Consider the following 57,671-nt stretch of genomic DNA (forward strand, 5'->3'; position numbering starts at 1 on the left):
AACAACTATTTTTCATAAATCCATAGAAAGAATGGTAAATGCCAAACCGATATATCAAAAAGACATAAAACAGATATTAAGTGTGTAACTCAAAATATTTTTTTTAAAAATACTCCTGTTTTTGTGAGCCGCGTTGCAAACGCTACGATTTGCTTTTTTAACTTTAGGTAGGTACTCGTTGCAAACGAGCACCAGATATGATGACACACGAGGACGAGTGGGGTTAATATTGATTATATCTTGTAAATGATTTTGAATTCAAAACATCAACAATTGGATTATCGGCTTTTTGAATAATTAGCTATTTTTCTTTCATCTCAACTTTTTATAAAAATAACTAATTTATTCTAACGACTATTATTTAAGAATACTTCGTAAAAAGTCAGGAGACTTTTAAGAGATTTACCATTCACAAGAGCATTAAAAATTGCGCAAAGTCAGAGACATTTGCGCAGCTTTTCATGAGGAACACTTCGGGGAACGGGAGTAAATATCTTTCGATAAACCGTTTCTACATTTTTATTTAGATACTTGACCTTCTTCGTGTTCACGAGTAAGATGCTTGCGCCAGCTGGGGGTTTCAGATTTCAGGGCAAGCCATCAAATTACATTTCACTTTCTATGAATTTTTTATAATTGATATCATCAATTTTTACTACTATCTCTTCAAATTTTTTATATTTATAAGGGTCTGGTAATGATTTATAAATATCCTCATAATAAATAATTTGTTCATCGAGCAAAATTCCATTGTCATTAACATTTTCGTCAGAGCCTTCAAATTTCAATTTTCTTCCACAGAATTTATTTAATTTTTTAATGTCTCTCAAAAAACTGTTAAATCTTGGCGTGTTTAGATAAGCTAACTCGCTATTATCTATGCCATTAGCACATGCATCTTTAAATTTTATCAAATCTTCTTGTGCATATAAATCCTCATTCTCAATAGTATTACTATTCAACAACTCAAAAAAAGCATCTGTTCTTAATGCTATATGAGTATCTGGCAAATTAGCTTTTGAACGTTGACCAGTTCCTAGTAGTTTAACAACAGGATTTCCTTCACATTCCATATTTTCGATAGCATTAATATTACCCAAACTTGTAATAGTTTTTAGTATGATACTATTATTCTCAAACACATACAAATTTGATGGAAATAAAACTAAAGTAGAGTCTATTGTATCATTATAAGAGGCAGCATATAAATAAATTAAACCAAATTGACCTTTTTGTTCTTTCTCTTTTACATATTCTTTAATACTTTGCACACTAAATTCCTTAATTTTAAAAGTTATAAATGGTATCAGGATACCATACTTTTGTGATAGTTTAATGAAACAATCTATATAGTAATCATAATAGTCGCTATAATCTATAGCTCTATCATATTCAAAATACCAATTACCGTACTCTCCATCTTCATAATAATACCAGAAATCATTTGATCTTTTAATTTTTGTACCTTTTTTCATAACTACCACATTTCTTTTGTTATTATAAATTCACCTTTACCATTTTTTACAGTTAATGTATGAATCTTTTTAATATTTTCAATTGGAATTTGACCTGGATCGTTTCCAATTTTTGGAAATGTTCCACTTGGTAATCCATCAGCATTTTTTAAAGCATTAATAAACTCATCTTTATTCATATTATAATAAGGATTAGATACATTATCTATGAATAATTGTCCTTCATGATTTTTATATAAACCTTTATTAGTGTTATTTAGTTTACTTTCCATAGTAAATTTTTTAACTATGTCATTCAATCGATCTTCAACATTTTTATAATTTTCAGTACGTACTCTTTTACACTCAATTATCTTCTTCTGAGTTATATTTAATACATCTATTTCATCTCCATTTACTATTTTAGATATTGTAACTTCAGACCCTCCTTGTGCCTCTCTCAACCCCGTTTCCAATTCATTTAATAAATCTTTTGCAGGTTCTCCTTTTGAAACAACAGTTCCATCAGATTGAATAATTCCCTTGTTGAACCAATTTATCATATCTTTTGGATTTTCGAAATTAGTTTTTTTAGCTAAATTATTTATTACATTAGTCATTTGATTGTTTCCGATAACATCATCTATTTCTTTAGCTCGCTTCATTATATTTTCAGCATCTACCGTAGATATTCCTCTAGATTTTAAATTGTTTAAAATTTCCAGAACAAGATTTTCTGTTTCAGAAACAACTACTTTCTCTTTACTCAATATTTCAATAGCTTCATCAACATTCTTTCCGCTTAGCTCTTTTGACATTCTTACGAAATCATCATAATAAGGTTCTGTTTTACTTATTTTTGAAAGAATTGATTCTGTTTTAAGAATTTTTGCTTCTCCAATTATTGGAATAACAATACTAGCTATGAAAAATGTAGCTTTACCATGTACATATGGATTTGTATAATTTGCTTTAGCCCATTTCCAAGCGGCATCAATCATTTTATTATATTTTTCAATATCTTCTGGAGCCATTGATATCGGACCAGCACATTTCAGATTATAATTTAATTGATCTTCTGTTGGGCCAATGATCATTAATGTAGATGCTCTTTTATCAATAAGACAATTAAAATTTTTAATTAAAAGATCAACTGTAACTTTACTAATAGTTTCACCCATAGCGTGAAGATCTATAGTATGGAAAAACTCATTTACAAATCCATATGAGAATTTGGTAAGATAAGTATCTGTAGAAATTAGTTTGTCCTCTTCTGTCATACATATCCCATATTCTACAGCTCCAGTATATAATCCAATAGCAATACTATTAATGTCTGTAACTGAGATAATTTTTTGTGCACGAGCAACTGATCTGGCTAAACAATTTGCAGAATTAGCGTTTAGATTTTCTTTGTAATATTTTTCAAGGCAATTTGAATTATACAATTCTTGATATTTCCAGTTTGATCCATTAATTTTTTTAGAAATTTTTTCAGAAATTTCTGAAGTGTTTGATGTAGCTGGTTTTTCCCAAGTAATTTCTTGTGATTTAAATACACAAGTATTATTGTCATCTAAAGTTTTTACTGTAGCTATACCATTGGTAGCAGTTTCAATTTCAAATGGGAAAAGTTTACCTTGTTTTGTCTTATATAAAACTTTATTTTTTTCTATTAATGCAATATAAGAAGTTGACGTATTAGATACAACTCCGTCGTTTATTTCATAAACATCATAACCAGCTCTTAGATATGGTAGATCCTTTGATAAAGTTCCTGTAATAAAGTATTTTTTCTGCTCTTCACTACTTTGCTTTAAATTAACAATTATATTACCAAGTAAATCAATACCATCACCTTTTCTATCCTCCCCATCACTATCCCCTTGAATAAAAGGATACAACTGCAATCCAGGCGCATGAAGAACCTGCCAATCATTATGACTTAAAAGAACACCAGTTCCATAATCCATTAATAGATCAGTTGTTGTAGAAGTGTTATATTCTGTAAAAGGATGCTCTATACCAAAAACACCATGTCCTAATTCATGCGCTAATGTGCGAACAATATTAATTTTATTAAAAATAAACCCATATTGACGCTTCAATGGCATAAAACCTAATATATTAGATTTACTGGATGGAGCATCAGTATAAATTATGTAGTAAGTATCTTTTTTATAATCTGAGCCTAATTTTTGCTTTAAGTTGGTAGTAATTAGTTGTTGTTCACTTGTATAAGTAGCTAGTAAACCACTTTCACTGGTTTCAATACTTTCGCCCCAAGTGTTGTCTAAAGTTACATCTACGGTACTAACATTAAATGTTACTCCAGCAGGCTCATATATAGCATTTAACTGAGATTGAGCATCGCTTGGTATTTTTGCGTTATTAACACTTACCAAGGTAACATTCACTTTTTTATTCGTCAAATGCCACAAATCAATTGTTCCCGCGATGTCATATTTACCAGTTGCTTCTTTCGGATCTTTTGGAGTTGCCGGTTTTACCGTTGCGATGATTGTTTCTTTCGCAAAGTCTAACGTCTTTTTTAGGGTTAGTGTTACAACATTATCTTTCCATGCAATTTGAGTACTGTCTATTGCTGTACCATTTTGAGTTTTAAAGATAAGATCTTTCTTCGTTTTTCCGTTTTTGAAATCAACTGTTGCCACTACAACATCAGTGTTAGGATTGTCTGATATTGCTTTATAATTTACTTTATAAGTACCACCGCCTTTTTTCGGTATTGTTTGGTAGGTTTTGGCCAAACTTCCATTTTCGGCTGTTGGAGCTGTATCAAAAGCATATTTTCCATCTCCTTTAGAAAAAATAACATTAACATCCGGTGAAGAAATCTCAGTAACATTACCACCAGATCCCATTCCGTTTGTATTTTTAGGGGTTGGGATTCCACCTGGGGCCAGTTGTCCTGTTTGTTTGATATCTCCAGAGGGAGCATTGGCAGGAACAGCAAATTGTTTACCGTCTTTATCTGTAATGACAATATCATTTACAGTTTTCTCTAATACAGAGGTTACTCCTGTAGTACTCGTCACCGTTATGCTGCCGTCAGAGTTTTTTACAACCGATTTTATAGATAAGTCATATTGATGATTGACAACATTACCCGCATCACCGAATGCATCGTTTACCACGCCATCTAAATCAGCAATGTTTTTCCAATCAGGATCATAGCTGGCAATAATCTCACCCGAAATCAATTTGAAATCAGTATTGACACCAATATTGTTGAAAGTGATTCTGATACGGGAGAATTGACCAATATTAATCTTTTCACCTCCTAAAGCATCGGCTGCATCAATCAGCTTCCTGAATTTTTCCAGGAAAGGCAGTGTTACATAACCATCTCCTGAAAATTTGCCATTGCTTCCTGTACTATGCAATACTACAATAGGAAAATCGCCCGCAGTAACCACATCGTTCGGGAAAAGTTCCGGAAGCGGAGTCTTATTTGCTAAATCCTTCGGATCCGGTTGAATTCCACAACCCGCAAAAGCAATTTCGTCCCTGGCAATTGTGTTGAATTCCTTAATTGTACTATGGATATATTTACCAACATCGCAGGAAGCACCTACTGTATATTCGTAAGTGGTATTTGGTTTTAGATTACTGAGCGTTATGTTTTCCCTTGGTGTAACGAGTTTATACCATTCTGAATTGGCGTTTTTTTCGCGGTAATTTACCTGATAATCATAATTATCGATGTTACCGCTCCAGTTTATTTTTGCCTGATTTTCACTAACGCCTGAAGTTTTTATGGCAATTGGTGCAGTACAGAAAATTTCGTAATCAAAGGAAAAAATTTCACTGTAACCGTTATTTTTAAAAACTCCTATTTCTTCGGCTCCTAAAATTGCTTTTGCCTTGATGCGCCAGACATATTTTTTACCGGGGATCAGCTGAGGTTCGCTGATGCCATATTGCAAGGTAGTTGCTCTTGTTGTCGTTGTATATAAGGGCGGAGAATAAGCAAATGCATTTTGAACAGGAGTGTATTTATCCCAGATTTCTACCAATGAAAATTCATATTCTACATTGCTGACATTAATGCTTCGTGGTGTCCAGCTAAAAATGATATTTTGAATATTCTGCTGCATGATGGATGCATTATGCAGAGGAAGATTTAAAAAGGGTGGTTCATTTTGAAAAATAATAGTAGTTGTACCTGTTTTATTAGACAGTTTTTTTCCTGTAGCAAAATCGTACACTTCTACGTAAATATTATAGATTCCTTCCGGTAAAGGCTGTGCATATTGATTTGGATTAAGACCCAACAGATTCTGATATTCAAAATAAGGAGCCAGATCAACGTTGGTTAACTGAAGCGGAAAACCTCCTTCAAGATACAACGGACGTGCACCTGCAACAAAGTCGTTTGTACTGAAAGAAATACTATTTCCCTGAAAATAAATTTTCAGTTTTACCTGTCGATTCGAGATGGTCAAATCGTTTAGTACCAATTGTATTTTTATCGGACTGTTGACAGTAGTGGCATCCGCATAATTCCTAAGGTAAATAGGCGAGGGCTGTGTGATTTGAGTCGTTATCGAAATAGGATAGGTTTGTGCATAGCCTCCAAGTCCAATCAGAGAACATAACAGCAATAGGTAAATGTGTAGTTTTTTTAGCATTTCGGGTAATTGAAATTTATCCATTATTTTGTTGGTTTAGTACCTTTCGGCCTATTTTTATTTTTGAATATGTTTTAAATCGATTTCATCATCAGCTGTGTTTTTAACAGCTAAATCATGATAAAACGGAATTATTTTTATTTCGATGGTATCCACTATTTCGGCTGCACTTTTTTTGTCTTTGATCAATTTAAAAACTTCGTCAATATTTTGTTTGCTGAATTCGGCTGCGTTTTCGTTTTGCTGAATTTCTTTTGAAGGTGTTTTAGCTACTGCAGCCATTTCACGCAGCATCCATCTGTGATTTCTTAACTGATTGCGGCTGCTGTTGCTTCTTTCAGCCAATTTCAGATACGAATTATAACTTGTCTTATTGGTAATATCTGTTTCACTTACGCCGTGTAAATTATGGTTGTTTACCCTTCCAATAGCAATTACATAGGCATTTTCCAAGCCTTCATCTTTTTGATTCATTTCTTTTTCCAGCTTTTGAGAAGCTTCGATGAAATAGCCGTTGTATTTTTCTAACGTTTTCGCCGCTGCAGAATAAGCGTCCAGATAATCCAGAGCTTTTTCTTTTAACTCTTTTTCATCCGGTGTTAATGTCGCCAATGTAAGCAGATGCTCTAAATTGGCATTTGTTTCAGCTGGTAAAGGATGTATAGAAAGTTGTAAATCTTTTAGTTGTGCTATGATTTCATCTCTTGTCCCTTCAAAAATCTTATCGTTGAAATTTATTTTTAAAATAGGATCAGAGGTTACTTTTTCTTCTTCTGTTACAGGCTCTCTTTTCGGACGCATTTTAATCTTATCAAATGAATAAGAATAGGTGAGGGTAGCGGTCAGATCATTATTTTTCCGGTCTGATGAATTGCTAAATAGCGAAATTACACCCATATTAAAATTATGCTTTTGAAGATAAATGTAGGATCCGTTAAGCCTTATATTAAAAATATCATTCTGTTTCTCGCCATCATTGTAACTCGTATTATAGCTTGTGGAGGCATTGGCGGTGAATTTTTTATCAAAAAAGAGTTTGGAAGCCCCAATTGTTGGTCCGAAGATCATATTTTTTCCGGAATCAGTTTTTCCATAGGTATTATTTAAGGAACCATTAAAACTCAAATCTTTTTCCGGATAGCCAATACTGTAGGAAACCGCAGAATTATAATAAGTAGAAGCTCCTCCAGCTATGGTTTGGCCCTGTTGTTGGTTAACGGCGTCCTGCATAGAAAAGTTGGCACTTATAGCTTTCTTTAAGCGCTTGTCATTCCTTAATAAATAATTTATGTTTAAAGCCGCATTCTGGTTTACCTGTCTGAAATTTAACGTATCCAAATAATCATAATTAGAGACCTGATTGATGTAGTCAAACTGGTTTCGGCTATTGGTGTAAGATTGAAAATTAGAATAGTTTACACTCAGGTTTAATTTATCATTAGGCCTGAAATCAGCATTTAGTGATGTTACCAGTCGTTTCATCTGGCTTTGTTTCTGTTTTTCCAGGTTATCTTTTTGGAGTCCCAGATTTAAAGCTAATGAAACTTTATCCTTTAATATATTTTGTGTTGCATTAACGGTGATATTTTCTAAATCATTATTGAAATAATAGCCTCCTAATGTCCTGTAATTAGGATCGATTCTTTCGTAACCAAGACCCAGGGTTCCTTTTCCGGCAGGGTAAGCAAGCTGGCCTTTAAAAGCATCATAACTTGTTGAGGTACTATTTTGATTCAAAAGAAATGATGCAACTCCTTTTGCCTTTCCGTTATTTGTAGTTCGGGTATCTTCTGTAATACTACTATTCGCATATTCCGTAAAAAACTGTAATTTTCCCAGCAGGGCAAAACTCGTTTCAAAACTTACAGCCACATTTTCTTTAGGCGATATACCCAACTCAAAAGGAATCGGATTTGATAATGAGCCTGCTTCGTCTTTTGCTTTGAATAATGTAACCCCTAAGTTTACTTTCTCAAAAGCGTATGATGTTTTAAAACCGTATCCATATCTTTTATAGGTAGGTACCATATCCGGGTATGCAGAATCAAATTCACTGCTTTTTAATAATCGGCCAAACATCGCACTGATTTTAAAATTTCCCTGAGGGGTCAAATCAACCCCAACCCCGGAAAATTGATGACCACTAAGAGTGTAAGGAGAAAAAGTCATGCTTACATCTCCAATATGGGCTGTAATCCATTTATAGGATGGATGTATGCTCAGACGATTCATCAATACCGGCTTGCCATATCCAAATTTTTGATTGGTGTATGAAAACGAAAAGGGCAAATTGTATAGTCCTGCTATATTGATGTTGATGTTTCCGTTTAGAAAATAACTAAACGGATCTCTTTCAGCATTGCCGGAATAGAAAATAGTATTGGCCGATGCACCACCACTGACGTTTACTAATTTGGTTTTGCCTAATTCCTGTACATTAAAGTTTTGCGAAAAACCAAAAGTACTCAATAAGAGCAGTGTTGTATTAAAAAGTATTTTTTTTAAAATCATTCTTTATATTCTATGGAAATCAGTTTTGAAGTTTAGTCCAGATTTGATTCTCATTATTAATTGAAATTTTATTAGACAGATTACCTTCTTTATTGAATGATTATTTTTCTCAATTTACTTCCCTGCTGTGATTCAAACAATACAAAATAAAGCCCTGCCGGAAGTCCGCTTAAGCTAAAGTTGAACAGATAATTATCTTTACCATCTTGTGATTTAGAATCTATAAGCAGGTTGTTGTTCAAATTGTAAACCTTAACGTGTGCAGGCATAATTTTATCAAGTGTTATGTCTACCGTAAAAATTCCCTGTGATGGATTAGGATAAATTTTCAGATCAAATTTTTTCTGAATGTTAGCTTCGTCAGGATTGTTTTCTTCAAATTCTCCTTCCGTAACTAATATTTGTTTCGTTTGAAAAGCGGTGCAATCTCCTTTTTTAGTGTTCAGGGTAATTTCATATTGCCCTATTTCACTGAAACTTATTTCAGCATAATCTTTGTTTTTGGTTATAATAGTGGCGTTAGCTGGCAAAATCCATTCGATCTCATCGGCAATTGGGTTACTGATATCTACAATTACTATTTTTTCATTTTTAAATACCTGACTGGACACAGCAAACTCAGCACTGATAGCGGTATTTTGACTTGATATCTTGATGGTGTCTGTAGCTTCACAACCTAATTTATTGGTTACCACTACTGTGTAATTTGCAGGTTCCGAAATGGTGATCATCGCTTTAGTGCTGGAGAAACCTTTGTCAGATTTCCATGAATAAGTGGCTTTGTCATCATCTATTGCTGCGTTGATAGTCAGGGTCTGATCAAAACATAAGGTAACATCTTCTCCAAGGTTGATGACATCTTTTGGAGGATTTACAATACTATAATTATGATTGATGATACAACCCTTACTATCGGTTATGGTTACGAAATAGTCTCCCGCCGCCGCATTTTTCAGAATATTTGATTTTTCTCCCGTATTCCATAGATAGGCATAAGGTGCTTTTCCTCCGAAAGAAGTAACTTCAATTGTAGCATCAGAACCGCCATAACAGGTTGGTATCGTAATGTTTTCGGCTGCAGCCAAATGAATTGGAGCTGTTATTGTAATATTTTTTGAAATGCTACAGCCATGTTTATCTGTCACTAATACCGAGTAATTTGCTGGCGGAACGTTTTGCAAGCTGGCTGTTTTGACTCCTGTATTCCATACATAACTATAAGGAGAAGTTCCTCCAGATGGCATTGCATTTATTGTCCAATCATTCCCGTCTCCACATAGCGTATAATCTGAGGATAATGTATTGGTTAGAATTGCAGGTTCGGTTACAACTAAACTTTTGCTTTTTGCCACATTGCCATTAGAATCGGTAGCTATTACATAGTAAGAACCTTTGGCAATACTATTTAAAATTAAGGTTGTTGCTAATAGGGTAGTATTACCATCTTCGTACCATTTGTAGGTATAATTATCTCCGGGTTTCAAAAATCCACCAACAGTGGTTGGTTTTAGGCTTCCGTTTTTATCCCCATTACACAAAATGACATTTTGAACTGCAATACCAGTTTCTAAAAGAGGTGGTTCTGTTATTTCCAATAAAGGAGAAGTCAGGTTACAACCTTTAGCATCTGTAATAGTTACATAGTATTTTCCGGCAGATAAATTTCCGGCAGTATTTGTATTTTGGTTAATGTTGGTATTGTCGCTTTTAAACCAATTATAAGTATAGCTGCCATTACCTCCCTGGATAGTAATGGCAACTGAACCGTTGCTTAGTCCTTTTCCGGTAGCAGGAACCGATACGGTATTACTAATAGTTAATACCGTTGGTGATGTAACTTTTATAGTGGTATCCGTACTTTGACATTGCTGTGTATCTTGTACCTGAATGGTATATTCACCTTCTGCTAAATCTGAAATAGTTGTGTTTGCTCCATTTGAGAAATTTTGCCAGTCAGCAATTAATGTGCCTTTATAAAAATAGCGATAACTGAAATTTCCGTTTCCTCCCGAGGCAGTCAAAGTAATTTGTCCATTACTGTCACCAATACATTTTACAGGTTCTTGTGTCATTGAAAATAGTACTGGCTCTGGTTGGGCAACATTAATCGTATTACTGGTAACTTCAACTTTATTAGAGTCTTTTATAACAGCGTAGTAAGTGCCCGGTTTTACATTTAAAAGATTTTCATTTTTTTCATTAGATAATAAGGTATTGTTTCGGTACCATGAAATTGTTTTACTACCAAAACCACCATTTATATTTACATTTAAAACGCCATTATTAGCATCGTAACAACTAATCTGTTGAGTTTGACTAATACTAATAGTTAACGGATTATCCCTAAAATCAAAATCAGCATACTTTATACAGCCTGTATCATCTTTAGCAGAGATATAATAATGATCTTTAATCAAACCGCTAAAGTCTGTGGTTTTCAGTGAGCTGTTTGAAATCGTATTTATAACTATTTCATTACCTGTTGCATTTTTTGTATAAAACTTATATTCGTAGTTTGATTTTCCTCCTGTAATTTCAAAATGTAAGGTTCCATCATTTCCATTTATTGCTGAAGGATTAGTGTAAGTGATTTTATCGATGTCAAAACTAAAATCTGCAGGTTGTGTAATTTCGATATTCTCTAAAACACCAATACAATAAGTAGCATTTCCAGTATTATAATTTGCGTCACGAACTTCAACAGCGTATGTGCCTGCAGGTAAGGTATTCAATGATGTTGGTGCAAAGTTTTCGTAATTATTGGTTGCAGTATTTTTTTTCTTCCATTGATAGGTATATTCAGGAATTTCATTTATAAAAAGTGGAGTTCCACCAGAAACAGCAATGGCAATCGTTCCATCCTGATCTCCAAAACATTTGACATTGGATTTAGAAGCTAAAGAAACTACAATTGGCGTAGGCTGTATAAATTGCACATCAATTGTATTAGAATCAATTCCACTCACATCAGTAGCGGTAAGGCTATAATTACCATCTGCGATATTGGTAAAGCTGGCAAGATTTCCAGTTATTGCAGTTGTGATTCCGCTTGTTTGGTTTTTTAATTTATAGGTATATATTTTATCTGATTGATTTTGGTTGAAAGCAGCACCTCCATTTGCAACAGCTTCTAGTGATCCCAGTAAACCATTACATTTTGATTGAAAAGGCGTTGCAGTTAGTGTAGGTTTAGAAGGCTCTTCAATACTGTAACTATTTAAAAAAGAACATTCTTTAACATCGGTTATTAATACAGTATAAGTACCTGCAATAACATTTGCTAAAGTTGGGCTGTCTGTACCAACAACTGAACCTGAATTATTTTTCCATTGATAATTGTATGGAGATGTTCCACCTGCAGCAGTTATAGCAATTTTACCTGTAGCTAATCCAAAACCAGTGGTTGGAGTAATAATTTCACTTTCTGCATAAACTGATTTTTCAGGCTCGCTAATTTTAATTGTTTGCTCATCAGTTTGGCATCCATTGATATCTTTTACTTTTATAATGTAAGTTCCTGCAGTCAATCCTGAAACGATACCATTTTGATTATCGATTATTCCTCCACTGCTAAAGATAGTATAAGGATTTAAAATGTCAGTATCTTTTATTCCACCGGTAATATTTAGTTTTATAGTACCATTGCTTCCTTCATGACAGGAAACATTTTCTTTTATATAAGTGAAAGCTAATTTTTCAGGTTGTGCAATAGTAAATGTGTTACTACCAAACAAAATATTATTTTTTGCATCATTTACAGAAACAACATAATCACCAGCTCCCAGATTTGAGGCTTTTGATATAGTTACATCTGGATCTGCAGAATCTATAGTTTCGATAGAACTGTATTTTACACCGGTGGTAGTGTTGAGCCATTCAAAATCATATTCTTTTACACCGCCGGTAGCAGATGCTGTAAATTCCGCATTTGATTCCCCATTACAAATAATATTGGTAAATGGTGTTTGAGCCAGATTTGTAATTTCAAGCTTATCAGGTTGAGTAATACTATAATCAACTTCAGGAAGAGCACAATTATTAGCATCCTTTACAATCAAATGATAAGTACCAATACTTAGTCCGCTAATTGAAGAAGCTGTACCAATAACAACAGGAGAAGAATCTTTACGCCATTCGTATTTATAAGCCGGTGTTCCTCCGGAAACAGTAACTGCTATACTCCCATTATTGGTTTCAAAACCTGTTAAATCATTTTTGATTACACTTGTAATTTGTAATGGTTGGCCAGGCTGGGCAATTACAACAGGATGTTCCAGTGTTGCGGTACAGTTATGACCTAATGCATCTGTAACAGTAATATTATAGGAACCTGTTTTTAGATCAGTTAAATCTTTTTGGGTAGAATAATTTGCACCGTTTTTTGTCCATTGTTGTGTGTAAGGTGCAGTTCCACCTTCAATAGTGACTTCGATGGCACCAGTTTCTGCATCGTAACATAAAACATTAGTTTGTTTTGTTAGGGATACAATTAATTTATCAGGTTGCGTTAAATTATAATTTAATTGTTCAGTTTGAGCATATGGGCCTGTTGGTTCCGGGTTTGCAGTATCTGTTATAGAAACGCTATAATTGCCAAAACCCAGGTTTGAAATTGTTTTTTGATTTTCCCCGGATAAAACCTGTCCGTTTTTTTTCCATATATACTTATATGGAGTTACGCCTCCTGTAACTTCTGCGGTTAATTCACCATTTAAATCTCCATTACATTTAATAGGGGCAGATTTATTTATATTAACTATCAATTTATGTTTTTCCTGAACAGTAAAAGTATATAATGTCGATTCGCAGGATTTGTTATCTGTAATTATTAATTGGTAAGTTCCTGCAGTTAAATTATTTAAATCTCTGGTATTTGCTGAAAAATTAGTATTTGTACCCGATGTCCATTTGTATGTATAACCGCCATTACCACCTGTAGGATTGGATGAAAAAACTACAGAACCTGTGTTTTGCCCGTTTATTGCAACATCTTTTATTGAGGGAGCCGGAATGCTTATTTTTGAAGGTTCTGAAATTGTAATATTATTTAGAGTTTTTGTACATCCATTAGCATCAGTAACGGTAACAGAATAAACTCCGGCTACTAAATTAGTTCTGTTTTTAGCTGTAGAACCATCATTCCATGAGTAGGTATACCCGGGTGTTCCTCCTGTAACAGTAATAGCTATAGCCCCGTCATTTCCTGCGTTACAAGATACATTTTGTTGCTGTATTGCACTACTTGTTATTGCCAGAATTCCGGGAGGCTCTGTAATATTATAGATAGACGAGGTAAGAGGTATGTTATTATCATCTGTTATTTGTACGGTATAATTTCCTGTACCGATTTGTTTTATTTCTGTATTCGTTTCATTAGTAATAATATTAGAATCCTTATACCATTGATATTTATAATTGGAGTTATTGGCGAGTGTACCTCCGCTTGCTTTAATAACGATACTTCCGGTTTTTTCTCCAAAACATTTTACATTTTCCTGATTAACGAGTGTTATTGCAAGCGCCTCTAATTTTATTGTTAAAGATGAAGAAGTACAATTGTTACCATCTCTTACAAAGACCTCATAAGTACCGTTTTCTAAATTGGTGATTGTACTGGTACTATAATTAGTAGTTACATTATCTTTTATAACAGAGTATGTATACGGACCTGTTCCTCCAGTGGCATTAATAACTATTTTCCCATCTTTAATTGATACTCCCGATGGTTGTGTTTGGGTTATTGAGGTAATAGTTAATTTAGCAGGTTCAGTAATTTGTATATTGCTGGCACTACTATATTGACATCCATTAGCATCAGTTATTGTATAAAAATAACTTCCTTTTGGTAATCCTGTTCTGTTAGGCTGTCCAGCAACATGGGTAGTTGTAATTGTATTGTTCCAAAGGATTGAATATCCTGATGTTCCTCCATTGATAGTAAGGGAAATAGTACCATTACTGCCACCATTACAGCTTACATTTGTTTGGGATTCTGTTACAGTTATAGGAGCTGAAGGCTCGGTTATTATAAATTCATCAGACCATGCAGCATTCACAGGAGAGGCATTGTCTGTTACTTTTACTTTGTAAGCACCTGCATACAGTCCGCCAGATACAGTTTTTCCGGTAAAATTGGTTGTAACAAAGGTATTACTACCATCTTTTTTGAACCATTCATAAGTATATCCTAGTGTTCCTCCTTGTGTTTTTACTTCTGAAAGTGTTCCGGTATTTTTGCCATAACATAAGATTGTATTACCGGTAATAAAAACTTCGAGTTTGTCTGGCTGAGTAATTGTAAAAAGATAAGGTTGACTTGAACAGCCAGTTGGTATTGAGGTATCTATTGCAGTTATTGTATAATTTCCTGCTTCCAGGGCAGTCCAGGATGTAGGGGTAAATGGTTGTAAATCTTTAATCCAGATATAAGTATAGGACCCGGTTCCACCTTTAAATATAATGTTTATACCGCCATTTGCTACACTAAATCCTGTTGCTGGTTTAATTATAGGTGTTCCATCAACCTCGATTGGGGCAGGATTAGTAAACGTAACAGTTCTGGAACCATTATCAAGAATGCCTACATTTGCTTGTTGTGAATATCCCAATATGCTTATAAAAAGAAATAGTGTAAGTAAAAGTTTTTTCATAATCTATTTTTAAGTATGATTAGTGCTCAATGCAATTATTTGCGTCTATCACTTTTATATTATTTGTTGCTTTAGGAGTTAATCCTTTTATATAGTAAAATCCATCAGTTTGATTTTTTGTTGCTGTAGTGAGTATTCCGTCTACATAAAACTTATAGTTTTCCGTTCCACCTTTTACATCAATTGCAATTTCTACAGTCTCATCAGTACATAATGGGTTAGTTGCTTTTTTTATTTCAAATTTTAAAGGGGCGGGTTCGTAATAAGTAAATTTCTTTGCGGAAACCATTACTCCTTTTGGTATTTTTTTTGAGGCATCAAGCGGGTGGTTAACTTGTGCCTGGTATATTATTTCATATTCACGACTACTTTCTAAACTTGAAAACTGTGACATGTTGGTATATGAATAAATTTTGGAATCGTTTGGATAGGTTATATCGATTACAGAAAACATTGGCAATGTTTTAATTGGGGCAGTATTGTTTGCGGTTTCCTTAACATATAATTGATATATTGATTCTCCTCTTGAAGCATCCAAAGGCCTGTCAAAAGTAACTTCTAGTTTTTGTATATCATCGCCGTTGCATTTTGAACCAACATAATCAACATTACTTACAAGTGGGGCACATGGGGAATAATTTATTTTTATAGTATTAGCAGAAAAAGGCCTTCCTGAATATCCTATTCTAAAATAAATATCCCTAAAATAATTAATATGATCGTCTCCTAAAATATCGTACATAGTAAAATTAGAGACCTTTGTGTCGTTTATAGCCACTCCGTTTACTATTTTATTTGGTACATCTATCCAGGTTATTTCATTATCTAAGGAATATTGCCAGTGGTAAGCAACATCGGGAAAGTTTTGTGTTGTGCTAGGAACTAATGCCTGCAATTCAATAGCTTCGCCCGCACAAACGGGTGTGGTTTGTATTCTGTTAACCGTAATACCTACGGGAGTAATTTTTTGAATTATTATTATTCCAAATGGATGCCCTTGATTAGGACCAAGAGCGTATCCGCCAGCGATGCCTTTATTTATACCATCATTTGTGCTCAAAAATCCATTGTAACTACTTGAATTTTCATTTATTTGTTGAATTATATTTTTTGTGCAAATACCAGATGTAGGTTGATTTTGTACACAGTCACAATTTCCTTTAGAAGTTAAAGTGTAATTTAATCTTGCAGGTATTGTAAGATTAGTAGTTTTAAAAGTTGGAAAGGTTTTTGAGAAATAAACATCACCTGAATTATAATTTTGTCCACTTAAATTCCAGACATAGGTATTTTCATCACAACCACTAACACTAGACCCACCACCATAGTTGTTTGAACCCCTGCTATAATGGAGTACTTCAATCTTATAATAGAGATCTTGTCCCAAACTTTTGGAAAAACAAAAAACAAAAAATAAGAGTATAATTTTTTTCATATAATCAAAGTTATTTTTCAATACAGCCATTTGCATCCATTACTTTAATATTGTTTATTGCCGTAGGGATTAATCCTTTTATATGATAATAGCCATCAGCTTCTTTTATAGGTTTTGGGTTTGTCTTTTCAATTCCGTCTACATAAAATCTATACTCATCATTACCGCCCGTTACCGCTATAGAAATTTCTACAGGATCATTGATACATTTGGGGTTATCTGCTTTTATAATTTTAAAAGTTAGAGGTTCAGGTTCTTCGTATCTAAAATTTTGTTGTACAGGAGAAGTAGTAATTCCTCTTGTCAAATTATTTTGAAACGCTTGATATTGTACCTGATAAGTAGCATTTGGATTTAGCCCACTAAAATTTTTGAAGGTGTAGCTGAATACGCCTGTCATTTTTTCATCAAATTTTGTGATCAAACCATTCCTAGGATCATCATTAGTAAAACTAGGAAGAGATATGCCCGGCGTCCCAACCGGAATATCTGTATTGGGGTTTACAGCTCTTAGTTGAAAATATCGTATTTCTTCTCCGTCAAGCAAGTTTCTGCTAAAAGTTACAGTAACATTATTCACATTGTCTCCAGAACAAATTGGACCTATATAATCAATCTTGTTTATTGTTGGGGCGCAAGATGAATATTTTAAAGATAGAGGAGCGGTAAAATTTCTGTTATTCTCATAACCAAGTCTGAAATAAATTTGTTTTTCATGATAGTTTTGAAAATTGACTCCCAATAATTCTTCCATATGAAAATTAGTTATTGCTATATTGTTGGTTGTCTTTTCATTAATTTTAAGAGGGACATCTATCCATGTTAGTTGGTTGTCTATAGAATATTGCCAATGATAAGCTTCATCAGGAAATCCTGCTGGAAATGCCGCCAAACTAAGTTGAGTTCCTGAACATATTTCTGTAGGTGTTTTAGTATCTAAATTTTTAATCGTAACATTAGGCTTAAATTCAGAAATTCCTACCATAAAATCGCAGCCTCCTAATTGTAAATGCGGATATTTTATTAAATCTGCTGAAGAACTTGAAACACTTGTATTTCTTATGCATTCATCTTGCGCTGATGAACAAGGTTCTACAGAAGTATTTGCATCTAAGGAAAAATTAAATGAATTGAAAGAGGTTACGTTAGGAAATGTTTTTTCCTGCGTATCGCTTGTACCACTGTTTGCACCTATTAGGTTTGCACCATTGTATAATCTCCAGTTGAAGTTATTATATTCACAGTAAAATCGACCAGAAAAACTAACTTTTATAGAATAAGTAGTTACTTGACCAATTCCATTTTGCCAAAAGCCTAACAGTAAGAATAAAAACAATTTTTTCATATTTTTTAAAAGCAATAATTAGTGTCAAGTACTTTAATGATGTTTGTTGCCGTTGGGATTAATCCAGCTATATAATAATACCCAATAATTTGATTTTTTGCGGCAATAACGGCAATACCATCTGCATAAAAATTATAACTTCCTGTATCTTCAATGACCTCTATTGCAATATTTAAATTACTACTATAAGTACCTTGCACTAAAGTTTTGGCAAAACCATTTTGATTGTAAGGAGCAACATAACTACCCATTTTCCAAAATTTATCTTTTCTTTGGCAGCCTGAGCATAAGTTGGGTGTACATCCATTTAAGTTTTGGGACTGATAACTTAATTTCATTGTGTAAGTTGGAGCCTGTCCAAACATGTAGCAGCAAACAAATCCAAAAAATAATAGTATAATTTTTTTCATATAATCAAAGTGTTTTTTCTATACAGTTATTTTTAATTGTCTGATTTATAAATCTTTTAGAGTCAGCAGGTTGGGGTAAATAAATTCCAAATAAGGTAAAATCTCCAATACATCCATAAAATGAATCAGTATCAAAAGTTTCAGGATTATATAAGGTTGTTTTATTCAAAGAACAATCTGCATCATCTCGATTACCAGCAGTACGACTTGTATATTTTATATCTGAAGGGTTATCAGTTACATAAAAAAAATTGTATTCAACTTTCTCAACATCACTTGTATTACTGGTTTTTGCAATTGTTTTAATTCCCATTTTAACACTTAAATTCCCAGAATGACTACCACCCCAACCAAGAAATGGAGATAATGATGATTTTACCAATACTCCATATTTTGTTTGTCCATGTAAAATAATACTTGTCATAAAAAACAAAAAAAAAGTGATTTTCTTTTTATAATTTTATATGTTTTATTTCTTAATGTAGCCATTTTTATTAGTTATTTTAAAATTTATAACCGGTTTGATTTGTATTAACCCATTTATTCTAAAGTGTAATGGGGCAATCTTGGTAATATCTACTGCTGTTTTTATATTGTCGATATAAAAATTAAAAGATAGGAATTACTTCATATTCTATGTTGGTTTCCAGTTTGTTGAATTATATTTAGTTGAATGACAAGTGCGATTCGTTTGAGCTTGAGGATTTAGCCATTGACAAGAAGCGTGGTTTCCAAAATTAGTATTGGCAGTGTACGTTAAATCTGCTTCACTAAAAGTACTAAACCATGAGAAAATAAAAAAGAGCAGATATTTTTTCTTCATATTCTTAAAATTTTAAAGTGAAAAAATCCATTTTAGAAGTTCTTCCATCCTTAAATAACGCCCTGATGCCATATTTGTATGTTGTATTAATTGTAATTGTAGGATCTGATAATCGTTTTGTTTTTCCTGTAAGTACCTGAATCAATTGCAAAGGATCCGTATCTGAAGCTTTGTAAATTTCAAAACTGTCTACATCAGTATTACTATACTCCCATGATAAATCTATGGTATTGGTAGTTTTATTAGCCTGTGCAAAAAATCCTTTAACAGCTGGCATTACCGAATATTTAGGGACAAACATCGCTACTTCAGGCGATGGGTTAGAAGTCAAGTTACTTTCGTCCCTGGCAAAAATGGCATATCTGTAGGTATTGCCTTCAATAACCGTTTTGTCTTGATACTTTTCCTCCTTATTCTTTGTGTCCAGTATAAGTGTCCAGTCTTTTTGATCGTTTTCCTTTCTGTATAACTGATGGTTTGCAACATCTTCATTTTGGCTGTTTACCCATTCCAGAAAAATGGAGCCCTCTTTTATTTCAAAATTTGTAAAAACAGGTGAAGTAGGAGGGATTACATCTGGTTTTTTAAGAATTAATACCTCTGAGAAGGCAGACATATTATAATGATAATCAACAGCGATAATTTTATAATAAACTTTTGGATTTAAGCTTTTAATAATTGTTTTGTCTTCATAAGTGTTTAACTCACTTGGGCTTACTGTTAATTGACTGAATTCTTCTTCGGCTGTATTTCCTTTATAAATACGATAGCCCAGTAAATCTTTTTCTTTGTTAGGATTCCAGGTTATTTTAACTATTCCCAAACTGTCAATTACACCTTTTAAACCAATAGGTTTTGCAGGTGGAATAGAATCAACTGGCTGAACGAGCATCGGGAAGGAAATCCTGTTGCTTCCTTGTTTTCCTATCGCTGTAAGTGTAAAATAATTGGTAGAAGAAAGTTTATTATAGGTTACAGAACGATTTTTTGCTGGTATATTTTTTACTACAGTTGTATACTTCTCATCATCGCTATCGGAGCGATTTAATTCAAATCCGGTAATTTCGTTATTACCTTCTTCAGGAAACTCCCATGATAATGTAACAGTAGTATCATCTTTAAATTCTTTAACAGTAAGATGAGGTACAAATTTTAATATGGAAGTTCCTTTACCGGTAACTATATCGGAGTATGGACTTAATTCCCCAAATGGAGAAATTCCTTGTATTCTATAGCTGTAAGGTTTGTTATTCGCAATAGAATCAATGTAGAAAATACGGTTATTATTTTCGTTTTCCTGATTTAAGCTGGTGTAGGGCTTATCTGTAATTCTTTCAAAAGCTTTTTTATCATTCGAACGTTCTATATAATAGCTGTCATAAACCCTTGCTAATGTTTTAAAATTCCAGCTTAGCATACTGCTATTATCTGTAAAGTGAACTGTGAAGTCCATTGGTTTTGGTAAGGCTTCATATTCTTTTAATCCCACAAAAATCCCTCCATAATCAATACTCATTTCGTTTTCGGGTACGTTTGAGATTACCCTGTAGGCATATTTTTCATTTATTTTTGCGGTTTTATCTTCAAAACCTAAACCTGCTTTTTTTGCAATTTCAAAATCCTTGTCGGCACTAAATAAAGCAAATGTAAATCGTTGCTCAGTTTCTTCAGAAAGATTTACAATATTTTGTAAGTTATCACCTCCCTCTACAGCAAAGTCTTCTCCATAAATTGCCTGAGCTATAATAGCAGCATTATCATTATTTTCAATAAAATTTTCCCATGTTTCAAGAGGTTCAGGTTTTAAAGCTTGGGTTAAAATTAATTTTTCAGGATTTGGTAAAGTTTTATCATCTCTGGTCACAGTATATCTTTCCAGCATATAGCCATACTTATTTAATTTTTTCCATGCAATTGGATTAGTCACAGCCCAACGCAACAATATTTTATCTTTTTGTACTCTTGCTATTACTTGTATTTCAGGTTTTTTTTCAACAGTAATAGTTTCTTCCGTTTTAGCTTGGGAGAAACAATTGACAGCCATTATAAAAAATAATATAATTAAAAAATTGAATTTCATGCTTAATTTGATTTGTTGAAAGTAAAAACGGAACCTGAACCTGTCTGACCGCCTGGAAGTGTATAATTCAATTTAACATTGTAAGTTCCTTTTTTGATGTAAGGAAACTCGCCATTGATGATATAATTGTATTTTGCTATCATAGTTTGATTTGATGAATTCAGATATTTGTTTACAATTTTATATCGCAAATCGATAAAATCAGTTTTAAAATGAAATGGCAAGTTGTAACGATAAGGCAGGTATTCTTTTAGCATAAAGCTAATAGGATTATTAAAGATATAATCCTGATACCATGCCATGGTTTCTACACCCCTAACTGGAGGAACACCCAATATAGTTGTATTTCTACTAAGTGTTAGATCAGCTTCTAAAGGATATCCCTGATAAATTAGGGGATAGATTTCGTTTTTATAATAGTTATCATCTAGTATTGCTTCAGTCTTAATTAATGGCAGGAATAACGTTTTAGCATTACCAATTAATTCAATTTCATCAAAAGGTTCTGTTGAATTATTTAATGATTGTAAAGCATGTACGTCCGTATAAATAATTTCTACCAATGTCTGTTTGGGTTTTTTTGCAGCCATTTTTTCCTTAAATGTATTGTATTGGCTTGTGTTAAAATTGTACTGTATCAGCTCAATTGATTCTGCTCCGGAAACCAATTCTTTAAGTTGATTGTCTTTTACATCGATATTATTGTTATCCTCTAAATTTTGCGTTTGGTAATTTTCGGTTAAATTACCATTTGCAGCATTTTGGTTTTCCAATGTCATCAATGATAAATTATAGGGCTTTGTTGTTTCTAAAACAGGTAAATCAACAATTACCTTTTTTAAGTCAACATTATATCTCATAGAACTGTTAATTGTTTTATTTCCGGTTTTATAAAGAGCTTTCTGCGATTGACCGGGCTTTAAATCAAATAAATAAGACTGTCCTTGTTTTAAGACAATATAGGCCTCTTTACTTTCGTTTTGATAAACATATTTTTGGTCAAAAACGGGATAGCAATAAGCAATATTTTGTACAGGAATATTATTTGGAGCGACTCCTGTAGTAAAATTTCTCACTTCATTTTCCATAGCAATTTGACCCTCGTCATAAATGGTCTTCCAAGTACCATTTATATTTTCCTGAAAACTTACTTTTACAGTTAATGTTAAACTCGAGTTTTGAGGTAGTACTTCAGTAGCATTAAAACTTAATAAATCTTTGGTTGTATTCCATGTTAATGTACCAATTACAGGAACACCATCTTTTTTAATAGTATATTCTTCCAGTTTGAGTCGATATGTTTTTGTTCCTTTGTCATCTTCAAGTGTAAAGTTTTTATCTACAGGCATATTAAAACCTACCTGAGGAATGGCAAAAACATCTACATCTTTCGTACCTTCGGTTGGTGTTATATCTGCAATTGATCTTAATCCAGCCAAAGGATCTGCATTTATAAATTCGCACTCTTTTCCAAACTGTAATTTAAATCGGAAACTTCCTTTTATAGCACCACCAAGTATACTAAAATTACCAGCCATATAACCACGAATCCATACAGGGTTAGGTAATTTAGCTTGTAATAAAACAGCTCCCCCTCCCTTAATAATTGATATTTTCTTTTTTATAAAGAATAATTTTATCCTAATACCTAATTCTCCCTGTAGATAAGCATAAGATTGCCCATTGGCATACCAGCCATTTAGACCAATTTGTCCAGAACCTTTACATGCTGCTTCGCCATAATCTTTTACCATAATATCAAATCCAAATCCGGCTTGAAAATTAGCATAAAACATCAGGAAACTTAAATCGCCTGTTTTTAAGCTAAAGTCAGATCCGAAAGCAAAACCTTTCCCTCCTGCAACCATGTTTTCATTACGCATATAATCCAGTTTGGCAACATCAACTCCCAAAAGTTGCGCTACAATGGAAGGCGGTGGAGGACTTGCCGGAATATCATCTCCAAGCATGAAGTAACCGCCTGCTTCTACTTCTATAGATCCTATTGCCATTTTCAATCCTAAACGGTCAGTAGGTGTTCCCATACGGATATACCATTTGTCAGGACCAAAATGTAAAACTGCCCATCCGGCTCTGTTTTCAGATGCGCGGCCTTTTATAAAACCTCCCGGAGTATCAATATATAAGTCAAAGGAGCCATGTAAAGTTTTAGCTCTAAAATCATATTCTATCGCAGCAAATGCATTGATACCCATAGAATTTTTTACATCATTAGGATACAGTTGTTCAGCAGCAGCAGATAAATTTGATGTTTTTAGTGCTTCCATTGCTACAGCGCCCATTAACGATTCATTTTCACTAACCACTTTTAAAGCCTCAGTTAATGCTTCTGCACCCGGAATTTCAAAAGGCTGCATGACATGACCTTCACCATAAATACTGATTCTGTTGATTCCGGAGTTATTGTTAAATGCAATTTCAAAACCGGCACCTCCCCAAAAAGCATCAGCAGTAGCAGTTCCGGCAAATTTTATCATTGCTTTAACCCCCAGACTTGAATCTGCATCTGGAACATAATTAGAACCTGAAGCAACAAATCTGTTACTGAAGCCATCTTTTTTCATTTTGTAATAAGCACCACCACCAAAACCTTTAAAAGTAATGGCACCAGCCGGAATATTTAGATTATCAACCATGGCATCAACATACCAATATCTAAAAGTGGTAGAACCAAAAATTGCATTTGCCTCTACAGATATTCCTCCTGTAAAATCAGCTCCCAGCATCCCTTTAAAGCCGTTACCATAAACAGGATCGTTATCCATTATAGTAATACTACCTTTAAATTTCATTCCTCCTAAATCGGCAGCAATATCTATTCGTTCAAATTTTAGATGATCAAATTTCCATTTTTGAATTCCTTCCTCTTTACCAAATTTTCCAACTATATTAAATTTAGTCCTTCCATTAAATTGATCTTTCATCAAATTAACGGCTATATCTATTTTCAAGGAAGCCGATACATCATCAGCTATGATGGCAATTTCATGAATAGTTATAGGGAAATTGGATACCTTAGAAGACTCAGGATCAGTTTCAGCATTGTTTTTATATCCAAAATAATCAGCTTTAAAATAAGGCGTTACTGTTTGTAATTGGAGATTTTGAAAAGTTATACCTTTAAAAGCGACAGCATCTTTTTTATCTGATCCTTCTTGGGTAACATTTGTTTGAGATGCGTCAGGCGTTGGTTTATTACTTCCATTTATAGCAATACTTCCATAAAGGACAGCTTTAGGAAGAAAAACACCTTCCTTTACTTTTAACTCCACATATGAGTTTTTCTCAATTTTGGCATCTGCTTTAAATACCTGAAAACAAATATCACTTTTTACCTCTGCTTTTAAAAGATATTCATTATCAATTGGGTTAATAACCGCTTTGTAACCAAGTTCGCTTCTTGTATCTGGCTTGCATTGTTTGGAAGGATCAGATAACGGTAAAACAATATCTCCATCAAATCTGGCATATGTTAATGAATTAGCCCTGAACCCCATTTCGATATGATTGACAGAAAATTGCCAGCCTGAGGCATTTCCTTTTCCTAAATCTAAAATGTTATCAGCTGAGAAATTTCCCGAAACGCCCATTCGGTCTATCAGCAAATTAGTTGCTTTAAATGTAATTCGGTTATTAGTTCCTTTTTCCTTGAATTGAGATGGTAAAACCACCTTTAAGGAGCTTACATATAAACCTCTCCATAAATTTTCATTTCCAGGAACTAAATAATCTTTTTGATAATCTTTTGGCCATACAACTTCATTGGAGTTATGAAGATCGCTAAAGTCGATAACGGCTTTATTTAATTCAAAACAGGTGCCTTTATAATTAGTTAATTGAAAAGCAGGAAGTGATATTTCTACCAGAATGTCATTCCAATTGGATATAATCGTTTTAAACTCAGCATGTACTCTTTGAGGAGATGCAATTACATTATAACTGGTATCAACGGGTTCTAATAAATTTCTTGAAAAAACGACATCGGCCTGAATACCCAGTTCTTTGAATCCGTTACAATCTATAGTGACATACGTTTTATTTTCAACTTTTCCGGTAGCCATAGTCATGCCCCCTTTTAAAACTAATAATAAATTCTCACCATTAATTTTTATTGGAACATCGCCAAGCAACACTAAATTAGTATCTCCAACTAAGCCTCCTTTGTGTGAAAGTTTTATATTGTTAGCTCCAAAAAACAACTCTTTTGGTTTGCCTTCTGAATCATGTTGTGGGATAATAATTCTTACAAAAGCTGTTAATTCTGTATATTCAGGTGTAAATTTTGCATTACTGATGCCCAACATATACTGTATGCCTCCTATTGTCTTTTTAATGCCTAAAGGCAGCATCGAAAGTTTTTTTGGCTCTAAAAAATCAGTCAGATTACTATTCTTATCGATTTCTGCACAAGTAGCCATTGCTTTGCTCAAATCATCACTTGTTTCTGTAGCAACAGGAAAATTCTTTTTGATAAAAGAACTTGTAAATTCACTTTCACTATGTGTGTATTGTGAAAAATTGGTTACCTTATCATTTTGTGGAATACCATTTATAACAGGAGGGTTTTTCTTTTGACCAACAATTGTATCATTGCCAGTATTTGCAAAATTAACATTGCTAATAAGAAATAGAAGAAAAATTAATATATAAGAAGAAAATTTTGGAGTAGTTTTTTTCAAATTTTTTGACTTGTTAAATTTATTATTTAGAGATTATATTTGAGATTAATTGAAGAGATTAAAAGCAGCCAAATATAAGATTATTTTAACAGGAATAAATAGTAAGTTTCAAATTCTAGCTAAAAAGATTTATTAAGTATTATTTGATGAAGTTATATGTGATGAAAATCAAAGTTTTGTGTGGAGAAAGCTCCCAAATAAAGTGTTATTTATTTACTAAAATTGTTTTTTATATTGAAATTTATTGATTTGGTACTGATTAAAACTAAATTTAATGAGTACACAGTATTAAACCTGATCCCTTATGTTTTTTCTATTTTAAATTCCAATCCAATATTACGAACACTTTCAATTCTGATTTTGGGATCTGAATTAAAATATTTTCTAAGCCTGCTGATAAAAACATCCATACTTCGCCCAGAGAAATAATCGTCTTTTTTCCAGACAGACATTAAAATTTGATCTCTCTTTAATAACTGGTTATGGTTGAGGTATAAATATTCAATAAGAGAAGCTTCTTTCTCTGTGAGCTGCTGAACGTGATTTTTATTATTAAGGGTTAATCTTTCATTATCAAAAATATAAGAACCAATTTCAATTATATTATTTCCGTCCAGACTTCTCTTTTGTTCGATTCTCTTTAGAATATTCTGCAACCGCAGAATCAGTTCATCGACTTCAAAAGGTTTAATGATATAGTCGTCTGCACCTAACTTTAATCCAATGATTTTGTCTTCTTTTAACTTTCTTGCCGTTAGAAAAATAAATGGAATTTCGGGATTGATTGTAATTATTTTTTCGGCCAGTGAAAATCCGTCTAATTTGGGCATCATTACATCAAAAACACAAATATCAAAATCCTGGGTTTTAAAATAGTCTAAAGCTATTTCTCCATTTTCTGCCCATATCACTTCGAATTGATGCAGTTCTAAATATTGTTTTAAAATGGCAGCAAAATCAAAATCGTCTTCAGCTAAAAGTAATTTTTTCAAAATAAGGTAATTAAACTTTTAATAAAATAGTAAACTGTGTTCCTTTTCCTAAATCACTCACAACGTTAACAGTGCCATGATGCGCTTTTATAATTTGATTTACATAATAAAGACCTAAACCTAAGCCTTTTGTGTTGTGCAGGTTTCCTTGTTGTACGCGATAAAACTTGTCAAAAAGAAGTGATTGTTTGTTCTTTTCAATTCCAATTCCGTCATCTTCAATACTAATAGAAAACTGATTTTCAATAATTCTGGTTTTTATTGTAATCGTTTTTGAGCCATATTTTACAGCATTTTCCAAAACATTTAAAAAAGCTGTTGTCAAATGAAATTTATCCAATATCAAAATTGTTTTCTGGGTTTTAAAATCGGTTTTAAGATTAATTTTCGGAAATGTAATTTTAAAATCATTTATAATAGAAAGCAGAAAATCTTCGGTTTCTATCTTTTCTTTTTGTAATTCAATTTCATTTTCTGCCAGTGAATTCGCCACAACCTGATCAATCAAATTTTGTAAACGATTGTTCTGACGCGAAATCGTATTGACAATGGCATTGAAATTATCATCGTTTTCACGGATGTTTTTCTGCTCCAAAATTTTTGTAGAAATACCCAAAGTTGCCAAAGGCGTTTTGAGTTCGTGCGTAATATTATTGATAAAATCAGTTTTGACATCGCTAACTTTCTTCTGTTTGATTAAAGCTTTTATAGCAATTACAAAAAGCGTAATCAACGTTAAAATCGAAAGAAGTGAAAGAATCAGGATAAAAGTCATTCGCCTTAAAATAATCATTTCCCAATCAATAACAGAAATGTACATCGAATCTTCTGTGAGTAATCTGTAGTCCTGATTTTCAAAGGTTCCGTTGGTTGTTCCAACATAATTCCGAACCAGAAAAGAATGATTTAAAGAAGTTAAATTGCCGTACAATTTGTTTTGTATAAAAGGCTTCTCTGAAAATATTGTATCAGCTTTCTGAGTATTTTTGTACAGAATGAACTTATTTAGTACAATCGCAAAATCGATTTTAAAATTAGGCAAATCCCTTTCGAACTTCCGTTTGATTTTTTGCGTTAAGACATCGCTGAATTCATTTTCAAGAACGCTATTTTTAATGTCAATTTTGCTCTTTTTTCCCTGAATATAATTTTCTGATAATTGTTTGTACAGCTGCTCTTTTTTGGAAACGATAACCGAATCAATGTCGCTGTAATTATTCGAAATCTGAGCGATCTCGTTTTTGATTTCGATATGAAACTGTGCCACTTTATAGTCATAAGCGGTTTTTACCAAATAGCATTGCACCGCAGACAAAACAATCAGTGCCATTATCGAAAAAGCTATTAATAAATTGATTCTTTGCTTCATACAACTCTAAATTCTTTCGCAAAAATAGCCTTTTTGTGATACATTTCGGCCTTTAACCCTGCATTAACCTCCAATTAACTTTCGCAGTACTTTTTTAGAAGCATTTTTGCACCAGATCAATCTAAAATCTTTTCAAAATGAATGTTTATCTGCCTTTAAAACTTCTTATATTTCTGCTGCTTTTTTTTCTTTCTTTAGCTGCCAAAGCACAAAATGAAACTCCAAAAGACAGTATTTCGAATAAACTTAATGAAGTTATTATTACTCAAAGCAAAAAAGCATTTTCGAATCAAAACGGAAATATAAAATTGGATGTAGCCAATTCGATATACAATTCGATTCCAAATCCTGTTGATTTGCTTTCAAAACTTCCAACAGTTCAAGTAAGTGCTGATCGCGAAACTATTTCGATTGTTGGTAAAGGAAGCCCGCTTATTTATATTGACAATCAAAGAGTAGGAATGAATGATTTGAATGCTTTGGCTGTCGACGATATCAAAACAATTGAAATTATTAAAAATCCTTCTTCGAAGTATGAAGCTGAGGGGCGCGCCGTAATTTTAATTGCTCGAAAACTAAGCAGAAAAGATGGTTTTAAAACTGATATTTCTGAAACGGCTTCTTTTAAAAAGAACTATAATAATTATTTAGGCTTTAATTCCAGTTTCAAAAAGAATAAGTTAGAATGGAAAGCTAACTTCAATTACAACCGACGAAATCCGTGGGAAAATCATAGCATTGCTTATCAAATTCCGCAGGCAGCTATTGTTTCTAATTATGATGTTACTGCAATTTCCCGTGTAAAAGAATATATTTTTGGTGCCGGTTTGTTTTATAAAATAAATGAAGAGGATTATTTTTCAATGAATATAAATGGAAAAATGAAAGCTGATGCTTTTGATATCAATACCTTTACTTTTAACAAAAATCAAAATCAGGAAAATAATGTTTTTACGCTTAGTGATAATTCCAGCGAAAAGAATTTTATTAACTCATTTATGAATTATTCAAAAAGACTTAAAGCGATTGATGCAAAATTGTTTATTGGTATTCAGGGTTCCAATTTTAATCAGCATTTATGGAGTTTAGTCGAAAATAATTTTAATGATGCGGCGTTGGGATTATCACAAAATAGGGATCAGAGATTTAATGTTGATGTTTTTTCGGGGCGTTTTAATTTAGAAAAAAAGTTTAAAAATGAAATAACTTGGGAGTACGGCGGGCTTTATTCTGCTGCAAAATCGAAATCTAATTATGATGTGTTTGATTATGATAAAAATCAACCTACAACTTTTGATTATGATTTTAAAGAAACCAATTCAGCAGCTTATTCACAGCTTTCAGGAAAAATTAAAAAAGTCGATTTTTCGATTGGATTGCGAATGGAAAACACAAATGTCAAAAGTAAATACAGCACAGACAATTCAGCGTTAATTGATAAAAACTACACAAATTTTTTCCCGAAAGCACAGTTTTCTTTTACAATAGACAGTACAAAAAGTATAAGTATTGATTACTCTAAAAGTATTTCGAGACCAAATTATTCTTCTTTGAGTATGATTGCAACCTATATTAACCCGTATTTTATTTATAGCAATAATATCAATTTAGGACCAACTTTTAGCAATGTAATTTCGACTGTTTTTCAGTATCATGATAAATCTGTAAAATTCACATTATATCAAAACAAAAATCCAATTTATGCTGATTTTATTTTTGATAATCAAAACTATGTTTTGACTTTTACTGAGAAAAATTTTCAAAAAGAATCAGGTTATAATATTGAATTTACATTACCATTTACGTATAAAATTTGGACAAATACAAATTCTTTAATTTTTGCGAGAAATAAAATAGAAGATCCTGCGGCAATATTTAATTCTTCAAAAACCTATTTGTATTATTATTCCAATAATACTTTTAAACTGCCAAAAGATTTTACATTCGTTCTGTCGTTCTGGGGCACAACAAAGCAAAAAGAAGGCGTTTTTGAACGAGGTGCAAATTTGATTTTTGATATGTCGCTCGCAAAAGCGTTTGGTAAAAACTGGAATTGTACTTTAAATTATAATGATGTTTTTAGAAATACGATTTATACAGAAAGATTTACGATTAATAATATAAGCTCGAGAGCACGTTATTTAGTTGATGCCAATGAAGTTTCGATTACACTTAAATATTCTTTTGGTAAAATAAAAGAAACAGAATTCAAAGAAAAAGTCGTTAATGAAAATTCATATAGAATTAGATAAAACAAGAAACCCCTTGAAATTTTCAAGGGGTTTTGTATATAAAGAAGAATTAATTATCCTTCGTCTTCTTCTGTAGCTTTAGTTGATAAATCATCAAGTTCTTCATCGTCGTCTGTAGAATTCAATTCGAAGAAGCTAAAAAACGAACCGCCATAATTTTTTTGGAATGAAAAATTACTCAAATGCTCCATTTTCGTGTATTTTGAATGCTCGATAACCATCATGCCTTCTTCATTTAATAACTCTTTTTCAAAAACAGTTAAAACAATTTTTTCAAAAGTAGTCTGATCTAATCCGTAGGGAGGATCGGCAAAAATGATATCATAGGAGGTTTTGCAGTTATCCAAAAATTTGAAAACATCACTTTTGGTTGCTGCAATCTCAAAATCATATTCAGATGCTATTTGCTTGATGAATTTTACACAGCCAAAATCACCGTCAACTGAAGTAATAGGAGCACTTCCCCGTGAAGCGAATTCATAGCTGATGTTTCCTGTTCCTGCAAATAAATCTAAAATTTTTAACCCTTCAAAACTAAAATGATTATTCAAAACATTAAACAATGCTTCTTTGCTCATATCAGTAGTGGGTCTCACGGGAAGGTTTTTTGGTGGAAAAATGCGCCGTCCTTTGTATTTTCCTGAAATGATTCTCATGATTGAAATAGGATATAATGTTTTTGATTCTGAGCAGTTGAAAAGCTGTTTTTTTGTTGTAAAGTGCTGACATCAAAAAAGGAAATGTTACGGATGTATTTATACGCAATGATATAAAAAGGATCATTCATTTGAATCGTACCGAGTAATTCTAATTGAAAACTTTCAGGATTTAAACTTAGTTGTTCTGCTGTAAAAAGCAAATAATAAATAAAGTCTTCGGGAGTTTGATATTCAAAAGAATTAAATAATAATAACTTCTGGTTTTGTACAACAATAATTTCAAAATGGCCATAATTAAAATTGACGATCATTTTTTTTTCGTCATTGTTTTTTGAGGCATCTAAAATTTTCTCTATCAAAATGCTATTGGCATGTTTATAATCAAACGAACCAATAGTATCAATCAAAAAATTATTGATATTCACATACGGAATATAAACAGCATTCATTTGATAGTTTGAAATCTGGTCATAAGTAAAAAAATCAGTTTCAAAAACCTTGGTATTGTACTGCAAATAGCTGCCTAAATAATTTTCATCAAAAAGTGCCGTAGGAACAAAAGTAGAGAGATTGTTGTTGTGAATGACCATGATGTCATCGTAAGAATCTTTTAGTTCAGGATGTTTTTTAAAAGTATCTGCGAACAATTCCTCAATTTTGATTGTTTTGTCAAACGTACCAAAATCAACTTCTTTTAATGAAGTTATGGTATTGTTTAAAGTGTCAAAACAACAAAAAGACAATCCGGTCAGGGATACCTGAATTGAAAGTTTTTTATATTTTTTGGCTGTGATATTCATGTTTTGTAATGACATACTTTGATTTACGATTCACTGAATGCTAACATTATTCAGGAATATCTAATTCGATTACAAACTTACAAATTTAAAAGGAACAATAATAATCAATGCTAACATTGAATATCATTTCAAAATCGAATAAATTTTATGCTGTTGATTTTTAATTGTACTGAATATTCGTGATGATTTTTCAAATTGAAATTGACATTGATTTTTGGCTATTGCCATTGAAATTGCCATTAAAAAGACCGTACTTTGTTTCTCAATTTTACTTTATGAATTCATCTTTGTTTTACAGCGTTTTACAAAAAAGATTTCCCTTTGCTCCAACTTACAAACAAGATATCTTTTTTCAAAAAATTGCTATTTTCTTAACCGATACACATAACGATACCATTTTTGTATTAAAAGGATATGCCGGAACGGGGAAAACAACCGTGATTTCGACAATCGTAAATAATCTGGGAGACATTAATAAAAAGTTTGTTTTGCTTGCGCCAACTGGCCGTGCTGCTAAAGTAATTGCCAATTACTCGAATACAGCTGCTTTCACAATTCATAAAAAAATATATTTTCCTAAAAAATCGGCTGGTGGAGGAGTGGCTTTTACCAGGCAGATTAACAAACATAAAAACACCATTTTTATAGTAGATGAGGCCTCGATGATTTCTGACAGCAATTCCGATTCGAAATTGTATGATAACGGTTCGCTTCTGGATGATTTGATTTCGTATGTGTATTCCGGAACTAATTGCAAGATGATTCTTTTGGGAGATACCGCTCAGTTACCGCCTGTAAATCTGGATATTAGCCCAGCATTAGATATTCATACTTTAGGAGTGCATTACGATAAGGAAATTGAACATATTGAATTGGACGAAGTAATGCGTCAGGAAGAAAATTCCGGGATTTTGTTCAATGCAACGGAACTACGTGAATTACTGAAAGAAAGTTTTATTACAGAGTTTAGATTCAATGTCAAAAAGTTCAGGGATATCGTTCGTTTGACAGATGGTTACGATATTCAGGATGCCATAAATACCGCTTACAGTAATTATAGTATCGAGGATACGGCTTTTATTGTCCGTTCGAATAAAAGAGCCAATCAATACAATGAACAAATCAGAACCCGGATTTTGTTTAAGGAAAGTGAGCTATCTGTTGGTGATTTCCTGATGGTGGTTAAGAATAATTATTTCTGGCTAAAAGAAACAGATGAAGCTGGTTTTATTGCTAATGGAGATATTATTGAGGTTTTGGAACTCTTTGGAATCAAAGAATTATATGGTTTTAATTTTGCCAGAGTAAAAATTAGAATGGTCGATTATCCGGATCAGAAACCTTTTGAGACGGTTTTATTATTGGATACCATTAAAAGTGAATCCCCATCATTAACGTACGAAGAATCCAACCGATTATATGAAGAAGTGATGAAAGATTATGAAGATGAATCGACAAAATATAAAAAATTTCAAAAAGTAAAAAACAACGAATATTTTAATGGCTTGCAGGTAAAATTCTCCTACGCTATTACGTGCCACAAATCGCAGGGAGGACAATGGAATACTGTTTTTATAGAACAGCCGTATTTACCGGACGGAATAAACCGCGATTACATCCGATGGCTTTATACCGCTATGACGCGTGCCAAAAATAAATTATATTTGATAGGATTTAAGGATGAGAATTTTGAAGAATAAATATCATGACAACATTAAACGACTTACATTCAATATCGTCAACCTTTTCGAATACCGATAAAATGCCGGTGCTGTTTTTAGGACATGGCAGCCCGATGAATGCTATTGAAGAGAATCAGTTTGTGGCTGGTTTTCGAAATTTGGCTAAAACTTTGCCACAGCCCAATGCGATTTTGTGTATTTCGGCACATTGGTTTACAAACGGAACAAAAGTAACGTCAATGCAAGTGCCAAGAACCATTCATGATTTTGGAGGTTTTCCGCAGGCTCTTTTTGATGTGCAATATCCTGCAGCAGGAAGTCCTGAACTGGCTTTGGAAACTCAAAAAATATTAGAACCTGTTCATGTAGATTTAGATGAACATTGGGGTTTGGATCACGGCGCCTGGAGTGTAATCAAGCATTTATATCCTGAAGCGAATGTTCCGGTAATTCAGTTGAGTATTGACTACACAAAATCAGGTCAGTCTCATTTTGAGTTGGCTCAGAAACTTCAGTCGCTTCGTCATAAAGGTGTTTTGATTATCGGAAGCGGGAATATCGTTCACAATTTACGTTTGGTTGATTTCAGAAATTTTGATAAAGATAATTACGGTTTCGATTGGGCAATTGAAGCCAGGGAAACTATTAATAATCATTTATTGGATGGAAATTTTCTGCCTTTGATTAATTTTGAAAAAATGAATAAAGCAACTCAATTGGCGATTCCAACTCCGGAACATTACTTGCCTTTGCTTTACACTTTGGGTCTAAAAGAAGAATCAGAAGAGCTGACCTTGTTTAATGATAAATTACTGGCAGGTTCATTGAGTATGACTTCGGTAAAAATTATGTAGAAATACTTTGTGAATCTCCGAGAAATCTTTGTGTCTCTCTGTGAAAAAGCGATAACACAAAGCTGCACAAAGATTTCACTAAGACTCGCAAAAGAAAAAAAATTAACTTTGAGGATGAGATTAGCTTGCGCTCAGTTCGCTGCGCTAGAGTGCTTAATTCCTCGCAATGACTATAGAATGAAAATAATAGCTGTAATTCCGGCAAGATATGCCTCAACACGGTTTCCTGCTAAACTGATGCAGGATCTGGGAGGAAAGACCGTGATTTTAAGAACCTACGAAGCTTCTGTCGCAACAAAATTATTTGACGACGTTTTTGTAGTAACCGATTCTGACTTAATTTTTAATGAAATTATTGCTCATGGCGGAAAAGCCATTATGAGTATTAAGGAACACGAATCAGGAAGCGACAGAATTGCCGAAGCTATTGCTAATTTAGATGTTGATATCGTGGTGAATGTCCAGGGTGATGAACCTTTTACAGAAGCCGGACCGTTGGAACAGGTTTTGTCAGTCTTTAAAAATGACCCGGATAAAAAAATAGATTTGGCTTCATTGATGCGTGTAATCACTGATGAAGATGAAATCAATAATCCGAATCATGTGAAAGTGGTTGTTGATCAGTCGCAGTTTGCCTTGTATTTTTCACGTTCTGTAATTCCGTATCCGAGGGACAAGGATGTTGGTGTACGTTATTTTCAGCACATCGGAATTTATGCTTTTAGAAAACAGGCTTTATTAGATTTTTACAGTCTGCCGATGAAATCTCTGGAAGCTTCCGAAAAACTGGAACAGCTGCGTTATTTGGAATTCGGAAAACGTATTAAAATGGTTGAAACGACCCATGTAGGAATTGGAATTGACACGGTTGAAGATTTGGAAAAGGCGAGGGCAATTTTGAATTCTAAATAAATGCTGAGATGAACATGAGTTTTTACGGATTCGCTAAGCGAAAACGCGGATTGATGCGGATTTCGTTTTGCGAAGAACGAAGCAATCCCATTTGCTGAATCACATGTTATGTTAGTGTGGTTGTTTCGTTCCTCAATGATTAACATATAAAAAAATCTTATATAATAGAGTATCATAGCCCTAATAGACGTGGAAATCGTGCCGGTCCCGATACTATTGGGAGCATAAAAGATTGCAACAGATAGCGGGAAATAGCTCCTGACCTTAGTCTTCCAAAACTAAAAAAGCTCCAATTCATAATTGATTGGAGCTTTTTTTATAGTAATACTGAATAAATTCTTAGTATAAAACAGGAAATTTCGAAGGATTGACTTCATGCATCATATCATAAACCTTTTCGAAAATATCTTCGACAGAAGGCTTTGAGAAATAATCCCCATCAGTTCCGTAAGCTGCTCTGTGTGCTTTTGCAGCAAGGGTTTGTGGTTTGCTGTCCAGATATTTATAAGCATCCTGCTGGTCAATAATTTGCTGCAAAATAAAGGCTGAGGCGCCACCTGGTACATCTTCATCGATTACCAGCAAACGGTTTGTCTTGGCAATACTTTTTACAATATCCTGATTGACATCAAAAGGAAGCAATGACTGAATATCGATTACTTCACAATCAATTCCTAATTCCAGTAATTCGTTTGCGGCCTGTTCAACCAATCTCAAAGTTGAGCCGTAGGAAACCAAAGTAATATCTGAACCTTCTTTTAGCGTTTCAATTACGCCGATTGGTGTTTTGAATTCACCAAAATTCAATGGTGTTTTTTCTTTTAAACGGTAACCATTCAAACATTCGATTACCAAAGCCGGTTCGTCACACTCTAAAAGGGAGTTGTAAAAACCTGCTGCCTGTGTCATGTTTCTCGGAACCAAAACGTGAATACCACGAATGGCGTTGATGATCATTCCCATTGGTGAACCAGAATGCCAGATGCCTTCTAAACGGTGGCCGCGGGTTCTGATAATTAAGGGGGCTTTTTGCTTCCCGACAGTTCTGTATTGAAGTGTAGCCAAATCATCACTCATGATTTGAATCGCGTATAATAAATAATCTAAGTACTGAATTTCAGCAATCGGCCGTAAACCTCTCAAAGCCATTCCGATTCCCTGTCCAATAATAGTGGCTTCACGAATTCCGACATCGGCAACACGAAGTTCTCCGTATTTCTCCTGCATACCTTCAAGCCCCTGATTAACATCGCCAATGTTTCCTACATCTTCACCAAAAATCAGCGTTTCCGGATATTTGGTAAACAAAGCATCGAAATTATCGCGAAGAATCATTCGGCCATCCAAATCAGGTTTTGCATTTTCTGCATATTCAGGCAGTACTTTTTTAACTGAAAAAACATTTGACTCTGATTCAGAGTATAAATTGCTGCTGAATCTTGGCTGTGTTAAGGCAATATAGTTCGTTATCCAATTTGATACTAAAACCTTGTTGTTAGGCACTTCTACAAAACGCAATATTCGTCTCGTAATCATTAGCATTTCCTTTTTCAAAGGATTTTTAATGGCACTTAATTCCGATATGTACTTTTGAATTTTATCTTTATGGTTGATACTTGCACTGGCAATTTCTTCCAATAAAGCTAAAAGATTTTTTTGATCTTCAATAATCGGATTGATGAAGGAGTTCCAGGCTTCTTTTTTAGCTTCTAAAACTTCTTTTTTAGCTTCTGCATCAATTTCTTCCAATTCTTCTGGTGATGCAATATTGATGGCAATCATCCATAATCGCATTTGTCGGATACAATCGTAATTCTTCTCCCAGGCAAGTCTTTCTCCATTTTTGTAACGCTCGTGCGAGCCTGAAGTTGAATGCCCTTGTGGTTGTGTCAGTTCGTTTACGTGAATCAAAACCGGAACATGTTGTTCACGCGCAATGGCACCAGCTTTTTCATAAGTTGAAACCAACTCTGCATAATCCCAGCCTTTTACCCTGAAAATTTCATATCCGTTAGAATCTTCGTCGCGTTGGTATCCTTTTAAGATTTCAGATATATTTTCTTTTGTAGTCTGATGTTTCGCATGGACAGAAATTCCGTATTCATCATCCCAAACGCTCATTACCATCGGAACCTGTAAAACTCCTGCAGCATTTATGGTTTCAAAAAACAACCCTTCAGAAGTACTGGCGTTTCCAATAGTTCCCCAGGCTACTTCGTTTCCGTTTACAGAAAATTTGTCTTTGATTTTGATGTCCTCAACATTTCTGTAAATTTTAGAAGCCTGCGCTAATCCCAATAGTCTTGGCATTTGCCCGGCTGTTGGTGATATATCTGCGCTTGAATTTTTTTGTTTTGTTAAATCTTTCCAGGTGCCGTCTTCGTTTAAACTGTGTGTTACAAAATGTCCGCCCATTTGTCTTCCGGCTGACATTGGTTCTGATTCTATATCAGTATGACCATATAAACCTGCAAAAAACTGTTTTGGAGTAAATTCGCCAATTGCCATCATAAAAGTCTGGTCACGGTAGTATCCGGAACGAAAATCCCCGTTTTTAAAAGCTTTTGCCATGGCAAGCTGCGGAACCTCTTTGCCATCACCAAATATTCCAAATTTGGCTTTTCCTGTCAATACTTCTTTGCGGCCTAAAAGACTGCATTCCCGACTGGTAACAGCAATTTTGTAGTCATTTAATACTTCAGTTTTGAAATCCTCGAAGGTTAATGTTGTATTGCTTTTTTCTGTAATCATAATCTGGAATGGGTCATGTTTAGATTGCAAAATTACTCAAAAACTATCAATAATCATAATTCATTAAAATAAATATAATTTAATTATTTGTATGTAAATTCTAAAAACTACGTATTTTTTTTAGATTATTTGTATCTAAAATGGATTATTAGTGATAATAGTTTATGTTTTTGTTTAAATTTTAATTAATTAAAACCATTTTCGGGTAAAAAGATTGATTAATGTTTTGGGAGATAATGTGATAACAAATCGTATTTTTTCGTTGTATTTGTTTTGAGAAACCTCCCATCCATTATTAGAATAGACTGGAAAATAGAGCTCAAAATAGTCTGGAACCAGATTTAATCGAACACCACTATCATAAACAAAGTTTTCGTTTTGATGTTTACTTTTCAGGAATCCAATGTCTCCGTAAACCTCAATCCAGTTCCAAAGCGAATAACTGGCATTCAAAGTGGTTATCCATTGGTTGGTGTATGAAGGATTTAATTTTGATTTAAATCCACCTTCAGCCATTACAAATTGTTGACTGAAAAAACCGGTACTTTCTGATCTGCCATAAAAATTATAGTCGAATAAGTAATCTGTTGGTCTGTCTAAACCGAAGCTGAAATAATCTGAATTTGTTCTATTGTATAAAAAGCTTCCCGCATATAATCTTAGATTTAGTCTGCGATTATCATCAAATAACCTTCTGTATTCAATTTCTCCGGACAGTTTTCCGAAATTACCGGAAAATTGCACATCTGTCATAAAACTAAAATGATTAATCAATTCGGTTTTTGTATTGATGTAACGGGCATTGAAAACGGAGTAATTTGGTTTTGAATTATCTGTTATAAATTCGCTTGCTTCTCGATTTACAATTACCTGGCGTAACATAATAAGCTGTTTTCTGTTGTCCCTGAAATTTTCTTCCCGAATTCGCAATTGCACCATTGGATTTAATCTGAAATAAGTGGCGTCCGGTGCGTAATGAAAATAGTTCTGACTTACAGAATATCTTACATTATATAATGTACTGTTTCGATAATTGTGGTTGTATGAAAAGGCAGAAGAACCTGATATTGTTCCTGTATTAAGAGAATACGCAGGATTGATATCAAACATAAAGGGTTTGTCTAATATCGTTTTGTTATGAAATCGTATTCCCGGTGTAAAACCGTCATATAAATTATAGGTAAGTGTAGGCATGTATAAAACCTGATTGTAATATGGGTCTTCCAGGTCTTTTAGGAAGTTAAATTTTACAGGACGATTCGTTATTTTTACACTTTTTAATGATTTCCAGTTGTTTCTTAAATTATATTCCGGAACCTCATTATTATAATTCAGGACTATTTTATCTGCATTTTGTCTTTCAAATGTATAAATCGAATCAGTATTTTTAGGCTCGATCCATTTTTTAAAAATTACTTTGTTTTTTTGGAGACCGTATATCGGAATCGGGGCAAATACATTCGTTTTGTTTTTTACAGAGAACTGTATGCTGTCTTTTGTTCTTGATACATCCGAAAATTTGTAATCGATAATGTCGCGTGATTCAATAATAGTTTTAAAAAACCAATCAATATTTTTGGGAGAATTTTTCGTTACGATTTCTTCAAAATCATATCTGTCCGCTTGTTGTGTTTTGTTCAGGCCGTAAAACTCCTGAATGCTTCGGAGTACAATATCATCATTAAGGTAATCATCTAAATAGCTCAGGCTTAAACCAGCCCGGTATTTACCGGCAATTTGTTCGTTGAATTTTATCAAAGTGTTTTTTGGATTTCCGATTGGCTGATCCAGATTTTTTCGGGCCATCAGCATATAATAATAACTGTATTGCTGATTAAAAGTCAGATGGGTAACGTTATAACTTTTCAGAATTTTCATATTCGAAAGGTTCCCCAGCATTCTTTGGTCCAAATGGTTTTCTTCCATGTATTTCATCATGGTATAAATCTGAATTCCGTCATAAATCCAGTTGTCTTTTCGCGGATCTAAACGCAGGCTGTTTTTTAAATAATTATTCAGATAGGTTTTTAAGAATGTAATTTCAAAGACAAATTCATCCGAAAACGGACTGATAAATGAAGGCAACTGATTAAGTCCGTAAAACGGATTTCTATCATAATCAGCCTGAGAAACTGTTATTTTTTGATGGGGATATTTTCCAATCATTGTACTCGCAAAAGTCACAATCCGATTAATAATAATCGCTTTTTGAATTTCATCGAGTTTTTTGTTTTTTAGATTAGTGAGGATTTCTATTGAACCGTTTTCATAGCTCTTAAAACTGTTTTGCTTCTCGATAAACAAATTAAAATCGGTTCTGTGATTTCCTGAAAATAAATAAGTAGTAAATTGAGCATTTGTTGCATCTGTAGCAACTGAATTCAAATCTGTTGTAATGGAATAATTACCTGGTATTTTTATTGAAATGGTGTAATTACAATTAGTATTTGCAATATCGTCGAGATTGAAATTATTGTACTTTATGAATTCATGATTTTCAAAACGGGCCGGACTCAGGAACCAGTTTTTCAAATTCATTCCACCATTTTGGTCGTATCCGTAACGCGTAAATTTATCACTCGGGATTTTTGAAATATAAGTAAGGTCCAGATTGATTTTTTCACCGGGATAAAGTTTTTGTTTCAGTTTTACGATAATAAAATCAGGATTTTTTTCGGTTCTTTCCCATTCAAAAGCTAAATTATCAGCATCTGTCAGATTCAGGATTGTAGTACTTCCACGCTCTTCGGCTTTAGCCAAATGAAAACCGCGATAAAATTCATCAGAAAAACGTCTGGCCAAAGGTGTGTTTTTATCAGAAAAAGCATTGTTCCAGTCATTCAGGACAATTGTCGTAAGTGTGTCTTTTGAAGTATTATGATACGCAATTTCCTGTTTTACATTCAACGTTTTAAGCTCAAGATTTACCGCCACTTCCATCTTAGACTGATGCTGGGCGTACTGTTTTATCGAGCTGAATAAAACGAAAAGGAAAAATATAATTTTATAAAATGCTTTCAATGAGGGCTTAAAATTTTAGAATATAACTTAAGTTACGGACTTATGGCTGTTTTGGTTTTAGTGTAAAAATAGTATAAAAAAAGCTGTTTAAAAAACAGCTTTCATTTTTTGTAATTTTACCATATGAGTGATATAAGAAAATATAAGTTACGCCTTTTTCAACACAAAGATTAAATGAGCTTATATGACTTATATAGTAGAAAAAAACATTAGAAATTCGGACTTAAATCGTATTTCTTATAGAATTTATCAAGAACGTCAACTACTTCATCTTCAGTGTCAACGATCTTGAATAAGTTCAAATCGTCCGGACTGACAGTTTGCATTTTCTCCACCAAAACTGTTTTTACCCATTCGATCAGTCCTGACCAAAATTCAACTCCAACCAGAATAATAGGGAATTTTCCAATTTTTTTAGTCTGAATCAAGGTTATCGCCTCAAACATTTCGTCTAAAGTTCCAAAACCACCCGGCATCACCACAAAACCTTGCGAATATTTTACGAACATTACCTTTCTTACGAAAAAGTAATCAAAATTCAGGTTTTTATCATGATCGATATAGGGGTTAAAATGCTGTTCAAAAGGCAGTTCGATATTCAGGCCAACTGAAGTTCCGCCGCCTAAGTGTGCGCCTTTATTTCCGGCTTCCATAATTCCGGGACCCCCGCCCGTTATTACGCCATAACCGGCTTTACTAATTTTATAAGCAATTTTCTCGGCCAATAAATAATATTTATCGTCCGGTTTTGTTCTCGCTGATCCAAAAATAGATACACACGGACCAATACGTCCCATGCTTTCATAGCCGTTTACAAATTCAGCCATGATTTTAAAAATTGCCCAACTGTCATTGGTTCTGATTTCATGCCACGATTTTTGTTTCAAACGGTCCTGAATTACTTTATCTTCATCATTATCAAAATCTTCTAATCTCATTTTAGGTATTTTATAATTTATATTTTTCAGGAGCTGTTCCTGCTGTCCGCTATATCCTTTGTGCTCCCGATAGCATCGGGACCGCCACAAAAGGATACTGCTCTCATCTGGCCAGGGCACCTGTTTTTAATTGAATTCGGTTTATAAAAAGAATTAATACTTTTGTTCTTCAATTGATTTGGTAATGTTGCTTATAACTTTTCCGGTATGCTCTGTAGTTTTAGATTCGATGAGCATTATTAAACATTCCTCAACCGATGAAATCCTGTGATTTATACCTTTCTTTACCACAAGCAAATCACCTTTACTCATTGTGAACGATGGTTGGTTTTCAATTTCCATTAAAAGCTCACCATCTACAATATAAAATAATTCATCTTCATTTTCGTGATTGTGCCAGGGTATTTCCTGACCTTTTATTTTAGCCACTTTAATATATTGATCATTCACTTCATCAATTATTTTAGGTGAAAAGTAATGCTCAACACTGCTGAATTTTTCTTTTAGTTTCATAGATTTTATTTAATAGATTATGTCAAAATCAAAAACTTTGACAAAAATGGCGTACTAAATTACTGCTTTTTTTGAGAATTGTTACAAAAAGTAAATTTATAATCTAAAAGTAATGGTGATATAATGGTGAAATCCAGGTTTTTATTTCATTATCAAATAATTACAATAAGTGAAATCTCTAATTATAATTTTTAATACGTATCGTTGCAATGGAACTCAACTAATTTTGCGTATAAAAAATTCCCAACGGATTTCGATTCCTCATAATTTAGACACAGACAAATAAAGGGCCATCGGTTCGATTCATATTGTAGTGACGGATTTTATTCCGTCATAAAATATTCGCACAACAAAAATGATCCATGAGGCAGATCAATATTGCAACAGCCTGTTTTTTCGATCCTTTGCAGATATAATGAAGATCCTGTTATTCCAATTCCTTTTTCAAAAATTTAGCCGTATAGCTTTTTTTATTTTTTGCTACTTCTTCAGGAGTTCCTTTCGCAATTAATTGTCCGCCGCCTTTTCCGCCTTCCGGGCCGATATCAATAATATAATCTGCAAGTTTGATAACGTCCATATTATGTTCGATTACTAAGATGGTATTTCCTTTATCAACCAGTTTATTGATCACATCCATCAAAACGCGAATATCTTCAAAATGCAATCCTGTCGTAGGTTCATCCAAAATATAAAAAGTATTTCCGGTATCTTTTTTAGACAATTCTCCGGCAAGTTTTATACGTTGTGCTTCACCACCCGAAAGCGTTGTACTTTGCTGACCAAGCGTAATATATCCTAAACCAACATCCTGAATCGTTTTTACTTTTCGGTAAATCTTCGGAATCATTTCAAAAAACGGAACTGCTTCATCAACCGTCATGTTCAGCACATCCGAAATAGACTTTCCTTTGTATCGAATTTCTAATGTTTCCCTGTTAAAACGTTTACCCTGACAGGTTTCGCATTCTACATACACATCAGGAAGAAAGTTCATTTCGATAGTTCGAACACCTGACCCTTCGCAGGTTTCGCAGCGTCCGCCTTTTACGTTAAAACTAAAACGTCCGGCTTTGTAACCACGAATCATACTCTCAGAGGTCATCGTAAACAAATTCCTGATTTCGGTAAAAACTTCGGTATAAGTCGCCGGATTCGAACGTGGCGTTCTTCCAATCGGACTTTGGTCAATATCAATTACTTTGTCAATATGTTCTAAACCTTCAATTTTTTTGTACGGTTGTGGTTTTTTCACACCGTTAAAATAATAAGCATTCAAAATAGGGTAGAGCGTTTCGTTTATCAAAGTCGATTTTCCGCTACCTGAAACTCCGGTTACGCAAATTAATTGCCCTAAAGGTAATTCGATAGAAACATTTTTTAGGTTGTTTCCGGTTGCTCCCGTCAGTTTTAAAAACTTGCCATTTCCTTTGCGACGTTCTTTCGGAATCTCTAATTTCATTGTACCGTTCAAATATTGAGCGGTAATCGTATTCGATTTTAGAGTCTCAGCCGGAGTTCCAATGCTTATGATCTCTCCTCCATATTTTCCGGCTTTTGGTCCAATATCAATTACATAATCGGCACGTTCTATCATGTCCTTGTCATGTTCAACAACAATAACGGAATTTCCGATATCACGTAATTGTTCTAATGAATGAATCAGTTTTTCATTGTCTCTTTGATGTAAACCAATACTCGGCTCATCCAAAATATACAAAACACCAACCAACTGCGAACCAATTTGTGTTGCCAATCGAATACGTTGTGCCTCACCACCAGAAAGTGATTTTGAACTTCGGCTTAATGCCAGATAATTTAAACCAACATTCATCAGGAAGTTCAAACGGTCTTTTATTTCCTTGACTACTTCAGAAGCAATCAAAAGTTGTTTGTCTGATAAATGACTGTTTAAATCCTGAAACCAGACAGTTAAGTCTGAAATATCCATATCACACAATTCAGTGATATTTTTTTCATTAACTCTAAAAAACTGCGCTTCTTTTTTTAAACGGGAACCATCACAAACCGGACAATTCACTTCGTCCATGAAATCTTTTGCCCAACGTTTTATGGTTGTAGATGAAGTTTCATCAAATTGATTTTTTATGAAATTGGATATTCCTTCAAAATCAATTTTATAATCACGGGTTACGCCTAAATCTTTTGAATTTACAACGAATTTATCTTTTCCACCGTGAAGAATCATTGTCATGGCTTCTTCCGGAATTTTCTCAATAGCATCTGTTATTTTAAATCCAAATTTTTCTCCAATAACTTCTAATTGCTTGAAAATCCAGGATGATTTGTATTCGCCAAGCGGAGCAAAACCACCGCTTTTGATTGATAGTTTAGGATTCGGAATAATTTTCTTAACGTTGATTTCGTGAACTGTTCCTAATCCGTTACAATGCGGACAAGCTCCTTTTGGAGAGTTGAACGAAAATAAATTCGGTTCTGGGTTCTGATACGAAATTCCAGTTGTAGGACACATCAAATTCCTGCTGAAATAACGCACTTCATTCGAATCCTGATCTAAAATCATTAAGACATTTTCGCCGTGATGCATTGCTGTATTGATACTTTCAGACAAGCGCTTTTGATTGTCTTCTGTGTTTTCAATCAACATTCTGTCAACTACAATTTCGATATCGTGGGTTTTGTAACGATCTAATTTCATTCCCGAAACTAAATCCTGCACTTCGCCATTAACACGGACTTTCAAAAATCCCTGTTTGGTAATTTGCTGGAATAATTCGGCATAATGCCCTTTTCTGGCTCTAATAATCGGAGCCAGAATATTAATTCGTTTTCCGTTGAAATCCTGCATGATCAAATCTTTAATTTGATCATCAGAATACGAAACCATTTTTTCGCCAGTATTGTAACTATAAGCGTCAGCGCCACGGGCGTATAATAATCTTAGGAAGTCATATATTTCAGTAATAGTTCCAACGGTCGAACGCGGGCTTTTACTGGTTGTTTTTTGTTCAATCGCAATAACTGGTGAAAGTCCATCAATTTTATCAACATCCGGACGCTCCAAACCGCCAAGAAACTGCCTGGCATAAGCCGAAAAAGTTTCTACATAACGACGCTGTCCTTCAGCATAAATAGTGTCAAATGCCAAAGATGATTTTCCTGAGCCAGATAAGCCGGTAATAACAACCAGTTTTTCTCTCGGAATTGAAATATCGATATTTTTTAGATTATGAACTCTTGCGCCAAGAACTTCAATAGTATTGTCTTTTTCTAACATAAATTTGAGCAAAACGCAAAGTTACCATTTTGATTTATTCTTTTTACCCTAGAGTAGAGAAGTTTATGTTAAAAATTGTAACAAAAAACGCCAGTCTATGCTAGCGTTTTCGTTTTCTATTCGTCATATATTCTTCAATGGCTTCTTTGGTGGTATACCAATTTCGACCTTCCTTATAAGCATCAATTTTACCGGTTCTGGCTAACAGACTAACATATTCCTGACCGTAATGAGCACTTGGTTCACTCACAATATCTGATATTTTCTGGTAATCATTATCACTATCAGGCATTGCGTTCAAATAAATATTAAGTGTGCGTTCTAATGCCTGGCACATCAAAAGCGTTAGTTTTTGATAATTGCCATTGTTCGCCTGATTGAGTGCTTCATAATATTTTTTCCTGTCATTTTTAAGAATGATAGCAGGAGGAAAACCACAACGCATTAATAACAAATTCATGCTCAAGCGAACTGTTCGGCCATTTCCCTCAAAGAAAGGATGAATCCAGACTAATTTATGATGGTAAATCGTAGCCAGTTCAATATCGTTTAAGCCTAATGGATTGGTATTGCTAAAATCAATTAATTCATCAAGATAATCTGAAACTTTATTAGCATTTGGAGGCATAAAATTAGCTTCTGAAATTCGAACTCCACCATTACGCAATCGTCCGGCAAAATCATCTTCAATAGAGCGCAAAACCAATCCGTGTATCGAAAGAATATCAATGCTTCGAAGTTTGTAGGTATCATCAACAATTGAATAGAGATAATCAATAGCCTTATCGTGATTGTAAGTTTCAAAATGCTCCCGAAGCGATTTTCCTTTAATAGTAATTCCTTCCTGAATAACCATTTGGGTTTCTCGCAAACTCATGGTGTTTCCTTCGATACTATTCGAATTGTAAGTCCATTCTAAGGATAAACTCTCGCGAATTTTATACAAGGCAATATTTGGCAGTGGTCTGCTATTTTGCAAATCCAGCCTTTTTTGGTACAATCGGTCAAAAGTTGATTGAAATTCGGTTCTATATGTCAGGTCTATATTCCACATTACCCAACAAAAATACTTTTTAATATCGGATAACAAAAAAATTTACTTATCCGATATTAATTTATTCAATTGTCATAGAACGCAACTTGGTTCTATAAGCTTCAAGCGCTATAGATTTGGAAATGAAACCATAGTATTTATCGTCCCGTAAAACGGGTAGAAATGCGGATTTAGAGATTTCAAATTTCCGCATGACAATTTCCATACTATCGTATGAATAAATTGTGGCTGCAGGAGTTTTCATAATATCTTTAATCATAGTATATTTTACACGATACGGATTAAAAATAATCTCCCGGATATCATTAAAATGTACAACACCAACAAGTTCATTTTCCTTGTTTACGACAGCAAAAACAACCTGATTGGAATGGGAAATAAGATCAACCAGTTTGCTTAGGTTTTCATTCGGTGAAACCGTTAAATAATCGGTTTGAATTATGCGATTAATATCTAAAGTTGAAAGAATATTCGAATCTTTATTACTCGTAAAGGCATGTCCTTTTTTAGCCAGGTTTTTTACATCAAGAGAATATTTTTCGAAGCGTTTTGATATCGCAAAACTTATAGATGAAACAATCATAAGAGGAATCATAAGGCTATAGCCTCCGGTAATTTCTGCTATCAAGAAAATTGCGGTAAGCGGTGCATGAAACAATCCACTTAAAATACCTGCCATTCCTACCATGGTAAAATTGCTGATTGGTAATTGGGATAAGCCTGTCAGACTAATAAATTTTGAAAAAAAATAGCCTAAATATGAGCCTAAAAACAGGGATGGGGCAAAATTCCCTCCATTTCCCCCGCTTCCAATAGTTAATCCTGAAGCAAAAACTTTCACCATCATAGTACATCCTACAAAAAGAAGTAAAACCCATTGGTTATTTCTGAAATCGCCAAATAAAGTATTATCCAATAATTGTCCCGGATCATTTTCAGATAAGGTTTTAATACTTTCATAACCTTCTCCAAAAAGAGTTGGGAAAATAAAAATCAGAGCTGCCAAAATTGAAGATCCAAATAAAGCTTTTTTATAAGGATTCATTTTTAATGTAGAAAAATAGTGCTCCACTTTCTGAAAATTTCTGGAATAATATATTGCTACCAGTCCCGTTAGTATTCCTAAAATTACATAGAAAGGAATATTATTGTAATCAAATGTTTCCTGTTTTTTAAAGGAAAGAAGAATAGTTTCATCCAGTAGTATTGCAGAAACTAATGCGCCTGTAGCAGCAGAAATCATAATAGGGGTGAATGCTGAAATACTAACATCTACCAATAAAACTTCGATTGCAAACAGAACACCGGCAATAGGTGCATTAAATGCGGCAGCAATTCCTGCGGCAACACCACAGCCAATCAGTAAAGTTCTGTCCTTGTAAGGCAGTTTGTAATTTTGAGCATAATTTGATCCAAATGCAGCACCTGTAATAACAATAGGACTTTCCAGTCCGGCAGAACCTCCTAAACCAACTGTCAGGGAACTTGTAACGATCTGAGCATACATTTGCTTTTTCGGAATGATGCTGGCTTTTTTAGCGACAGCATATAAAATTTGAGAAGTCCCTTTTTGAATGTTTCCGTGTAAAACCTTTTTAACAACAAAAACAGTCAGCAAAATACCAATTATGGGTAAAATACTATTGATAAAACTCAACTTTAAAATTCCGTTGATATAAGTTGCAAACGAAAAAACGCTATGGGCAAATGTTTTTAAGATGATTACTGCAAGAGAACAGGATATACCTACTAAAACACTCGATAAAAAGATAAATTGTTTTGGGGTCAATATAGATTGCCCCAAAGCTATAATGCTTTCTAGTTTCCGAAAAAAAAGTCTTAACATTATCTTTAAAAAGTTAGGTGTACTGCAAATTTAGCTTTAAAGATTTGAAATTATTATAATAAATCTATTTAAAATTATAATCTGCCAAAATCGGCTTACAAGCAATCTTTTCTAATTTATTAATCGTATGATTTTGAGCTTAAAAAGCTAATAATGTTTTATAATGAAAGTAATTTTTGTTTGGAATGTGTTTTTATGTCTTCAAAAAACAACGTAAATTCCTGTTCAAATTCCGAATAAAATTCTTTCAGGTCTTCGCTTGCAAATTGCATTTTTGATACATTTTTTGACCTCATGTCCATTTGTGTCAAAATTTGATGAATGCCACCTACTGTCTGATAACTCAAAAGCCAATTTTGTTCAATCATATACAGCATCATTCCCTGAGTTCTTTCCGTCAGAATATCATAATTTTCATGTAATGATTTGTAAAATCTATTAATGAAATCCTCCAGTTTTTCATCAGAATATTTAGTCCAGTTTTTGGCTAAAAAATGATCATATACAATATCTACAATCACACCGGAATAATGATGATATTTTTCGTGCAATCGCTTGGTGCTTTGTCTGAAAACATCATGAGAATCGGTGTAAGTATCAATAAAACGATGTAAAATGATTCCTTTTTGAACATCCTCAGGAAAATGCTCAAAATGCTTCCCGCGAATTCCATCGGCCATAAAATTACCAATCTTTATTAAATCATTATCACCAGAAAGATATATGTGGGCTAGAAAGTTCATTTTTTGAGGTACTAAAGGGTTCTGATAAGCTAAGTCGCTAAATTCATTCTTGTAAATGTATAAAAACTTTTTTAAATCATTTTTTAGAATGCCTGCTTAGTATTTAAACTTAACATTTAATATTATTTTGAAATCTTAGTAGCATAGCACCTAAGTAACTCATCAACTTTTTTATATTTGTAACTGGTAACCATAACTCACAAAAATGACTTTAATAAAATCGATATCAGGAATACGTGGAACTATTGGAGGTAAAGTAGGAGATAACCTGACTCCTGTTGATGCTGTAAAATTTGCATCGGCCTACGGAACCTTTCTGAAAAATAATACTTCAAAAGAAAAATTAACGGTTGTAATTGGTCGTGATGCCAGAATTTCCGGCCCAATGATTCATAACTTAGTTGTAAACACTTTAATTGGTTTAGGAATTAACGTAATTGATCTAGGGCTTTCAACAACGCCAACTGTAGAAATTGCTGTTCCTTTGGAAAAAGCAGATGGCGGAATTATTTTAACCGCTTCTCATAATCCTAAACAATGGAATGCCTTGAAATTATTGAATGCAAAAGGAGAGTTTTTGAGCGGAGATGAAGGCGCTAAAATTTTAGAAATTGCCGATGCTGAGGCTTTCGATTTCTCGGATGTTGATAATTTGGGAGAAATCACGATAAATGATGCTTATATGGACATTCATATCGACGAGGTTTTAAATTTGTCTTTAGTAGATGTTGAAGCTGTAAAATCGGCTAAATTTAAAGTGGTTGTTGATGGAGTAAATTCGTCAGGTGGTATTATTATTCCAAAATTACTTGAATTAATGGGGGTTGAGGTAGTGAAATTATACTGTGAACCAAATGGGCATTTTCCTCATAATCCGGAACCTTTAAAAGAGCATTTAACTGATATTTCTGAATTGGTAGTAAAAGAAAAAGCCCATTTAGGCGTAGTTGTTGATCCGGACGTAGATCGTTTAGCATTTATTTGCGAAGACGGAGAAATGTTTGGAGAAGAATACACATTGGTAGCTTGTGCCGATTATGTTTTGAGTAAAACTCCCGGAAACACAGTTTCGAATATGTCTTCATCCCGTGCATTACGCGATGTAACAGTTGGTCATAATGGAAACTACGAAGCCAGTGCAGTAGGCGAAGTGAATGTGGTTGAATTAATGAAAAAAAATAATGCTATTATCGGAGGAGAGGGAAATGGTGGAATTATTTATCCTGAGTCGCATTATGGAAGAGATAGTTTGGTAGGAGTGGCTTTGTTTTTGACGCATTTGGCTCATAAAAAAATATCGGTTTCTGCATTGAGAGCTTCCTATCCTGAATATTATATGAGTAAAAATAAAATTGAATTAACACCACAAATTGATGTTGATGCAATTTTAATAGCTATGACTGAAAAATATAAAAATGAAGATATCACCACAATTGATGGTGTTAAAATTGATTTTGCTGCTGAATGGGTTCATTTAAGAAAATCAAATACAGAACCTATTATCCGAATTTATACTGAAGCTCCATCTCAGGAGAAAGCTGATGTTTTGGCATTGCGAATTATTGATGAGATAAAAGTTATTGCCGGCATTTAAGCTTGTTAATTATATAAAAAAGTTTGATGAACAAAAATCCATCAAACTTTTTTATAATTGAAAATAAATTTAATATTTTTTTACCTTCGTCAGGGCAGTTTTATAATTTTCGTTTACTTTTTCCCAATTGATTAATTTGTAAAAAGCATCGATATAACTTTTCTTTCTGTTTTGGTAATCCAGATAGTACGCATGTTCCCATAAATCAATACCTAAAATTGGTGTTCCGGGTATCAGAGCATTTCTCATTAAAGGGTTGTCCTGGTTTTCGGTTGTTGTAATTTGTAGTTTGCCTGCTTTGTCAACGACTAACCAAACCCAGCCTGAACCAAACTGTTTATTGGCCGCATTTTTGAATAGACTGGTAAGATTGCTAAAAGACCCGAATTCTTTATTAATAGATCCGGATAAAGTATCTTTTGGGGTTTGTTCTTTTGGTGTTAAAATATTGAAGTATAAAGTATGATTGTAATAACCACCTGCATTCTGTCGGAGTTTGGCATTATTCAGATCTAATTTTTTTAAGATATCTTCAATAGGGGCATTTTCAAATTCAGTTGTAGCAATTTCTTTATTTAAGTTATTCGTATAAGTTAAATAATGTTTTGAATAATGGGTTTCCATTGTCAACGATCTTATTTCAGGCGCCAATGCATTGTAAGAAAATGGTAATTTAGTAAGCTCGAAAGATCCTGGTTCGGCTTTTACGTCTTCTGGAGTCCCGATTGTTAATTTTTCTTCCTTAGTAGGTAATGGTACTTCAACAACTTCAGTCAATTTTTTATCATTACAAGAAAATAATGTAATTAATGAAGCAAAAAGCCAAAGCCGATTAAATAGATTCTTCATAATAATTATTTTGATGTTAAGGAATTAATGATTTCGATATAGTTTTCTTTAGCTTCTTCTATTGAAATATGGCTAATCTGCATCCAGGCATTCGTTTTAAAAGCATTACGTAAATCAAAATTATCAGATTGATTGTAAATGGTAGTTCCAAATGTTGCCTGTTTGTAATAGGCATATAATCTTAACTGCACATCTTGTGGCAGTGAGGCTTGTGTCATTTTTAAAGCTTTTTCAACTGCCTCTGAAAAACGAATATCTAAATCTTTTCCTGTCATTTATGCTTTTGTAGCAATAATAGTTTTGCCACCAATTGCTTTTTGGTTCAATACTACATTAATTGGAGTACCTAAAGGTAAAAATAAATCTACTCTGGAACCAAATTTTATGAAACCGGCATCTGTACCCTGTACTACCTGCATTCCTTCCTGAGCATAATTGACAATTCTGCGTGCTAATGCGCCTGCTATTTGGCGATATAAAATTTGTCCAAAGCTTTCATTTTCAATAACCACAGTGGTTCTTTCGTTTTCCTCACTTGCTTTTGGATGCCAGGCAACAAGAAATTTTCCGGGATGATATTTACTGAATTTTATGATCCCATCCATTGCATAACGTGTTACATGCACATTAATTGGAGACATAAAAATGGAAACCTGTAAACGTTTGTCTTTAAAAAATTCACCTTCGTATACTTCCTCAATTACTACAACCTTGCCATCGACAGGAGAAAGTATCTGATCAGTATTTTTGACAGCTATTCTTTTAGGATTTCTAAAAAATTGCAAAATAATAATCAAGACCAATAGGGCAGCTATCTGAACAGCCATTCTTAGCCAATAAATATCAATAAACTTGTCAGCAATTAAAAGTACGGCTACAGTAAAAACTGTACCTAATAAAATTGATTGGGCTCCTTCTTTATGAAACATAATATAAAATTTGATAAAATAAATATATAACTGGTGCTACAAATATAACACTATCTAATCGATCTAATACACCTCCGTGTCCTGGCATTATGGCACCGCTGTCTTTTACTCCCGCAATACGTTTAAATTTTGACTCAATCAAATCACCTATTGTTCCAAAAATACTGACAATTAAAGCAATTATAGTCCATATTAAAATTGATTTTTGACTGAAATCCGGATTTGGCCTGATGTATAATTTTGAAATCAAAAATCCGGTAAGAACAGCAAAAATAGCTCCACCGATAAAACCTTCAATTGTTTTTTTTGGAGAGATACGCTCAAATAATTTATGTTTTCCTATTGACTTTCCTACTATATAAGCAAAAGTATCATTTGTCCATATAAGAATAAACAGGCCAATAATAATTTTAGGATTATAATCTTTAATTCCGAAAGAAATTTTGATAATAAAAATAAATGGGAGTATGATATATCCTAAAAGATATAAATACTTGGATATGTTACTTATTTCTTGTGTGTTGTCAAACAAAAATACAATGCATTTTGTAGATATTATTAATGTGATTACAAGTAACACAATATATAAGTGATCAACATTTATAATAATTTCAATATTGTCTTTAAGAAAAATATTTAAATAATTTTCAGTTTCCATTTTGTAGAAACTGAGTAAAATAATAGCTGAATAAAGAAAAAAGGAAAAGGTTAACGAAATAATTTTATTAATCCTGACTAAATTACAAAATTCATAAGCGGCAATAACTAGAAAAATTCCAAAAAGCGCAATAAAGCTTTCAGTAGAAAACAGAATAGATGTTAGTAGCAATACAATATAAACAGCACCTGAAGTGGCTCTCTTTAGTGTTTCATTCATCTTAAAGATCTTCTAAGAGCAGTAAGTAAAGATTTTTGGCAACACTTCCGTATTGGGTAAAATCTTCTTCTTTTGCTTTTTCGAAATATTTTATTGTCGTAATATTGGTAGGATAGTCTCTTTCATATTTACGCTTTATAGCACTTAGACCATCGCTTTTCATAGGAACAATTTGACTAGTAGTTGCAATAATTACAATATTTACAGGTAATTCGTTGGGTTTGTTTTGCTTTATTTGTTTGGATGAAAATAAAATAGAACCTTCTTCGCCAATTAGGTTTTCACAGCTTGCCAATAAGAATTTTGGATTTGATGGGGAAGTGTAAAGTAATTTGTTCTCATCTAACAAATTAAAAAGAGCAGTTTCATAACATAAAACTTCACTTTCAAACCAATCGTTTTCTTCTAATATGTTTTCAAATTGATCAGCAACTTCTTGTTTGTTTTCGCAATACAAAAATTTTCCTCCATTCTTTTTAAAATTAAAAATGAATTTTTCGTCTATTGATAAATGACTATCAGAATTTGGGGTACCTGCATATTCACTTTCATGTTCTTCATCTGAAGAGGCACTTCCAGAACCAAATATTTTTTTGAAAAAACTCATTATATATGAAATACTTTACATGTTAATTGAAAACGTTCAAAGATAAAAAAATCTTAATTCAAAAGGGTGTTTTGAATTAAGATTTTAAAAAATATTAAATATTTAGTTAAAGTTTATGAGACTACTTCTCCCAAATTTTTATCAAAAGTACGTTTTCCGAAAATGTTTTCAAGATCATCTTTAAAGATTACTTCTTTTTCAATTAAAATATCGGCAAGCTGATTCAACTTGTCTTTGTTTTCTTCTAAAATATGAATGGCTCTTTGGTATTGACCTTCAATTAATTCTGAAATTTCTTTGTCAATTACTTTTGCAGTTTCATCAGAATATGGTTTAGAGAAATTGTATTCGCTTTGTCCTGTTGAATCATAATAGGTAACATTTCCTATTTTATCATTCAAACCATAAATGGTAACCATTGCACGAGCCTGACGTGTTACTTTTTCCAAATCGCTCAAAGCTCCGGTAGAAATTCTGTCAAAAGTTACTTTTTCAGCAGCTCTTCCTCCCATAGTTGCACACATTTCGTCTAGCATTTGGTCAGTTCTTACGATTTGTCTTTCTTCCGGAAGATACCAGGCAGCTCCCAAACTTTGTCCACGAGGAACAATAGTTACTTTAATAAGAGGCGCAGCATGTTCTAACATCCAGCTTACAGTTGCGTGACCAGCTTCGTGAATAGCAATTGCTCTCTTTTCGTCCGGAGTAATAATTTTATTTTTCTTTTCAAGACCACCAATGATTCTATCAACAGCATCAAGGAAATCTTGTCTGTCAACAGCAGCTTTGTTGTGACGGGCAGCAATTAAGGCGGCTTCGTTACAAACATTAGCTATATCGGCACCAGAAAATCCAGGAGTTTGCTTGGCTAAGAAATCTAAATCAAGACCCTCTACTTTTTTGATAGGAGCCAGGTGAACGGCAAATATTTCAGCTCTTTCACGAATGTCCGGTAAGTCAACAAAAATTTGTCTGTCGAAACGACCTGCACGCATTAAAGCTTTATCAAGAACGTCAGCTCTATTGGTTGCGGCCAACACAATTACGTTTGAGTTAGTGCCAAAACCATCCATTTCTGTTAATAACTGGTTCAAAGTGTTTTCTCTTTCGTCATTTCCGCCTGACATATTGCTTTTTCCTCTTGCTCTACCAACAGCGTCAATTTCATCAATGAAAATGATAGCAGGAGATTTTTCTTTTGCTTGTTTGAACAAATCACGAACACGGGATGCACCAACACCAACAAACATCTCAACAAAATCAGAACCTGATAATGAGAAGAAGGGCACTTGTGCTTCTCCTGCCACCGCTTTTGCCAATAATGTTTTACCAGTTCCCGGAGGTCCTACAAGAAGAGCTCCTTTAGGAATTTTACCTCCCAGATTAGTATATTTTTCAGGGTTTTTAAGAAACTCTACAATTTCCTGTATTTCTTCTTTTGCACCTTCAAGACCTGCTACATCTTTAAATGTAGTTTTGATATCTGTTTTTTCATCAAATAATTTAGCTTTTGATTTTCCTATGTTGAAAATTTGTCCGCCTCCGCCGGCACCTCCGCCAGACATTTTACGCATAATGAAAATCCATACACCAATAATAATGATGATTGGAAGCAGACTAATCAAAATGTCACTCCAGTTGTTTTTTTCCTGAAAAGAATAATCTTTTAATTTTTTTTCATCTACCGCTGTCTTAAGTGATTTTTCAAAATTCTGAATATCTCCGACTTTAACGATATAATGTGGACCTTTATTTAGTCCGTTAAACATATCTTTGGCAACTTTTTTATTAGCCGGGTTTTTAAGCGCAGCCTCAGTCAAAAAAACTTCAGTTTCAGATTTGTTGTAAATAATCACTTTTTCAACCTCACCTTTTTGTAAAAGCGTATTGAAATTTGGTGGAGACAATTGTATAGGTTCGCTTAAACTGGATCCTCCGGTTGCAAAACTTATAAATAAAAAGACTAAAAGTATTGCAGTATATATTAACCAGGGACTTATTTTAAATTTATTCGGATTTGGATTATTATCTTTAGCCATTAGAAGAAAGTTTCTTTAGTATTTGTTTTCGATTGTAGTTATTTTGGCATCACCCCAAAGGCTCTCGATGTTATAGTATTCACGAATATGTTTTTGGAAAACATGTACTACAATATGCACATAGTCCATTAATACCCATTCAGCATTATCAGTTCCTTCTACATGCCAGGGTTTATCTTTTAAATCTTTGGATACTGTTTTTTGAATTGAATTTACAATTGCGTTAACTTGAGTGTTAGAGCTTCCGTTGCAAATTACAAAATAGTCACAAACAGCAGTGTCTATTTCCCTTAAGTCAAGAATATCAATATCGTTTCCTTTTACTTCTTCAATTCCTTTGATTATGTTCGCCAACAGAACATCGTTATTAATAGTCTTTTTCGCCATGAATTATTTTATATGATTTTGTAAAGTTACCAAATTTTGTCATTAATTTTGAACCTTAACAAAATATTAAATTAAGTTATTTAAATTGCTTTAATGAAACTAATCAAACTCGATGCCATAGATTCTACAAACGATTTCCTCAAAGCATTGGCAAGTCAGGATGAACCCGATAATTTTACAGTAGTAACTGCTGAAAATCAGACCAAAGGAAAAGGACAGATGGGGGCACAATGGCTTACGGAGTCAGGTAAGAACTTAACAATGAGTGTTTTGGTCAAAGATTTTCTTTTTGATAATGAACAGGTATTTAATCTGAGCATTGTTATTTCATTATCAGTCATCGATGCATTAAAATCATTGAATATTCCTGATTTGAGCATAAAATGGCCTAACGACATTATGTCATACAATAAAAAAATTGGTGGCATCTTAATTGAAAATGCCTTAAAAAGTGATGGCAGGATCGTGTCAGTTGTTGGAATTGGTCTCAATGTAAACCAAACCAATTTTGAAAATCTTCCTAATGCTTCTTCATTAGCAGTGGTTAGTAATACGGAATTTGATAAAGATTTTTTGGTAGTTTTAATTCTTGAAAAATTGGAATTGAGGATAGAAGCATGGAAAACAGATTCAGATTTTTTTTGGAAAGAATATTTTAATTCGTTATTTAAAAAAGGAGTT

General features: G+C 33.4%; 35 protein-coding genes (1 of these 35 running past the window's edge). 6 read left to right on the forward strand and 29 right to left on the reverse strand.

Going from position 1 to position 57,671, the window contains the following annotated elements; all coding sequences use genetic code 11:
• Nucleotides 1-605 precede the first annotated feature (605 nt).
• From J2W48_RS19945 to J2W48_RS20000, 12 genes are all read right to left on the reverse strand, one after another.
• A complete protein-coding gene (locus J2W48_RS19945; protein ID WP_310283557.1) occupies nucleotides 606-1,475 on the reverse strand; it encodes a hypothetical protein in 870 nt (289 codons plus the stop codon).
• Nucleotides 1,476-1,477: 2 nt separating this feature from the next.
• The gene (locus tag J2W48_RS19950; protein WP_310283558.1) at nucleotides 1,478-6,133 is read right to left on the reverse strand and encodes a fibronectin type III domain-containing protein; all 4,656 of its coding nucleotides are present in this window, start codon (nucleotides 6,131-6,133) and stop codon (nucleotides 1,478-1,480) included.
• Nucleotides 6,134-6,166: 33 nt separating this feature from the next.
• Nucleotides 6,167-8,620: a TonB-dependent receptor gene (locus J2W48_RS19955; RefSeq protein WP_310283559.1), complete on the reverse strand. Its 2,454-nt coding sequence runs from the start codon at nucleotides 8,618-8,620 to the stop codon at nucleotides 6,167-6,169.
• 89 nt (nucleotides 8,621-8,709) lie between these two features.
• On the reverse strand, nucleotides 8,710-15,270 hold the full coding sequence (locus tag J2W48_RS19960) for a T9SS type A sorting domain-containing protein (RefSeq protein ID WP_310283560.1): 6,561 nt from the start codon (nucleotides 15,268-15,270) through the stop codon (nucleotides 8,710-8,712).
• Nucleotides 15,271-15,289: 19 nt separating this feature from the next.
• Entirely contained in the window at nucleotides 15,290-16,657 is a 1,368-nt protein-coding gene (locus tag J2W48_RS19965) for a hypothetical protein (RefSeq protein WP_310283561.1), read from the reverse strand.
• A 58-nt stretch (nucleotides 16,658-16,715) separates the two neighbouring features.
• Complete coding sequence (locus J2W48_RS19970) at nucleotides 16,716-18,050, reverse strand: hypothetical protein (protein WP_310283562.1); 1,335 nt, start codon at nucleotides 18,048-18,050, stop codon at nucleotides 16,716-16,718.
• Between the two features lie 5 nt (nucleotides 18,051-18,055).
• On the reverse strand, nucleotides 18,056-18,460 hold the full coding sequence (locus J2W48_RS19975; protein WP_310283564.1) for a hypothetical protein: 405 nt from the start codon (nucleotides 18,458-18,460) through the stop codon (nucleotides 18,056-18,058).
• Nucleotides 18,461-18,464: 4 nt separating this feature from the next.
• A complete protein-coding gene (locus J2W48_RS19980) occupies nucleotides 18,465-18,884 on the reverse strand; it encodes a hypothetical protein (RefSeq protein WP_310283566.1) in 420 nt (139 codons plus the stop codon).
• Between the two features lie 403 nt (nucleotides 18,885-19,287).
• A complete protein-coding gene (locus tag J2W48_RS19985; protein ID WP_310283567.1) occupies nucleotides 19,288-21,363 on the reverse strand; it encodes a fibronectin type III domain-containing protein in 2,076 nt (691 codons plus the stop codon).
• A gap of 2 nt (nucleotides 21,364-21,365) precedes the next feature.
• Nucleotides 21,366-26,063, reverse strand: a complete 4,698-nt coding sequence (locus tag J2W48_RS19990) for a hypothetical protein (RefSeq protein ID WP_310283568.1) — start codon at nucleotides 26,061-26,063, stop codon at nucleotides 21,366-21,368.
• 302 nt (nucleotides 26,064-26,365) lie between these two features.
• Nucleotides 26,366-27,055 (reverse strand): response regulator transcription factor, encoded by a 690-nt coding sequence (locus J2W48_RS19995; RefSeq protein ID WP_310283570.1) that lies wholly within the window; start codon nucleotides 27,053-27,055, stop codon nucleotides 26,366-26,368.
• 10 nt (nucleotides 27,056-27,065) lie between these two features.
• A complete protein-coding gene (locus J2W48_RS20000) occupies nucleotides 27,066-28,424 on the reverse strand; it encodes a sensor histidine kinase (RefSeq protein WP_310283571.1) in 1,359 nt (452 codons plus the stop codon).
• Between the two features lie 137 nt (nucleotides 28,425-28,561).
• Here J2W48_RS20000 and J2W48_RS20005 point away from each other — a divergent pair, with 137 nt between their 5' ends.
• Complete coding sequence (locus tag J2W48_RS20005; RefSeq protein ID WP_310283572.1) at nucleotides 28,562-30,676, forward strand: TonB-dependent receptor domain-containing protein; 2,115 nt, start codon at nucleotides 28,562-28,564, stop codon at nucleotides 30,674-30,676.
• Nucleotides 30,677-30,729: 53 nt separating this feature from the next.
• Here the strand turns inward: J2W48_RS20005 and J2W48_RS20010 are convergent, their stop codons facing one another.
• Together J2W48_RS20010 and J2W48_RS20015 are read right to left on the reverse strand one after the other, a co-directional pair.
• Nucleotides 30,730-31,332, reverse strand: a complete 603-nt coding sequence (locus tag J2W48_RS20010; protein WP_310283574.1) for an RsmD family RNA methyltransferase — start codon at nucleotides 31,330-31,332, stop codon at nucleotides 30,730-30,732.
• On the reverse strand, nucleotides 31,329-32,150 hold the full coding sequence (locus tag J2W48_RS20015) for a DUF3822 family protein (protein ID WP_310283575.1): 822 nt from the start codon (nucleotides 32,148-32,150) through the stop codon (nucleotides 31,329-31,331). The genes J2W48_RS20010 and J2W48_RS20015 overlap by 4 nt, the downstream gene beginning before the upstream one ends.
• A 260-nt stretch (nucleotides 32,151-32,410) precedes the next feature.
• Between J2W48_RS20015 and J2W48_RS20020 the strand changes: the two genes are divergently transcribed.
• The 3 genes from J2W48_RS20020 to kdsB all read left to right on the forward strand — a co-directional run bounded on the left by J2W48_RS20020 (nucleotide 32,411) and on the right by kdsB (nucleotide 35,583).
• Nucleotides 32,411-33,835 (forward strand): ATP-dependent DNA helicase, encoded by a 1,425-nt coding sequence (locus J2W48_RS20020; RefSeq protein WP_310283577.1) that lies wholly within the window; start codon nucleotides 32,411-32,413, stop codon nucleotides 33,833-33,835.
• 5 nt (nucleotides 33,836-33,840) lie between these two features.
• A complete protein-coding gene (gene ygiD, locus J2W48_RS20025; RefSeq protein WP_310283579.1) occupies nucleotides 33,841-34,671 on the forward strand; it encodes a 4,5-DOPA-extradiol-dioxygenase in 831 nt (276 codons plus the stop codon).
• A gap of 177 nt (nucleotides 34,672-34,848) precedes the next feature.
• Nucleotides 34,849-35,583 carry a 3-deoxy-manno-octulosonate cytidylyltransferase gene (kdsB, locus tag J2W48_RS20030; RefSeq protein WP_310283580.1) on the forward strand — a complete coding sequence of 245 codons (735 nt, stop codon included), beginning with the start codon at nucleotides 34,849-34,851 and terminating at the stop codon, nucleotides 35,581-35,583.
• A 339-nt stretch (nucleotides 35,584-35,922) separates the two neighbouring features.
• On the opposite strand, the gene J2W48_RS20035 is transcribed toward kdsB, so the two are convergent.
• From J2W48_RS20035 to J2W48_RS20070, 8 genes are all read right to left on the reverse strand, one after another.
• Nucleotides 35,923-38,334, reverse strand: coding sequence for an alpha-ketoacid dehydrogenase subunit alpha/beta (locus J2W48_RS20035; RefSeq protein WP_310283581.1), 2,412 nt, complete (start codon nucleotides 38,332-38,334; stop codon nucleotides 35,923-35,925).
• 189 nt (nucleotides 38,335-38,523) lie between these two features.
• On the reverse strand, nucleotides 38,524-41,274 hold the full coding sequence (locus J2W48_RS20040; RefSeq protein WP_310283689.1) for a gluzincin family metallopeptidase: 2,751 nt from the start codon (nucleotides 41,272-41,274) through the stop codon (nucleotides 38,524-38,526).
• 290 nt (nucleotides 41,275-41,564) lie between these two features.
• Nucleotides 41,565-42,293: an LOG family protein gene (locus J2W48_RS20045; protein WP_310283582.1), complete on the reverse strand. Its 729-nt coding sequence runs from the start codon at nucleotides 42,291-42,293 to the stop codon at nucleotides 41,565-41,567.
• Nucleotides 42,294-42,446: 153 nt separating this feature from the next.
• Nucleotides 42,447-42,806: a cupin domain-containing protein gene (locus J2W48_RS20050; protein ID WP_310283583.1), complete on the reverse strand. Its 360-nt coding sequence runs from the start codon at nucleotides 42,804-42,806 to the stop codon at nucleotides 42,447-42,449.
• Nucleotides 42,807-43,233: 427 nt separating this feature from the next.
• Nucleotides 43,234-46,065 carry an excinuclease ABC subunit UvrA gene (gene uvrA, locus J2W48_RS20055; protein WP_310283584.1) on the reverse strand — a complete coding sequence of 944 codons (2,832 nt, stop codon included), beginning with the start codon at nucleotides 46,063-46,065 and terminating at the stop codon, nucleotides 43,234-43,236.
• A 100-nt stretch (nucleotides 46,066-46,165) separates the two neighbouring features.
• Nucleotides 46,166-47,119, reverse strand: coding sequence for a Fic family protein (locus tag J2W48_RS20060; RefSeq protein WP_310283585.1), 954 nt, complete (start codon nucleotides 47,117-47,119; stop codon nucleotides 46,166-46,168).
• Between the two features lie 61 nt (nucleotides 47,120-47,180).
• Entirely contained in the window at nucleotides 47,181-48,965 is a 1,785-nt protein-coding gene (locus J2W48_RS20065) for a chloride channel protein (protein WP_310283586.1), read from the reverse strand.
• Nucleotides 48,966-49,123: 158 nt separating this feature from the next.
• Nucleotides 49,124-49,708: an acyl carrier protein phosphodiesterase gene (locus J2W48_RS20070; protein WP_310283587.1), complete on the reverse strand. Its 585-nt coding sequence runs from the start codon at nucleotides 49,706-49,708 to the stop codon at nucleotides 49,124-49,126.
• Between the two features lie 205 nt (nucleotides 49,709-49,913).
• Between J2W48_RS20070 and glmM the strand changes: the two genes are divergently transcribed.
• Entirely contained in the window at nucleotides 49,914-51,302 is a 1,389-nt protein-coding gene (gene glmM, locus J2W48_RS20075; protein WP_310283588.1) for a phosphoglucosamine mutase, read from the forward strand.
• A 69-nt stretch (nucleotides 51,303-51,371) separates the two neighbouring features.
• On the opposite strand, the gene J2W48_RS20080 is transcribed toward glmM, so the two are convergent.
• From J2W48_RS20080 to rsfS, 7 genes are all read right to left on the reverse strand, one after another.
• Nucleotides 51,372-52,151, reverse strand: coding sequence for a superoxide dismutase (locus J2W48_RS20080; RefSeq protein WP_310283589.1), 780 nt, complete (start codon nucleotides 52,149-52,151; stop codon nucleotides 51,372-51,374).
• 5 nt (nucleotides 52,152-52,156) lie between these two features.
• The gene (locus J2W48_RS20085; protein ID WP_310283591.1) at nucleotides 52,157-52,426 is read right to left on the reverse strand and encodes an acyl-CoA-binding protein; all 270 of its coding nucleotides are present in this window, start codon (nucleotides 52,424-52,426) and stop codon (nucleotides 52,157-52,159) included.
• On the reverse strand, nucleotides 52,427-53,080 hold the full coding sequence (locus J2W48_RS20090) for a phosphatidylserine decarboxylase family protein (RefSeq protein WP_310283592.1): 654 nt from the start codon (nucleotides 53,078-53,080) through the stop codon (nucleotides 52,427-52,429).
• The gene (locus J2W48_RS20095; RefSeq protein ID WP_310283594.1) at nucleotides 53,070-53,957 is read right to left on the reverse strand and encodes a phosphatidate cytidylyltransferase; all 888 of its coding nucleotides are present in this window, start codon (nucleotides 53,955-53,957) and stop codon (nucleotides 53,070-53,072) included. The genes J2W48_RS20090 and J2W48_RS20095 overlap by 11 nt, the downstream gene beginning before the upstream one ends.
• Nucleotide 53,958: 1 nt before the next feature.
• The gene (locus tag J2W48_RS20100; protein WP_310283595.1) at nucleotides 53,959-54,564 is read right to left on the reverse strand and encodes a lactate utilization protein B/C; all 606 of its coding nucleotides are present in this window, start codon (nucleotides 54,562-54,564) and stop codon (nucleotides 53,959-53,961) included.
• A gap of 113 nt (nucleotides 54,565-54,677) precedes the next feature.
• Nucleotides 54,678-56,603 (reverse strand): ATP-dependent zinc metalloprotease FtsH, encoded by a 1,926-nt coding sequence (ftsH, locus tag J2W48_RS20105; protein WP_310283596.1) that lies wholly within the window; start codon nucleotides 56,601-56,603, stop codon nucleotides 54,678-54,680.
• 15 nt (nucleotides 56,604-56,618) lie between these two features.
• Nucleotides 56,619-56,990 (reverse strand): ribosome silencing factor, encoded by a 372-nt coding sequence (gene rsfS, locus J2W48_RS20110; RefSeq protein WP_007809313.1) that lies wholly within the window; start codon nucleotides 56,988-56,990, stop codon nucleotides 56,619-56,621.
• Between the two features lie 93 nt (nucleotides 56,991-57,083).
• Here rsfS and J2W48_RS20115 point away from each other — a divergent pair, with 93 nt between their 5' ends.
• Nucleotides 57,084-57,671: the 5' portion of a biotin--[acetyl-CoA-carboxylase] ligase gene (locus tag J2W48_RS20115; protein ID WP_310283601.1), read on the forward strand. 141 nt of this gene lie beyond the right edge of the window; the window shows 588 of its 729 coding nt (coding positions 1-588); the start codon lies at nucleotides 57,084-57,086; its stop codon lies beyond the right edge, outside the window.

The organism is Flavobacterium piscis (genome assembly GCF_031457575.1).
Classification (GTDB): domain Bacteria; phylum Bacteroidota; class Bacteroidia; order Flavobacteriales; family Flavobacteriaceae; genus Flavobacterium; species Flavobacterium piscis_A.

Bases quoted from the DNA above. Each gene is read 5' to 3' on its own strand.
- J2W48_RS20010 (WP_310283574.1), bottom strand. From the start codon at position 31,332: ATGAGAATCATTTCAGGAAAATACAAAGGACGGCGCATTTTTCCACCA.
- J2W48_RS19985 (WP_310283567.1), bottom strand. From the start codon at position 21,363: ATGAAATTCAATTTTTTAATTATATTATTTTTTATAATGGCTGTCAAT.
- J2W48_RS20005 (WP_310283572.1), top strand. From the start codon at position 28,562: ATGAATGTTTATCTGCCTTTAAAACTTCTTATATTTCTGCTGCTTTTT.
- kdsB (WP_310283580.1), top strand. From the start codon at position 34,849: ATGAAAATAATAGCTGTAATTCCGGCAAGATATGCCTCAACACGGTTT.
- J2W48_RS19950 (WP_310283558.1), bottom strand. From the start codon at position 6,133: ATGGATAAATTTCAATTACCCGAAATGCTAAAAAAACTACACATTTAC.
- J2W48_RS20090 (WP_310283592.1), bottom strand. From the start codon at position 53,080: ATGTTTCATAAAGAAGGAGCCCAATCAATTTTATTAGGTACAGTTTTT.
- J2W48_RS20100 (WP_310283595.1), bottom strand. From the start codon at position 54,564: ATGAGTTTTTTCAAAAAAATATTTGGTTCTGGAAGTGCCTCTTCAGAT.
- ftsH (WP_310283596.1), bottom strand. From the start codon at position 56,603: ATGGCTAAAGATAATAATCCAAATCCGAATAAATTTAAAATAAGTCCC.
- J2W48_RS20035 (WP_310283581.1), bottom strand. From the start codon at position 38,334: ATGATTACAGAAAAAAGCAATACAACATTAACCTTCGAGGATTTCAAA.
- J2W48_RS19955 (WP_310283559.1), bottom strand. From the start codon at position 8,620: ATGATTTTAAAAAAAATACTTTTTAATACAACACTGCTCTTATTGAGT.
- J2W48_RS19960 (WP_310283560.1), bottom strand. From the start codon at position 15,270: ATGAAAAAACTTTTACTTACACTATTTCTTTTTATAAGCATATTGGGA.
- J2W48_RS20020 (WP_310283577.1), top strand. From the start codon at position 32,411: ATGAATTCATCTTTGTTTTACAGCGTTTTACAAAAAAGATTTCCCTTT.
- J2W48_RS19945 (WP_310283557.1), bottom strand. From the start codon at position 1,475: ATGAAAAAAGGTACAAAAATTAAAAGATCAAATGATTTCTGGTATTAT.
- J2W48_RS20065 (WP_310283586.1), bottom strand. From the start codon at position 48,965: ATGTTAAGACTTTTTTTTCGGAAACTAGAAAGCATTATAGCTTTGGGG.
- J2W48_RS19970 (WP_310283562.1), bottom strand. From the start codon at position 18,050: ATGAAAAAATTGTTTTTATTCTTACTGTTAGGCTTTTGGCAAAATGGA.
- J2W48_RS19980 (WP_310283566.1), bottom strand. From the start codon at position 18,884: ATGACAAGTATTATTTTACATGGACAAACAAAATATGGAGTATTGGTA.
- glmM (WP_310283588.1), top strand. From the start codon at position 49,914: ATGACTTTAATAAAATCGATATCAGGAATACGTGGAACTATTGGAGGT.
- J2W48_RS20085 (WP_310283591.1), bottom strand. From the start codon at position 52,426: ATGACAGGAAAAGATTTAGATATTCGTTTTTCAGAGGCAGTTGAAAAA.
- J2W48_RS20015 (WP_310283575.1), bottom strand. From the start codon at position 32,150: ATGTCATTACAAAACATGAATATCACAGCCAAAAAATATAAAAAACTT.
- J2W48_RS20095 (WP_310283594.1), bottom strand. From the start codon at position 53,957: ATGAATGAAACACTAAAGAGAGCCACTTCAGGTGCTGTTTATATTGTA.
- J2W48_RS19975 (WP_310283564.1), bottom strand. From the start codon at position 18,460: ATGAAAAAAATTATACTATTATTTTTTGGATTTGTTTGCTGCTACATG.
- J2W48_RS20040 (WP_310283689.1), bottom strand. From the start codon at position 41,274: ATGGAAGTGGCGGTAAATCTTGAGCTTAAAACGTTGAATGTAAAACAG.
- J2W48_RS20050 (WP_310283583.1), bottom strand. From the start codon at position 42,806: ATGAAACTAAAAGAAAAATTCAGCAGTGTTGAGCATTACTTTTCACCT.
- J2W48_RS20080 (WP_310283589.1), bottom strand. From the start codon at position 52,151: ATGAAGAATCTATTTAATCGGCTTTGGCTTTTTGCTTCATTAATTACA.
- J2W48_RS20060 (WP_310283585.1), bottom strand. From the start codon at position 47,119: ATGTGGAATATAGACCTGACATATAGAACCGAATTTCAATCAACTTTT.
- ygiD (WP_310283579.1), top strand. From the start codon at position 33,841: ATGACAACATTAAACGACTTACATTCAATATCGTCAACCTTTTCGAAT.
- uvrA (WP_310283584.1), bottom strand. From the start codon at position 46,065: ATGTTAGAAAAAGACAATACTATTGAAGTTCTTGGCGCAAGAGTTCAT.
- J2W48_RS20045 (WP_310283582.1), bottom strand. From the start codon at position 42,293: ATGAGATTAGAAGATTTTGATAATGATGAAGATAAAGTAATTCAGGAC.
- J2W48_RS20000 (WP_310283571.1), bottom strand. From the start codon at position 28,424: ATGAAGCAAAGAATCAATTTATTAATAGCTTTTTCGATAATGGCACTG.
- rsfS (WP_007809313.1), bottom strand. From the start codon at position 56,990: ATGGCGAAAAAGACTATTAATAACGATGTTCTGTTGGCGAACATAATC.
- J2W48_RS20070 (WP_310283587.1), bottom strand. From the start codon at position 49,708: ATGAACTTTCTAGCCCACATATATCTTTCTGGTGATAATGATTTAATA.